The following is a 50,150-nucleotide window of genomic DNA, read 5'->3' on the forward strand; positions in this document are numbered from 1 at the left end:
CCGCCGACGACTTGCGCGAGTACATGACCGCGCCGCGGTGGTACCAGACATTGCCGGGAGCACCGGCGGCCATCGGCTATTTCTCCCCCGAGTACGGCATCGCCGCCGCGCTCCCGCAGTACTCGGGAGGTCTCGGCATCCTGGCCGGCGACCACCTGAAGGCCGCGAGCGACCTGGGCGTGCCCATCCTCGGCGTCGGCCTGCTCTACCGGCACGGCTACTTCAGCCAGTCGCTGTCGGCCGAGGGCTGGCAGCAGGAGCACTACCCGAGCCTCGACCCCGGCGGGCTGCCCCTCAGCCTGCTCAAGGAGGAGGACGGCACGCCGTCCCGCGTCGCCATCCCCCTGCCCGAGGGCCGCGCGCTGCACGCGCAGATCTGGATCGCCCAGGCCGGCCGCGTCCCGCTGCTGCTGCTCGACTCCGACGTGGCCGAGAACGACAACGCCGCGCGCGACGTCACCGACCGCCTCTACGGCGGCGGCACCGACCACCGGCTCATGCAAGAGCTGCTGCTCGGCATCGGCGGCGTGCGGGCGCTGCGCGCGTACTGCCGCGTCACCGGCCACCCCGAGCCGGAGGTCTTCCACACCAACGAGGGCCACGCCGGTTTCCTCGGCCTCGAGCGCATCCGCGAGCTCACCGAGCACCGGCTCTCCTTCGACGAGGCGCTGGAGGCCGTCCGCGCCGGCACCGTCTTCACCACGCACACTCCGGTGCCCGCGGGCATCGACCGCTTCCCCGCCGAGATGATCGCCAAGCAGTTCGGCGGCGACAACGCCTGGCCGACCGTGCCCGTCGAGCGCATCCTCGCCCTCGGCGCCGAGCCCGACGCCCCTGAGGGCGGCGCGCCGATCTTCAACATGGCCGTCATGGGCATGCGGCTGGCCCAGCGGGTCAACGGCGTCTCCGAGCTGCACGGCGCCGTCAGCCGCGAGATGTTCCAGGGCCTGTGGCCGGGCTTCGACCTGGACGACATCCCCATCGGCTCGATCACCAACGGCGTGCACGCCCCCACGTGGGTCGCGCGCGAGGTCATGGAGCTGGCCGGCAAAGAGCTGCCCTCGCTGATCGAGGTAGCCCAGGGCTGGGAGGGCGTCCAGAAGCTCTCCGACGAGGACATCTGGGGCATCCGCGGCAGGCTCCGCCGCATGCTGGTCGAGGCGGCCCGCGAGCGGCTCCGCGCCTCCTGGCGCGCGCGGGGCGCCTCCACCGCCGAGCTGGGCTGGATCGACGAGGCCCTGTCCCCGGACGTGCTGACCTTCGGCTTCGCCCGCCGGGTGCCGTCCTACAAGCGGCTCACCCTCATGCTCAAGGACCCCGACCGGCTCAAGCAGCTGCTCCTCGATCCCGACAGGCCCGTCCAGATCGTGATCGCGGGCAAGGCCCACCCGGCCGACGAGGGCGGCAAGAAGCTCATCCAGCAGATCGTGAAGTTCGCCGACCGCGAGGACGTGCGCCACCGCATCGTCTTCCTGCCCGACTACGACATGGCCCTCGGGCAGCTCATGGTCCAGGGCTGTGACGTGTGGATGAACAACCCGCTGCGCCCCCTGGAGGCGTGCGGCACCTCCGGCATGAAGGCCGCGCTCAACGGCGGGCTGAACCTGTCCATCAGGGACGGCTGGTGGGACGAGTGGTACGACGGCGACAACGGCTGGGCGATCCCCACCGCCGACGGCGTCGAGGACCCCGACCGCCGCGACGACCTCGAGGCCGGCGCGCTGTACGACCTCATCGAGCGGGAGGTCGCCGACCGGTTCTACGACCGCGCCGGCAACGCTCACCCGCGGCGCTGGCTCGACATGGTCAAGCACACCCTCAGCTCCCTCGGCCCGAAGGTCCTGGCCGGGCGCATGCTGCACGACTACGTCGTCGCCCTGTACACCCCGGCGGCCGAGTCGGCCCGCGAGCTGTCGGCGTCCGAGTACACCAAGGCCCGCGAGTTCGCCGCCTGGAAGCTGCGGGTCACCCGCGCCTGGCCGGGCGTGCGCGTCGAGCACATCGAGGCGTCGGGCATCGGGGACACCCCCGAGCTGGGCGTGTCGATGGAGGTGCACGCCACCGTCGCCCTTGGCGAGCTGGCGCCGGACGACGTCAGCGTCGAGGCCGCGTACGGCAAGGTCGGCGTGCACGACCAGCTGGTCGAGCCGTCCTACATCACCCTCACCGCCGAGTCGGTCGGCGACGACGGCAAGGCCGCCTACACCGGCGTGGTCCCCCTCGACCGCACCGGCGCTTTCGGCTACACCGTCCGGGTCGTCCCCGCCCACCCCCTCATGTCCTCTCCCGCCGAACTCGGCCTCATCGCCGTCCCCGAGGAGCCTGCCGGCATGACCAGCGGCACCCTCCGCTGACGCGAACCCGCCTCCAGTACCGGCGCGGCATGCCCGACGGCATGCCGCGCCGATCTGTTGGTGAGGCGCTTTCTGCCGCCTTCGGACCGTTCCGAACGGTCGCCGGGCCCGTGATCACGAAGCTGTACGGCTCGGGCGTGCCCATGCCGCGGTCCCGGCGGAGGCTGCGGGCAGGAATGCCCGGCACCTCTGCTAAGTTCTCCTTAGTTGCTCAAGTTTACTTAGCGGCTGAGGCGAGCCGGGTCCTGGGACGGGACGCGGTCCACGGCCGGCGAACAAGGAGATCGACAATGGCCAAACTGAAGATCATCGTGGCGAGCACGCGGCCGAACCGCGTCGGCCTGCCCGTGGCGCACTGGATCGAGGCCGCGGCCAAGGCGCACGGAGGGTTCGAGGAGATCGAGTTGGTGGATCTCGCCGTCCTGGACCTGCCCTTCATGGACGAGCCGCATCACCCGCGGCTGCGCGACTACGTCAACCAGCACACCCGCGACTGGAGCGCCAAGGTGGACGAGGCGGACGCCTTCGTCTTCGTCATGCCCGAGTACAACTATGGCTACAGCGCCCCGCTGAAGAACGCCCTGGACTACCTGCACAACGAGTGGCAGTACAAGCCGGTGGGGCTCGTCAGTTACGGCGGCGTCTCCGGGGGCATCAGGGCCGCGCAGATGATCAAGCAGGTCCTCACCACGCTCAAGATGATCCCGCTGGTCGAGGCGGTCGTCCTGCCCTTCGTCAACCAGTTCGTCGGCGAGGACGGTACCTTTTCTCCGAACGACGGCACGGTCTCCGCGGCTGAGGCCATGTTCGACGAACTCCAGAGCGTGAGCGCGGCCCTGCGCCCGCTGCGCGAGAAGCGACAGCCCGCGTGAGGAGCCATCCGCGATCGCCATGAACGAGATACACCGGGTCTGCGCACGGTTCCATGCCGCCCTCGAACTGATCGGCGCACGCTGGACCGGCGCCATCCTGCGCGCCGTCTTCACGGGAAGTCACCGGTACGCCCAGATCAAGCTGGCCGTGCCGGGGCTGAGCGACACCATGCTCGCCTCCCGGCTGCGCACCCTGGAGTCCGAGGGCCTCGTCGAGCGCACCGTCCTAGCCTCCTCTCCGGTCCAGGTCGAGTACCACCTCACCGAGAAGGGCCTGGACCTGGCTCCCGTCCTCGACGCCATGATCGCCTGGTCCCACAAATGGATCCCCCTCCCAGAAGGCGTCCCTGCCAACGCCGACCACCTCGCCGCGAATCGTGACATCCAGCGGTGAAAAAGATGTCCGTGATGTAGAAATCGGCGTTTCCTCGTTCGACGTCCAGGTGAGACGGTCGCTCGGCACAATGGCCGAGCGATGATCACCCACGAAGGAGACGTCATGAAGGTCATGGTCATGATCAAGGTCAGCGGCGCGAACGAGGACAAGATCGTTCCGACGCCGGAGATGATGGCGGAGATGGGGGCCTACAACGAGAAGCTGATGAAGGCGGGCATCATGCTCGACGGCGGAGGTCTCCGGCCGAGCTCCGAGGGGGCGCAGATCGTCTTCGAGGCGGGCACGACCTCGGTCGTCGACGGCCCGTTCACCGAGTCCAAGGAGATCATCGCCGGGTACTGGGTCTGGCAGGTCAGCTCCATGGAAGAGGCCGTCGAGTGGGCCCGGCAGTGCCCCAGCGACCCCGACAGCGGCATGCGCGAGGTCCTGGAAGTGCGCCCGTACTACGAGGAGGTTGACTTCGAGGCCGCGGGAACGCAGGGCTGAGGACGCCGGCCGGGTTCGGGGGGAGGTCCGATGGACGCGAGGCGCACGGTCGAGGCGGTGTGGCGCATGGAGTCCGCGCGCCTGGTGGCCTTCCTGGCCAGGGTGATCCAGGATGTCGGGCTGGCCGAGGAGATCGCCCAGGAGGCATTCGCGTGCGCCCTCGAACAGTGGCCGCGGCAGGGCGTCCCCGACAACCCCGGCGCGTGGCTGACCACCATGGCCAAGCGCCGGGCGATCGACCTGATCCGGCGTGAGCGCGTGCGGGACCAGAAGTACGCCCAGCTCGCCGCCGACCTGCTGGCGCCGGGGCCGCAGGCCGGCGCCACGGCGGACGCGGAGCTGTTGTCGCTGATCTTCGTCGCCTGCCACCCGATCCTGTCCCGCGAGTCACGCGCGGCGCTGGCGCTGCGCCTGGTCGGCGGGCTCGGCACCGAGGAGGTCGCCCGCGCGTTCCTGACGCCCTCCGCCACCATGGGGCAGCGGATCACCCGTGCGAAGCGCACGCTGGCCGAGGCGGGGGTGCCGTTCGAGGTGCCAGGCGACGAGGAACTGCCCGCCCGGCTGTCGGCCGTGCTGGAGGTCGTGTATCTCATCTTCAACGAGGGGTACGCGGGCACGTCGGGCGAGGACTGGATCCGCCGTGACCTCGCCGAGGAGGCCATGCGCCTCGGCCGCACCCTGGCCGGGCTGATGCCCCGCGAGCCTGAGGTGCACGGTCTCGTGGCGCTGATGGAGCTGCAGGCGTCCCGCTTCCGCGCCCGCACCGGCCCGGACGGCGAGCCGGTCCTGCTGCAGCACCAGGACCGTTCGCGCTGGGACCGCACGCTGATAGCCCACGGAATGGCCTCCCTCACCCGCGCCAAGAGAGCGGGCAGGCCACTGGGGCCGTACACCGTGCAGGCGGCCATCGCCGCGTGCCACTCCCGCGCCCGGTCGTTCGAGGACACCGACTGGGAGGCCGTCATCGCCCTGTACGACGCTCTCACCCAGATCGCGCCCTCACCCGTGGTGGAGCTCAACCGCGCGGTGGCGCTGCTTCACGCCGACGGGCCCAAGGCGGCGCTGGAGGCACTCGACACCGTCCGCGAGGACCCCCGGATGGCCCGCTACCACCTGCTCGGCGCAGTGCGTGGTGACGTCCTGCTGCACCTTGGCCGGAACGCGGAGGCGGCCGAGGAACTGGAACGAGCGGCGGGCCTGGCCCCGACGACCCGCGAGCGCACACTGCTCATGGAGCGCGCGGCCGCCGCGACCTCGGCGCCCCCGGCCGGATAGCCCCGCCACCCGCGGGCGGGCCTTCGCTCCGCTGAGTGATGACGGTGGGGATCCGGACGTGAGGCGGCTTCTGGTCGTGTCGGACGCCTGGGCTGGGAGTCAGCCTGCGGTGTCAGGAAGTGTGATGGAACGGTCATCTGAGTGATTCGGGTAGATCGGGGTTTGCCGTTAAGGTGACCGGTCATGGCTCGGTTCGTTATGCGTGGTTTGGTCCCCCTGCGGGTCCGGCGCGCCGTGCTCGGCCGGTTCGATGCCCGTTATGTCACGCGGGCCGACCACCGGCAGGACGTCCGGGACGCCCTGTGGGAGGTCCAGGCGCTCAAGAGGGAGATCGAAGGGCTGCGGCGCGAGGTCGAGCAGCTCCGGCGGGAGGTCAAGCGCGCGGGCTCGCCGGCGCCGAGCGCGGCCTTGACCACGAAGGTCGAGGACGCCCACCGGCTGGCCACCGAGACCGCCTCGGCCGTCGACCACCTCCTTCAGGCGGAGGTCCGGCTCTGGCAGGCCGTGGACGGCCTCCGGGACAGCGGTGGGGCCGCCTCGTGAGGGTGGCGTGGACGTTCCAGGAGGACGTCTGGGCGCTGCGCCTGCGGCTGGACGCCGACGAGGGGCTCGCCGGGACCGTCACGGACGGCCATCCGGTGGAGCTGGCGACCGACACCTGCCATGTGCGCCTGCCGGGCCGAGGAGGCGTCACCGCGTCCTCCGCCGCGGCTTTCGGCGGCTCACGCGCGCCGGCCGGACCGGACTCCGTGCATCCCGATCTGCTGGCGCTGGCGGCCTGGACGGTGGCCGCGCCGTGGACGCGGCGCAGGGTGGTGTTCGACCGGCCGATCTCGCCGGAGCTGGCGGCGGCGTTCGAGAGCGGCTGGGGGATCGAGGCGGGGCCGGTGGGCGGGTCGCCGCCGCGTGCGGCCGGCGACCGGCTGGCGATCTCCTACAGCGGGGGCGCCGACTCTGCGGCCGTCGCCGCGATGCTGCCCGGCGCGTCGCTGGTCCACTTCCGCAGGGTCGGCCATCCGCGCGTCCCCAACCGCTGGACGCACTACCGGTCGGACGTGCTGGCCGCGCTCGCGGAGAAGACCGGCAGGGACGTGACCATCGTCGAGTCGGATCTGGAGTTCCTGCTGCGCTCTCCCCGGCCGGGGTACCCCGAGCACCACGCCGTGATGGCGGGCGCCGTCCTGCTCGCCGACGCCATGGACCTCGGCGGCGTGGCCCTGGGGTACGAGATCGGCTCCCGGTGGCTGGGCGGCGGCAGGTACGTGCACCGGTACACCCCTGACAACCCCATGTGGTCCGGGCACGGGCCGTGGGGCCGCCTGTTCGCCGCCGCGGGCCTGCCGCTCGTCCTGCCGGTCGCCGGCATCAGCGAGGCGATGACGATGCGCGTCGCGCTGGGCTCGGAGCTGCGCGACCAGGTGCGCTGGTGCCTGCGCGGCGACGGCGCCGGCCCGTGCGGCCTGTGCGGCAAGTGCCTGTACAAGGAGCTGATCCAGGCCGCGGTCGAGCGGCGCCCGATGCGCACGGCGATCACCGCCGACCGGCCGGTCGCCCGCAAGTGGCAGCAGCCCCCGCCCTACGGCGGCCAGGAGATGATCGAGTACGGCTGCGCGCACGTCCCGGACATCGAGGACACTCCCTTCGCCCGCGCCGCCGGGTACCTGAAGGCCACGCCCGAGTCAACCGCGTGGCTGGAGCGGTGCTACCCTCCGGCCGTCGAGGAGATCCCGGCGCGGTGGCGCGGAGCGATCGCGGACATCATGGAACGTGACTTCGGCTTCATGGAAGCGGACGACATCGAGCGGGTAGAGAGCTGGGGAGGGCGATGAAGGTCTACGTCTCGGTCGACATGGAAGGCGTGACCGGGCTCACCGACCCCGAGGAGATGCACGCGGGAGGCCGCGGCTACGAACGAGGCTGCGAGCTGATGACGGCCGACGCCAACGCCGTGATCGCCGGCGCCTTCGAGGCCGGCGCCACGGGCGTGACCGTGAACGACGCCCACGGGTCCACCAAGAACCTGCGCATCGACCTGCTCGACGCCAGGGCCACGCTGATGCGCGGTCCCGGCAAGCCGATGCGCATGGCCCAGGGGCTGACCGCCGGCTTCCAGGCCGCCTGCTTCGCCGGCTACCACGCCCGCGCCGGCGTCCAGCACGGCGTGCTCAACCACACCTGGATGGGCAAGGAGATCCAGAACGTCTACCTGAACGGCGAGGTGTGCGGCGAGACGCGGCTGGTGGCCGGGTTCGCCGGGTTCCTCGGTGTGCCGGTGGCGCTGGTCACCGGCGACGAGGCGGTCTGCGAGGAGGCGCGCGAGCTGCTCGGCGACGTCGAGACGGTCGCGGTCAAGAAGGGCATCGACAGGTTCGCCGCCGAGCTGCTGCCGCCCAGCGTCGCCCAGGCGCTGATCCGCGAGGCCACGGCCCGGGCGCTCAACCGGCTGAGCGAGTTCCGGCCGCATGTGGTGAGGCCGCCGTTCACGCTGGGGGTCGAGTGGAACTCCACGGCCATCGCCGCGGGCTGCTCGCTCATCCCGGGCGTCCACGCCGCGGGTCCCCGGCACACCGAGTTCACCACGGAGGACTTCCGGGACATCATGGCGCTGCTCGGCATCTTCGCCATGATCGCGGGCCAGGTGGCCTGCGGCAGCGGCGTGTACGGCTGAGTCTGTGGCCGACGAAGGGTCGCCGCCGCCTGGCGGCGACGGCTCCCCCCACCGCCCCACGCGCGGGGAGGACGCCTCATCCCGGCTGAACGGCCTGACGCGGCGGTCGCTGCTGGTCGGCATCGGCGCGGCCGGCGGCGCGGGCGCCATGTACGCCGCCATGGGGGTGCTCGGGCTGGCCCCCTCCAGGGACACGGCCCCGTTGCCGGTCGTGGGCGGGTCGGCCGCCCCGCCGCCGTATGCGCCGCCGCAGCGCTCCGACTTCGCGTTACGCGGCGGCCGCCCGGCGTCCGTGCTCGTGCTGGGAGCGGGCGTCGCCGGGCTGGCCTGCGCGTACGAGCTGGGCAAGGCCGGGTACGAGTGCACGGTGCTGGAGGCGAGCGACCGGGTGGGCGGGCGCAGCCTCACCTTGCGCGGCGGCGACACCGTGACCGAGCTGCCGCTCGGCGACGGGGCGGGGGAGGCGGCCGGGGGCGTCCAGCGGGTGACGTTCGGGGAGGGCACGTACTTCAACGCCGGACCGGCGCGCATCGCGCAGTGGATGGTCACGCTCGACTACTGCAGGGAGCTCGGCGTACCGCTCGAGGTGTTCGTCAACGGCAACTCCGCCGCCTACGTGCTCACCGACGGCATGAAGGGGCCGGTCCGGGTCCGCACGGCGCGCGCCGACGCCTATGGGTACATCTCCGAGCTGCTGGCCAAGGCCGCCGACGGTGGCGCGCTGGACGCCCGCCTGACCGCCGCCGACAAGGAACGCCTGCTGGACTTCCTTTCCCATTTCGGGGAGATCGGCCCGTCCCACGCCTACACCGGGGGCGAGCGCCGAGGTTTCCGGGTGAACCCGGGCGTCGGGCCCGGGGCCGAGCTCGGCGCCGTCCCGTCCCTGACGGAGGTCCTCAGCCAGGGCCTCGGCCGGGTGCTCACGATGGACGCGGGCTACGAGCAGGCGATGCCGATGTTCCAGCCGGTGGGCGGCATGGACGCGATCGTCCGCGCGCTGGCCCGGCAGGTCGGCGACGCCCGCATCAGGACCGGCAGCCGGGTCACCGAGATCACCACCACGCCCGGCGGGGTCGAGGTCGCCGTCGAGGGCGGCCCGCCGCTGCGGGCGCAGTACTGCGTCGCGGCCTTGCCGCCGCACCTGCTCGCCCGCATTCCCGGCAACCTCGGCGCCGACGTCAAGGCCGCCCTGGCCGCCGCCTCGCCGCTGGCGGCGGGCAAGCTCGGGCTGGAGTACGGCCGGCGCTGGTGGGAGACCGAGGACCGCGTGTACGGCGGGGCGACCGAGACCGATCTCGACGTGGGCCACATCTGGTACCCCTCCTACGGCTTCCACGGCCGGCGCGGGCTGGTGGTGGGCTACTACAACACCGGCGCCGACGCCGAGGCCTACGGCGCGCTGACCCACCCTCGGCGCCTGCGCCGCGCGTTGGCCCAGGGCCGTAAGATCCACGGCCGGAAGTACGGCGAGGACCTGCTGGCCAGCGCCTCGGTCTCCTGGCAGCGGCAGCCGCACATCGAGGGGGCGTGGGTGCGCTGGACGTCGCCGGCCGGGGTGAGGCTGCTCCAGCGCCCGGCCGGGCGGGTGTACTTCGCGGGTGATTGGCTCACCCATCTCATCGCATGGCAGGCGGGGGCCTTGGAGTCCGCACGTAAGGTGGTGACCGAACTTCACCACCGCGTACTGAAGGAGGCATGACCCATGAAGCTGGGCACGCTCGAGTGGGTGCCCGCCGGTGACCGGCCCGATCTGCTCGCCGACCCGGTCGCCCGTGCCGTGCAGACCGTGACCGGCGAGGTGGCGGTGGCGCCGATCGACCCGGAGCTGGCCGACACGGCCGCGTTCTGCGAGCGGTACGGCGTGGCGCTGGAGGAGTCGGCCAACTGCGTGATCGTGGCGGCCAAGCGGGGCGGTGAGACGCGGTACGCCGCCGTCATGGTGCTCGCGACGATGCGCGCCGACGTGAACGGTGTGATCCGCCGCCATCTGGACGCGCGCAAGACCTCCTTCGCCCCGCAGCAGGACGCCGTGGCCATGACGGGCATGGAGTACGGCGGCATCACGCCTCTCGGCCTGCCCGACGACTGGCCCGTGCTGGTGGACGCCGAGGTGGCGCGGCAGCCCTTGGTGGTCATCGGCAGCGGCATCAGGGGCTCCAAGCTGGCGCTGTCGGGTGAGGCGCTCGGGCGTCTCAAGGGCGCCGAAGTGGTCGCGCTGGCTCAGTGACGGGCACGCGTCGCAAGACTTTCCCGTTTTTGGAAACCCTTGGGGCCGGTTCAGCCGTTGTACTACCGGGAATGTGGCCTCTTGGTTCCTCTCATGGGCGGGGTTTAAGCCGGTATGGTGCTACGTGCCGTCAACGGCCGCGAGCGCGCGCAGCGCTCTGGTCTCCGCGCCGGGCTCAAGGACGAGACCGGCGGCCGCCTCCGCGAGATCGCCGGTCGGGGGGCCGGCAGTGGGGGTTGCCGTCCACGACGGCGCGAGGTTTCGCGCCGAGCGGATCCGTCGGTGTGCCATGCCATGATTCGCCGACCGGGCTTTTCCGGTATGGGCATTGCACAAAGTGAGCGAACCATGACAATTGGAGCAAGGCGCTTTCCTCCGGTCATCGATGCCGGGGCACCGCCGGAGATCAGATGAATCATGACGACCGATTGGGCCCCTACCGGCTGCTCCGGCGGCTCGGTGAAGGCGGCATGGGAGTGGTGCATCTCGCGCTCGACTCCCAGGGCAGGCAGGTCGCCGTCAAGGTGCTGCGCGCCGAGGTGACCGGGGACGACGTCGCGCGCCGCAGGCTGGCGCGCGAGGTCGAGACCATGCGCAGGGTGCGCAGCAGCCACATCGCCGAGGTGCTCGACGCCGACGTGACGGGCAGCCGTCCGTACATCGTGACGCGTTACGTCCCCGGCAGGCCCCTGGACGACACGGTGAAGCAGGACGGCCCGCTGGACGTCGGCGCGCTGCTGCGGCTGGCCAGTGGAGTGGCCGAGGCGCTCGCGGCCGTGCACGCCGCCGGCGTCATCCACCGCGACCTCAAGCCCGGGAACGTGCTCATGCTCGACGGCGAGCCCGTGCTGATCGACTTCGGCATCGCCCAGGCCGTCGACGCCACCAGGCTCACCCAGACCGGCATGTTCATCGGCACGCCCGGCTACCTCGCGCCCGAGATCATCGAAGGCCACGAGGCCGGGCCGGAGGTCGACGTCCACGCGTGGGCAGGCACGATGCTCTACGCCGCCACGGGCGCCCCGCCCTTCGGCAAGGGCACGCTCGAAATGGTCTTCTACAACATCACCGCGGGCCGGGCCAACGTCGAGGCGGCCCCGGCCGTCATCCGCCCTCTTCTGCGCGCCGCCTTCAACCGCGACCCGGCCAAGCGGCCGGGAGCCGCCGAGCTGGCCACGCAGCTGTCCCGTCTGGTGCCGCCGCGCACGCCGCAAGGGCGTCCGGGCGTGCCCGACGACATCCGCACCGTTCCTGACATGTCGGGCGCGCCGGTCACGGGGACGTCGCTGTCCCACCCAGGGCCGCTCCGCGCCGAGCCGCCGGGGGCGGGGCTCTCCCCGTCCGCCGACCCGCGTCCCGACCCTCGTCTCGGCACGGTCCCGCCCGGCTCCCACCCCGGCGCGTCGTCCGGCTCGCGTGCCGGCACCGCCGCCCCCGAGGCGCCTCCCGGAGCCGCCGCGGCGTCCGGCGCCCGTCCCGGCGCCGTCCCGCCCGAGCCTGCCCTCGGCACGCCCACCCCGTACGCCGGCTTCCCCGGCGTCGTCCCGGCGGAGTCGCGTCCGGGCGCCGCCGCACCAGGCCCGCGTCACGGCACGGGGGAGGCCCGTCCCGGAGACGAGTTCGTCTCGCTGCTCGGCGACGCGCCGCAGAGCCCCGCCGCCGGTGACCCGTGGCCGACGGTGCGGGTGACCGGCGAGGAGCTCCGCAAGGCCGGCATCGCCTTCGAGCGCGCCCCGGGCACGTCCGGGGCCGCCGGCCAGGCTGAGGGTGAGGTCCCCACCCGGTACGCCCCGCCGGCCGGGTCCCGCCCGTGGGAGGGCGGCCGTCCGGCGCCGCTCGACCAGGGCGAGGTGCCCACCAGGCGGGTGCGGCCCGACGAACTGGGCGAGATCGACGCCAAGGCCAAGATCTACCGTGCCGACCCCGGCGCTCAGCCCGGTGCCGCCGGCCTGCCCGGCGCCGCCCCGCTGCCCGGCTCCCACGGTTCCCGTCATCCCTCGGACGCCCACGGCGTGTCCGGCGCCCATGGAGGGCCGGGCGCCCAGGGCTCGCACGGTGCCGCGAGCCCGGTGGCGCCCGGCTCGCGCGGTTCGTCCGGTCTTCCCGGGCCGGTCGCGCCGGGCGGGCCCGCCTCGTCCGGCTTCCCCGCGCAGGGCGGGCATGGCGGGCGGCCGTACCACCACGCGCTGTTCGACCAGTCTTCCGAGATCTTCGAGCAGACCCCGCACATCCGCCACTCGGCGCAGCCGGCGCCGCCGTACGTGCCGACGGTGCACCTGCCGCCCGAGGCCACGCCCGACTTCGGCCGGCGGGGCGTCGAGGCGGACGGCACGCCGCGCTCCGCGGTGTACGCCGTGGCGGGCGTGCTGGCGCTGATCATCGCCGTGGGCGCGGCGGTCGCGCTGCCGGTCGTGGTCGCGGTGCTCGTGATCCCCGCCACCGTGCTGCTCAGGGCGGCCGACATCGCCCAGCCGGCGCTCGCCACCCGGCGCCGCGCCGAGGCCGCCGCCGGCGACGTGCTGCGCGTGCTCGGGTATCCCGGGGCGCTGCTGAAGTCCGTCGGGGTCACGCTGGCGCTCGTGCCCTACGCCCTCATCCTGGGCGTGCCCGTGACGCTCGTGCTGACCTTCCTGGTCGACAGCATCCCGCCGGGCACCGCCCTGAGCTGGGGGGTCGCCGTCTCTCTTTGGATCATCTGCGCGGGGCCGGGAGTGGAGGGCCCGGGCCGCCAGATGGGCAGGACGCTCGCCGCCGCGTTCCCCGCCAGAGGCGCCGTCACGGCGCTGACCTGGATACTCGGCGTCGTCGCCGTGCTCGCGGCACTTTACGCGGCCGGCACGCTCGTCATGCCCTTGGGCGATGCAGTCTGGAGTCCTGTGGACGTGGACACCTGGCTGCGCCGCTTGGAAGAGCTTCGGAACAACACAGGATGACGGGGGAAACGGTGCCGGAGACGCTGGACAGACTGGGGCCTTACCGGCTCCTCCGCCGGCTCGGCGAAGGCGGCATGGGCGTGGTCCACCTCGGTCTCGACGAGGAGGGCAGGCAGGTCGCCGTCAAGGTGCTGCACCCGCACGTCGCGGCCGACCTCAAGGCGCGCGACCGGCTCACGCGCGAGGTCGAGACGATGCGCCGGGTGCGCAGCCCGCGCGTCGCCGAGGTCCTCGACGCCGAGCTCACCGGCGCGACGCCGTACATCGTCACGCGCTTCGCCCCGGGGCGGACGCTGGAGGAGACCGTCCTGACCGACGGCCCGCTGCCGGAGCGCGAGGTGGTGCGGCTGGCGCGCGGCCTGTCGGAGGCGCTGATCGCCATCCACGCCGGCGATGTCATCCACCGCGACTTCAAGCCGGCCAACGTCATGCTGGTCGGCGGCGATCCGCTGGTCATCGACTTCGGCATCGCCCACCTGGTCAACGCCACCAGGCTGACCCAGACCGGCATGTTCGTCGGCACCCCCGGATACCTCGCGCCCGAGATCATCAGGGATGACGAGATCACCCAGGCGGCCGACGTGCACGCCCTGGCCGCCACCGTCTTCTTCGGCGCGACCGGCAAGCCGCCGTTCGGCACGGGCACCTTCGAGTCGGTCTGCTACAACATCATGGAGGGCCGGGCCAACATCGACCTGGCGCCGCCGTGGCTGCGCGGCTGGCTGCGCGCCGCCTTCGCGGTGAACGCCGCCGAGCGGCCGAACGCCCAGCGCCTGCTGGCGATGGCGAGGTCGCTCGACCCGAACATGACGGCCCTGCAGGAGTCCGCCGCGCCCCCGGGCCACACCAGGCGGCTGGACGGTGCGCAGGTCAACGGCCGGATGCCCGACGGCACCCGCGTCCTCGGCGGCGAGCCCGCCGGAGGGGCCGCCCCGGACGCCACCCACGTGCTGAACGGCGGCGACGGCACCTCGATTCTCGGCGCCGCGGGCCGCGAGGACGGCCTCGCGCCGACCAAGCGCACCAAGCCGGCCTCCGAGGACAGCTACTCCGACCTGCTGCCCCCCGTCCGGTACGCCGCCGCGCCCGAGCGTGAACGCAGGCGCGGCCGCGCGGACGCGCCGCCGCCCGCCGCGCCGGGCGCGTACGCGCCGCCTCCGCCGGGATACACTCCCCCGCCCCCGCCGGGATACGCTCCCGCGCCCTACGCCCCGCCCGGCGAGTACGCGCCGGTGCCCTATCCCGACCAGCGGGTGGCCGGACCGCCCCCGCCCGCCTATCCGGCGCCCACCCGCGGCGGCGTGCCGCCCGCGGCCCAGCCGCCGCGGGCGTACCCGCCGGCCCAGGGTCCGGACCCCTACGCCCCCGCGGCCGGGGCCCGCGGCCCCGAGCGGCGTCCCGAGCCCGACCGTCCGCGCTACCGCGCCGGTCATCCCGTGCTCGCCGCACTGCTCCTGGCCGTCGGCGTGGCGAGCGCGCGCCTGCTGCCCGTCCTGATGTGCGTCCTCATGGTCGTCGTGGTGCTGTGCCTGCGCGTCGGCGAGCACCTCTGGAGCGACCTGGCCCAGCGGCGGTCCATCCGGGGCAACAGCGCCAGCGACCCGCTGCTCGCCGTGCTCGGCACCCCCTGGGCGCTGATCCGCGCCACCCTGACGACGGTGCTGGTCACGCCGTTGGCGGCGATGTTCGCCCTGTGCGTCTGGGGCGGCCTGCACTTCGCCGGCGGCATGGGCACCGACCTCGCCGCCTCGTACGGGGCCTCGGCGTTCGTCGTCGGCCTGTTCCTGCTGCCCGGCGGCGGCGCGCCCCGCAAGGCCGTGGCCCGCACGCTGACCGCGGTCATCCGCAGCCCGGGCGCGGGCATGATCGCGACGATCATCGTGGGCACGCTGGCGTTCTTCACCGTGGTGACCGCGATGTCGGCCGTCCCGTCGTGGGTCCCCTGGCAGCCCCCCTCGCACGCGATCGACGCGCTCAGCGCGCAGGCCAGGAGCAGCGCGACCGGCCTCATCGGCGGCCTGGTCGAAGACCTGCTGAAGAACCTCGGCCTGGGTTTCCTGGCCTTCTGGGGCAGGTGACCGCACCGAGGCAGGCGACGGGGGGCCGGAAGGAGTGACATGAGCACCGCCGATCGGCTCGGGCCGTACCACCTGCTGTCGCGGCTCGGCGCGGGCGGTTTCGGCGAGGTCCACCTGGCGCTGGACCCCGAGGGCCGCACGGTGGCGGTCAAGGTGCTCCATCCGCACGTGGCGGCCGACGGGGCGGCGCTCGCCCGGCTGGCCCGCGAGGTCGAGACCATGCGCCGGGTGCGCGGGCCTCACCTGGCCGAGGTTCTCGACGCCGAGCTCACCGGTCCGCGCCCCTTCCTGGTCACCCGGTACGTCCAGGGGCGGTCGCTCGGCGCGGTGCTGGCCGAGGGCGGGCCGCTGCGCGGCGAGGAGCTCACGCGGCTGGCGGGCGGGCTGGCCGAGGCTCTGGCGGCCATTCACGCGGCCGGCGTCGTGCACCGCGATCTGAAACCGGCGAACGTCATCCTGGCCGACGGCGAGCCGCACGTGATCGACTTCGGCATCGCCTGCGCGCTGGACTCGCCGTCGGTCACGGCCCCGGGCGCGGTGCTCGGCACCCCCGGCTACCTCGCGCCGGAGGTCCTTTCCGGCGGAGAGGCGAGCCCCGCGGCGGACGTGTTCGCCTGGGGCGCCACCGTCGCCTACGCCGCCTCCGGGCGCCAGCCGTACGGGACGGGGCCGCCGCCCGCGGTGGCCTACCGCGTCGTGCACCACGACCCCGACCTCGACGAGGCGCCGGCCTGGCTGGCGCCGCTGCTGCGGGAGTCCTTGGCGCGCGATCCCGCGGCCCGTCCGACGGCCGCCGAGCTGTGCGTCAGGCTGGGGGTCGCGGCCCCGCCGCCGGTGCCCGCCGAACGGCGCCGCCGCCCGGCGGCCCCTGAGCCTCCCACCCAGGAGTGGCGGCCGCAGAGCCGCGAGACGGCAGGCCAGGAGGTGGACGCGCGTGCGCGCCACCGGGACAAGGTGCGCCGCCGCTGGGTCGTGGGGTCGGGCGTGGTCTCGGGCCTGGTCGCCGCGGCGGCCCACCAGTACGTTCCCGAGATGTCGCTGCTGGTCCTTTCGGCCTACGGCGTCGGCGTGCTGGTGGACGCGGGCGCCGGCGTGATGGCCGGAGCGCGGAGGCGCGTGGTCTTCGACCTGGTCAGCGGGGCGGGCGCCGTCGGTCTGTACGCGGTGCTGATCGCGCTGTTCAGCCCCTTCACGCTGCTGCTGGCCCTGGTCACCGCGCTGCTCGTGCTGGTGACGGTGGCCTTCGCGGGGTGATCCCCAAGGGGATGCCCTTGCCCGCGCCCCGGACGCCTCGGCGCGGCTCCGGAGGCCCCGGCCCGGCCGTGGGACGCAGGGCGGGTCGGACAAGGCACTGGAATATAGTTCGGTATGGTGGGAAGGCCACGTTGTACGGGCCCCGAAGGTCCTACGCTGCGAGTACGCCGCTAAGCTACTGACGAGTAACTAATTCTAGGTACATTAAGGGAGGTAAGGGATGAGCTGCCGGTACGGAGATCGTCTCTGCCCACCCGGCGTCATCGCGTCCCCGGGCGCATGACAGTCTGAATGCGGCTCCGGTGCCCGTCACCGGAGCGGCGCGTACGACGTGTGCGTACCCCGCGCGCACGTGCCGATCAATCGGCGCCGGCCCAGCGATGCGGCGGCGCCTGTGACACGGGAGGTCGGCCACCGGCCATGAACATCGTCGTCTGCGTGAAGCAGGTCCCCGACACGGCGACCGAGCGCAAGCTGAGTAGCAAGGACAACACGCTCGACCGTGACGCCGCCGACGGGGTCATCAACGAGCTGTGCGAGTACGCCGTCGAAGAGGCACTCAAGATCAAGGAGGCCCACGGCGGCGAGGTGACCGTGCTCACCATGGGGCCGGCCAAGGCCACCGACACGATACGCAAGGCCCTGGCCATGGGCGCCGACAAGGCCGTCCACCTGGTCGACGACGCCCTGCACGGCTCGGACGCGCTGTCCACGTCCTACGCCCTGGCCCAGACGCTGAAGAAGATCGGTTTCGACCTGGTCATCCTCGGCTCCGAGTCCACCGACGCGCGCATGGGCGTGCTCGCCGCCATGCTGGCCGAGCGGCTCGGCACGCCCCAGCTCACCTTCGCCCGCAAGGTCGACGTCGACGGGTCCGCCATCACGATCGAGCGCGTCACCGACTACGGCTACGACAAGGTCCAGGCCTCGCTGCCCGCCGTCGTCTCGGTGGTCGAGAAGATCAACGAGCCGCGTTACCCGTCCTTCAAGGGCATCATGGCCGCGAAGAAGAAGCCGGTGCAGACCTTCGGCGTCGCCGACGCCGAGGTCGACGCCGCCCAGGTGGGCCTCCCCGCCGCCTGGAGCGAGGTGGCGGAGTTCGCCGTCGCCCCGCCGCGCGCGGCCGGCACCATCGTCAAGGACGAGGGCGACGGCGGCTCGAAGGCCGCCGACTTCCTCGCGTCGAAGAAGTTCATCTGAAGGGCGACCGATGGCTGAGATTCTGGTTCTCGTCGAGCACGTCGAGGGTGAGGTCAAGAAGGTCACCCTCGAACTGCTGACGCTCGCGCGCACGCTCGGCTCGCCCTCCGCGGTGTGGGCAGGTCCCGGCTACTCCGCCGAGGCCAAGGCGAGGCTCGCCGAGTACGGCGCCGAGAAGGTCTACCTCGCCGACGCCGCCGAGATCGCCGACCACGTCGTGGCGCCGAAGGCGCAGCTGCTCGCGCAGCTCGTCTCCTCCGCCGCTCCGGCGGGGGTCCTGGTGGCGGCGACCGCCGAGGGCAAAGAGGTCGCCGGGCGCCTGGCGATCAAGACGGACTCCGGCGTCATCACCGACGCGGTCGGCCTGGCCGAGGGCTTCGTCGCCGAGCAGTCGATCTTCGGCGGTGGCGTCAACGTCCACTCCCGGGTCACCAAGGGCACTCCGATCATCGCGGTGCGCCCGAACGCCACCGCCCCCGAGCCGTCCGCGGGAGCGGCCGCCGAGGAGCAGGTGACGGTCACGCTGTCGGACGCCGACAAGGCCGCCAAGGTCGTCGACCGCGTCAAGCAGGAGAAGGGCGCCCGCCCCGAGCTCACCGAGGCCGCCATCGTGGTCTCCGGTGGCCGCGGCGTCGGCTCGGCCGAGAACTTCGCGATCATCGAGAAGCTGGCCGACGTCCTCGGCGCCGCCGTCGGCGCCTCGCGCGCCGCCACGGACGCCGGGTGGTACCCGCACCAGTTCCAGGTGGGGCAGACCGGCAAGACGGTCGCGCCGCAGCTGTACATCGCGGCGGGCATCTCCGGGGCCATCCAGCACCGGGCCGGCATGCAGACCGCCAAGACGATCATCGCGATCAACAAGGACCCCGAGGCTCCGATCTTCGAGCTGGCCGACTTCGGCGTGGTGGGCGACCTGCACCAGATCGTCCCGCAGCTCACCGAAGAGGTGGACAAGCGGAAGTAGCCCGCACGGGCTCACGACGGAACGGCGCCGCACCCCGCTCGGCAGCGGGTGCGGCGCCGTTCCACGTCCGGGACCGCTGGACGTCAGGCGACCAGCTCCAGCGGCTCGGCGACCGCGGGCGCGGGAACGCCCGAGGCGGCCGGGAGGCCCGCCGAGGCCGGGAGGCCCGCCGTCGCCGAGGGCCGCGCGGCGGCCCGCGGGGCCTGTGCGGCGCCCGGCGGATCGGACGCCCGCCGGGCCGCCCGAGCGTCCAGGCGGGACTCCTCGCGCGGCAGGAAACGGGCCGCCACCGCGATGAGCACGCCGAGGACCACGGCCACGCCGAGCGCGAGCCGCAGCGTCGTGGCGTGGGACACGAACCCGATCACGACGGGGCCGAGCAGCAGGCCGGCGTACCCCATGGCCCCGGTCTGGGCGATCGCCGGCCCCGGGATGGGCGTGGACGTGCCCGCGAGCGAGAGCGCCATCGGGGACACGGTGGCGACCGTGAGGCCGATGAGCGCCATCCCGGCCACGGCGACCACGGGCGACGACGTGGTGATCACCAGGGTGAACGTGACGGCCGTGCCGAGCCCGGAGGCCGCGATCAGGCGGCGGGTGCCGGCGAACGAGCGCAGCCGGTCACCGGTGACCCGGGCGATCAGCATGCCCGCCTCGAAGATCGGATATCCCAGCGCGGCGACCGCCTCAGGGGCGCCGATGACGTTCCGCAGGAACAGGCCGTTCCAGTCGGCGACCGCGCCCTCGACCATGAACGCGCCGAACGCGATCGCGCCGAGCAGGTACACCACGGCGGGCAGCCGCCGCGACCGGCGCGAGTCCTGGCCCGCGTGCCCCGACCCCTGCTCCGCCGCCGGGGCCCGGTCCTGCAGGAAGCCGCGGCTCAGGACGTACGCCACCGGCGCCGAGACCAGCGCGACCAGCGTGAGGTTCGCCGTGAACGACACCCCGAGCGCGATGGCGAGCGTGCCGAGCAGGCCGGCCCCCATGGCGCCGACGCACCATCCGGCGTGCATGCCGTTCATCAGCGGCCGTCCGTAGGCCCGCTCGACGGCGGAGCCCTGGGCGTTCATCGCGACGTCGACGGCGCCGAACGCCATGCCGAACAGCACCGCGGCGACGATCAGCCAGGGCAGCGTGGCCGCGAAGGCGAGCCCGACCAGGGAGGCCGCGCAGAGAGGGGCTCCGACCCGCAGCACGGCGCGGCTGCCCGTCCGTGCCATCACGCCCCGCATGGACTGCATGGTCACCAGTGCCCCGAGCCCCCAGGCCAGCAGGACGACGCCGACCGACGCCTCGGATATGCCGAGTTTGTCGGTCAGTGCGGGGATTCGCACGGTGAACGTGCCGCACATGAGGCCGGCGAGGACGAAGGTGAGGATCGCCCTGGAGCGGGCCATCCTCAATTCGCGGGTCATCACAGGTTCCTTTCAAGATCTTCTTGCGCGGGTGGAGACGGTCGCGGATGGCGGCCCGGGGGGATGGCCGCACGCGACCCGGCCCGTGCGCGACGGGCGGTGTCAGGACGGAGGGACGGACGAGCAGAGGACGGACGAGCAGAGGACGGACGAGCAGAGGACGGACGAGCAGGGGACGGACGAGCAGGGGACGGACGAGCAGGGGACGGACGAGCAGGGGACGGACGAGCAGGGGGAAGGGCGGAGTGGGCGAAGGGCGGAGTGGGCGAAGGGCGGAGTGGGCGAAGGGCGGAGTGGGCGAAGGCGGGCGCGCGGCGGCCGGCGCTGGGGCACGCTCGGGGGAGCCCCGCGTCGCACCTGGGGGGAGAGCTCCGCGTCACGCCTGGTGGCGGACGTCCCGCGCAGGCTCGGCGCGACGTCCACGGCGGCCCGGACGCCGTCCGGCGGGAGCCGCAAGGCCGCGTCCGAGGCGAACCGCCCGGGGCCCCACGGCATTCCCGGCCAGAAGCGGCAGGGCACACCGAAAGGGATGCGGGAGGATCACCGGATCACCGTGGACGAGGCGACGACCGCCGCCGCCCGATCACTAGAGCGCACCGTGGACACGCGAATGACCGATCACCGCAGCACCCCATCGAGACGCGAACGACCGGTCACCAGAGCGCACCATGGAGACGCGAACGACCGATCGCCAGGCATACCGACGGGCACGGGAACGCACTGGCCGCGCGATCCTCAGAGCACGTCGTCGGCAGACGCGCGATCACCAGGGCGCACCGTCGGCGGGGGAGCGACTCCCGGGCACGATGGACGCCCGGGGCGTGCGGGGCCGCGCTGAGAGCCCTCTCCGGGGTTCAGCCGGAAAGGGCGCTCATAATGTGACGGGCGCCGGGACGGGGTGACGAGGGCGTTGAGCGGTCATGGGTTCGGCAGGAGGGCCAGGAGGCGCCGGTGCAGCTCCTCGAACTGCGCCTCGCCGTAGATGCCCGGGTCGTGGGTCGCCACGTCCCACAGGCCCTCGCAGGCGAGCCGGATGATCTGCGCAGCCATCGGGTCGGGCTCGGACTCCATGCCCTCGCGATGCCAGCGGGCCATCGCCTCGCGCAGCGGCGCGAGAAGCAGAGGGTCCCCGGCCGCGCCGGTGACCACGGCCCAGCGTCTCAGCCGTCCGCTGCGGACGGCCGCCATGGTGGCCGCGAGATAGGCGCGGGTGTAGGAGCCCTCGCCCTGGGCCTCGACCAGCTCGTCGAAGTCGGCGATCAGGCGTTCGATGAGGCCCTTGATCAGTGCCTCTTTGGTGGCGAAGTGGTAGAGAAGACCGCCTTTGCTCACGCCGGCCCGCTCTGCGACGGCCGACAGCGTGAGGCATGCGGCCCCCTGGTCGGCCAGCAGCTCTTCCGCCGCGTTCAAAAGCTCGTCTTTCCTCACGACCGCAACTATACCGGCTGGACGGTACAGCTCTCAAACTAGGTACTCTGGAGTACGCCATGGCTTACCTAGACCACGCGGCGACCACGCCGATGCTCCCCGAGGCCATCGAGGCGATGACGGCGCAGCTCACGCACGTCGGCAACGCCTCGTCCCTCCACGCGGCGGGCCGCCGCACCCGCAGGGTCGTCGAAGAGTCGCGCGAGGCCGTCGCCGGCGCGCTCGGGGCGCGGCCGAGCGAGGTCGTCTTCACCTCCGGAGGCACGGAGGCCGACAACCTCGCCATCAAGGGGCTCTATTGGGCGCGCCAGGCGTCATCCGGAGCCGACCGCGTCCTGATCAGCGCGGTCGAGCACCACGCCGCCCTCGACCCCGCCCACTGGCTGGCCGAGCGGCAGGGCGCCCGCGTCGAGCTCCTGGCCGTCGACGAACACGGCCGCGTCCACCCCGAGACGCTGCGCGCCGCCATCGGGGAGGACCCCGATCGCATCGCGCTCGTCAGCGTGATGTGGGCCAACAACGAGGTCGGCACCGTCCAGCCGATCACGGAGCTGGCGGCGATCGCCCGCGAGCACGGCATCCCGTTCCACACCGATGCCGTCCAGGCGGTGGGGCAGTTGCCGGTGTCGTTCTCCGCGTCCGCCGTGGACGCGATGACCATCTCCGGGCACAAGGTCGGTGGCCCGGTCGGCTCCGGGGCGCTGCTGCTCGCCCGGGGAGTGGACCCGATGCCCGTGCTCCACGGCGGCGGTCAAGAGCGCGACGTCCGCTCCGGCACCCTGGACGCCGCGTCGATCGCCGGTTTCGCGACCGCCGTGCGCGTCGCGGTGGCGCGCCAGGAGACCGAGGCCGCCCGGCTGCGCGCCCTGCGCGACGAGCTGATCACCGGGGTCCGCCAGGCCGTCCCGGACGTCGTGCTCAACGGTCATCCGGACGAGCGCCTGCCGGGCAACGCCCACTTCTCCTTCCCCGGCTGCGAGGGCGACGCCCTGCTGATGCTGCTGGACGCCAAGGGAGTCGAGTGCTCGACCGGCTCTGCCTGCTCCGCCGGCGTCGCCCAGCCCTCCCACGTGCTGCTCGCCATGGGCGCCGATGCCCTGAGCGCACGAGGGTCACTGCGTTTCTCCCTCGGCCACACCTCCACACCGGCCGATGTGGAGGAACTGGTCAAGGTCATCGCCCCCGTAGTAGAACGCGCCCGCCGCGCCGGCCTCACCTGACCGCACCCGCCACGCGTGGGTGGCGCCTTCAATCACTCTGTGTCGTGTCGATCTCACGGTAAGTTCCGGCGGCTCTGGTGATCTTGTTCTTGACCATGTCGCAAACGGTAAAGTGTCCAGTCGCTGGAGACTCGAACGGAACTGACGTTCTGGGACGTGAACGGAGCCGAGGCATGGCGCCACGCGACGGGTACACGATCGGGCAGCTCGCCCGGTTGTCCGGTCTGCCGGTGAAGACCATCCGCTTCTACTCCGACGTGGGCGTCCTGCCCGAGCGCGACCGCACGGCCGCCGGCTACCGCCTGTACGGGGAGGAGGACCTTGCCCGGCTGGAGCTCATCCGCACCCTCCGCGAGGTCGGTGTGGACCTCGCGACGATCCGTGACCTGGGCGAGCGTGACCTGCGTCAGGTGCTCTCCCTCCAGCTCCGCACGGTGGAGACCCAGCTCACGGCGCTCCAGCGCACCCGCGCCGTGCTGCGCGCGACCCTGGAGCGCGGCGAGCCAAGCGAGACCGACCTGCGCAGGCTGAACAGCCTCGGCCGCCTGGGCGCCGCCGAACGCGAGGCGCTGATGGACGCCTTCGTCTCCGAGGTGGGCGGCGGCAACCGGGCCCGCGAGCGGTGGCTCACCGGTCTGCGCGAGGCCATGGTGCCCGACCTGCCGCCCGAGCCCACCATCGAGCAGCTCGACGCGTGGCTGGAGCTGGCCGAACTGCTCTCCGACGAGGACTACCGGGCCGTCCTGCGGCGGGACGACTCCGGCTTCTGGGACAGGCGCGACCGCAGCGAGGACACCGACTTCGACGGCTGGCGGAAGGTCAACGAGGAGATCGCCGGCACCGCGCTCGCCGCCGTCGACCAGGGCGTCGAGCCGGGGTCCGCCGCGGCCGAGCCGATCCTCGACCGGGTCGTCGCCCTGCTGGCGGAGATGCACGGCGTGGCGGCGGACGGTCCGGGGTTCCGGCGCACGCTCACGCGCGCGTACGAGGAGCACGACCCGCGCGCCGTCCGCCACTGGGAGCTGGTCGCCAAGATCCGAAACACTCCTTGGCCGCCGCCGCAGACCATCGCCCACACCTGGATAGCCCAGGCCCTCTCAGCTCATCCCACCCCGCGATCCACAGGCTGAGACCCGGGATCCAGGTCGAGAGCCGCGCCGGAGGCGTCGTGCGGGCTCAGCTCAGGAAGGGGGAGATGGCGATCCAGCCGGGGTCCTCGTCGACGTCGACGCTCGGCCGGCCTTCGCTCCAGGTGGAGACCAGTTTGTCCAGCTGGGCCGGCGCGCCGGCGGCAGGGTCGGCGTAGATGTGCAGCACCCGGGTGCCCTCGGCGCTCACGTGCACGGTGAGGACGGCCGCACCGCCGAGCCCGTCGAGCAGGGCCGACAGCCGCTCTTCGAACTCGCGGAGCGCCGACGCCGACCCGCCGTCCGGCAGGCCGTCCTCGTCGGACTCGGTGTAGGGCAGGGTGATGGCGATGTGCTCGTCGAGCAAGGGGTGGTCGACAGGGCGCAGGGGGTGGCGGGCGGCGGCGATGAGGCGCGTCCCCGCGGCCGTGCGGCCCTCGAGCAGGGCCCACTGCTCGTGCTCGAACTCGGAGGCCAGGTCGGACACGACGGCGGGCAGGTGGACGGCGGCCACGGCGTCGATGGGCTGGAAGGTGGCGGCGGTGATGTCGCCCACCCAGCGGGCGACCTCGTCCTCGCCGAGCAGCCGGTCGAGGGCCAGGAGGGTGGCCTCCATGCGGGTCTCGTCATCCAGGTCAGGAAATATCGGGTGATAGGCGGCGACGTCGATGCGCGGTGCGCCGTTGGGGACCCGCAGGCCGAGCACCATCTTGTCCATTCCGAGCTCTCGCCCTGCGACCTCGAGCGTGAGGTCGGCGGCGTCGGAGCGGGCGGGCCGGGACGGGAGGAACTCCCACAGGGCGTCCGCCGGAGGCGCCGCATTCGCCCAGCGATGGGCCAGCGGCCGCAGCTCGGGGTCACCGCCCGAGGAGACGATCAGCGCGCGCAGCGCCGCCCGCCCGGGAGTGATCTCCCAGGTCAGCTCGGGGCTCACGGCGGCGACCGCCGGGGCGAGCTCAGAGGCGAGCCCTTCGGAGTCGCCGGCCTCCAGCAGTGCCTCGACCTTCGGCCGGGAACTCGCCCACCACGCCCAGAAGCCGGCGATCGCATCGGCGGGCCGACCCGGCTCGCTCTTCCGTCCGAACAGTCCCATGGCCCTGGATCCTCCCAGGTGTCCGCCGCGAACGCGAACATGAGCCCGAGTCCGAGGAGCCGGGCGGCGTCGGCGGGCGGGTAATCTCAGGAGTGTTATGAGTCTTCGTGTGCTTGCCGCCATGTCCGGCGGCGTCGACTCCGCGGTGGCGGCCGCCCGCATCGCCGAGGCCGGCCATGACGTGACGGGCGTCCACCTTGCCCTTTCCAGCAACCCGCAGTCCTACCGCACCGGCGCGCGCGGCTGCTGCACGCTGGAGGACTCCCGGGACGCCCGGCGCGCCGCCGACGTGATCGGCATCCCCTTCTACGTCTGGGACATGGCCGAGCGGTTCCATCGTGACGTCGTCGAGGACTTCGTCAGCGAGTACGCCGCCGGCCGCACCCCCAACCCGTGCCTGCGCTGCAACGAGAAGATCAAGTTCGAGGCCGTTCTCGACCGGGCGCTCGCGCTCGGGTTCGACGCGGTGGCGACCGGCCACCACGCCCGGCTGGAGGACGGCCTGCTGCGCCGCAGCGTCGACTCCGGCAAGGACCAGTCGTACGTCCTGGGCGTCCTCACCCGCGAGCAGCTCTCGCACGCGATCTTCCCGCTCGGCGGCTCCACGAAGGCCGAGGTCCGCGAGGAGGCCGCCGTCCGTGGCCTCACGGTGGCCGACAAGCCCGACAGCCACGACATCTGCTTCATCGCCGACGGCGACACCCGCGGGTTCCTGGCCGAGCGGCTCGGCGCCGAGAGCGGCCCGATCGTCGACGAGTCCGGCGCCGTCCTCGGCACCCACGCCGGCGCGTACGGCTTCACCGTCGGCCAGCGCAAGGGCCTGCACATCGACCGCCCGACGCCCGACGGCCGCCCGCGGTACGTGCTGTCGATCGAGCCCGTGTCGAACACGGTGACGGTCGGCCCCCGCTCGTCGCTCGCGGTCGGCTCGATCGTGGCCGAGCGCCCGGTCTGGAACGGCCCGGTCGCCGGGCCGGTCGAGCCGCTGGCCTGTCAGGTGCAGCTTCGCGCCCACGGCGAGGTGTACGGCTGCCGTGCCCAGCTCTCCGGTGAGGTGCTCCACATAGAGCTGGACAGCCCGGCCACAGGCGTGGCGGCGGGCCAGGCCGCCGTGCTCTACAGCGGAGACGTCGTCCTCGGGTCCGCCACCATCGCCTCATCCTCCTGACGCCCGGCCGTCACCGCTGCCCGTCGGCCTGACCTGTCAGCCCGGTCCGTCAGCCCGGTCCGTCAGCCCGGTCCGTCAGCCCGGTCCGTCAGCCGGTCAGCTCGACGCTCTCTCCGACCGCCAGGCGCCGGAAGTCGGCGTCCTGAGCCTCGCCGCGGCGGGTGAGGATGTTGTCGACGAGCATGAGCCCGATGTCGTTGTACAGCCCGTCGTGGATGGAGTAGGCGCGCCGGGGCGCCACCTCGCGCAGGTAGTCGACCATCTCGACGGCTTTCAGCCACGGGCCGCTGGACGGCGTGAGCAGGGTGCCCACGGGACGGCCGGGCAGGGTGAACGCGTCCCCGGGGTGGAAGACCTCGTCGTCGACAAGGAAGCCGATGTTCTGCACGACGGGCACGTCGAAGGCGATGCGCGCGTGCTCGCGGCCGAGGACCCCCACCTCGAAGCCCGCCGCCGTGAACGAGTCGCCCTCCCCGACGATGTTCACCTTCGCGCTCAGCCCGTCGAGCTGCTGGGCGGCCGCGGCGCACGTCCAGATCTGGACGTCCGGGCGCAGGGCGGCGAGGCGCTTGGCATCAAGGTGGTCGAAATGCTCGTGCGTGATGAGCACGGCGTCGGCTCCGTCCAGCGCCGACTCCTCGGTGAGGCCGCCGGGGTCGATGACCAGGGTGGAGCCGTCCTTCTCCAGGCGGACGCACGCGTGGCCGTGTTTGGTGAGCTTCATCCTTCCATCATGACCCTCCCGGAACAGGCTGGGCGGGACCGGGACCTTGCGGCGGTCCTAAGCTTGCGCGGTGTGAGCGACTTTCCGTGGGAAGCGGCCAGCGCGACGGGCGTCGGGTCCCACTCCGGCGAAGACCAGTTCGAGACGCTGCGCATGGTGTTCGGCGAGCTTCCCGACCTTCCGTACCTGCCCGAGCTGCCAGACCGGGGCGTGGGTGCGGACATGGTCGGGCGCACGGCGTCGCTGCTGATCGACATGCCGGTGGAGGTGCAGCCGTCCGGGTGGCGCTTCGCCGACCGTCCGGGCCGTGACGTCCGCCGCGCCCGAGATCACCTCAGCCGCGACCTCGACGCGCTGGAGGAGGTCGCCCAGGGCTTCGAGGGACGGCTGAAGATCCAGGTGTGCGGGCCCTGGACGCTGGCCGCCGCGGTGGAGCTGCGCTACGGGGACAAGACGCTCGCCGACCCCGGGGCCGTGCGCGACCTTTCGGAGTCGCTGGCGGAGGGCCTGGCGGCCCACCTCGCGGCCGTGCGGAGCCGGGTGCCGGGCGCGCAGGTGCTGGTGCAGGTCGACGAGCCAGGGCTGCCGGGTGTGCTGGCGGGCACCGTGCCGACCGCCTCCGGGTTCGGCCGGCTGGCCGCCGTCGAGGCGCCGATCGCCGCCGATCGGCTGAGTGTCGTGCTGCCCGCCGAGGCCTTCACGATCGTGCATTGCTGCGCGCCCGAGGTGCCGTTCGAGGTGCTGCGCACGGCCGGGGCCCGCGGCATCTCCGTGGACGCGGGCCTGCTGCGGCGCCGGGACGAGGACCGCATCGGCGAGGCGATCGAGGCCGGCACCGCGCTGTTCCTCGGGGTCGTCCCGGGCACGGACGCCCGGCTTCCGGACATCGGCGTCGTCGCCAAGCCGGCCCGCGAGCTGTGGGGGCGGCTCGGGTTCGCCCCCACGGAGCTCGCCGAGCAGGTCGTCCTCACCCCGGCCTGCGGCCTGGCCGGGGCCTCGCCCGCGTACGCGCGGGCCGCGCTGGCCCGCTGCCGCGAGGCGGCGCGCGTCCTGCGCGAGGACCCCGAACAAGAGCGCCGCTGAAGCCCGGCGAGGACGGCCGGCCGCCGCGCCGGAGGGCGGGGCGGCCACTTCGGTCCGGGCGTCCGGCCGGCGGTCGTCCGGTCCAGGGGGCGGGGCGGCCACTTCAGCCCGGGCGTCCGGGCGGCAGGCGACCGGTTCCGGAGGGCGGGGCCGTGCGGCACCCCTAGACACCTGGGAAGAGCCGAGGAAGAACTGTCCTTTTCGTGGGGAAATGTCGGTGCTGGATGGCATGGTGGTAGTAACGATTCCCCAGGTAGGACGTGTATCCGGGGGCACGAGCACTCCTCGTAGCCCGTAGCGTTCTCCCCGGGGCTGAACGACGAGGGGAGACGGGCATGGCTGCCGAGGTGGAGGGCGTGCCGGTGGGCGCACTGGAGCGCCACGCCGAGCTGGCCGAGCTGGCCGACGAGGCCAACTGGCGCTACTACGTGCTGGACGCGCCCACCGTGAGCGACGGCGAGTACGACGGGTGGATGCGCGAGCTGCGCGAGCTGGAGGAGGCGCATCCCTCCCTGCGCACGCCCGACTCCCCGACGCAGAAGGTCGGCGCGCCCATCTCCACCGACTTCACCCCGGTCCAGCACCTACGGCGGCTGGAGAGCCTCGACAACGCGTTCAACGACGCCGACCTTGCGGGCTGGCAGGCCAGGGCCGAGCGGCTGCTCGAGACCGACCCCGGCCCCTACCTCTGCGAGTTGAAGATCGACGGACTGGCGATCGCCCTGGTGTACGAGAAGGGCCGGCTGGTCCGGGGCGCGACCCGCGGCGACGGCCGCGTGGGCGACGACGTCACCGCCAACGTCCGGACGATCAAGAACATCCCGCACCGTCTCACCGGCGACGGCATCCCCGACCGCCTGGAGGTTCGGGGCGAGGTGTACCTCTCGGTCGAGGGTTTCCACAAGCTGAACGAGCAGCTCGTCGCGGCGGGCAAGCCGCCGTTCGCCAACCCGCGCAACTCCGGCGCCGGGTCGCTGCGGCAGAAGGACCCGCGCGTCACCGCCCAGCGCGACCTGTCCATGATCTGTCACGGCGTCGGCGTCTGGGAGGGCGGCTCCCCGCGACCGGCCGCCCAGTCGGCCATCTATGAGCGGCTCAGGGAATTCGGGCTGCCGGTCAGCGACACCTTCAAGGTCGTCGAGAGCCTCACCGAGATCAACGACTTCATCGAGTACTACCGGGAGCACCGCCACGACCCGGTGTACGAGATCGACGGCGTGGTCGTGAAGGTCGACCGCATCGAGGCCCAGCGCCAGCTCGGCTCGACTTCCCGCGCCCCCCGGTGGGCCATCGCGTTCAAGTACCCGCCCGAAGAGGTCAACACCAAGCTCCTGGACATCCAGGTGGGTGTGGGGCGCACGGGAAGGGTCACACCGTACGGGGTGATGAAGCCGGTGGTCGTCGCCGGTTCCACCGTCGAGCGGGCGACGTTGCACAACGCCTCCGAGGTGCGGCGCAAGGGCGTGCTCATCGGGGACACCGTGGTGTTGCGCAAGGCCGGCGACGTCATCCCCGAGATCGTCGGCCCGGTGACGGCCCTGCGCGACGGCGGCGAGCGCGAGTTCGTCATGCCGACCCACTGCCCCGAGTGCGGCACCGAACTGCGGCACATGAGGGAGGCGGACGTCGACATCCGCTGCCCGAACGCCAGGTCCTGCCCCGCGCAGTTGCGTGAGCGCATCTTCTTCGCCGCCGGGCGTGGAGCGTTCGACATCGAGGGGCTGGGGTACGTCGCCGCGACCGCGCTGACCGCTCCGCTGCCGCCGCAGGAGCCGCCGGTGCGCACCGAGGCGGACCTGTTCGACCTCACGATGGACCGGCTGCTGCCGATCAGGTCGGTGGTCCGCGACCAGGACACCGGCCTGCCCAAGACCGACCCCGAGACCGGCGAGCAGAAGGTCGTCACCTTCTTCGCGAACATGAACGGCGAGCCGAGCAAGAACGCCGAGCACATGCTGACACAGCTCCGGCTCGCCAAGGACCGCCCGCTCTGGCGGGTCCTTGTCGCGCTGTCCATCCGGCATGTCGGGCCGACGGCGGCGCAGGCCCTGGCCACGGCCTTCCTGTCCCTCGACCGCGTCTTCGGCGCCTCAGAGGAGGAGCTGGCCGCCGTCGAGGGAGTCGGCCCGACGATCGCCGCCTCCATCCGCGAGTGGTACGCCGAAGACTGGCACCGTGAGATCGTCGAGCGCTGGCGCACGGCGGGCGTCCGCATGGAGGACGAGCCTCCTGCCGTGGAGGGCCCGCAGACCCTCGCCGGGCTCACCCTGGTGGTCACCGGCACACTGGCCGGCCACACCCGGGACGAGGCGGGCGAGGCCATCCAGGCGCGCGGCGGCAAGGTGACGAGCTCGGTGTCCAAGAAGACCACCTTCGTGGTGGCCGGAGAGAACGCGGGCTCCAAGTACGACAAGGCGCTCAAACTGGGCGTCCCCATCCTGGACGAGGAGGCCTTCCGCACCCTTCTCGCCCACGGCCCCGACGCGGTCCTCCCGCCCCCGGCCGACGATGCCGGCTCCACCTCCGCCGAGGCCCCCGCCTCCGCCTGACGGGACGGGATGGCCGCTCGATGGTGGGCGGTCACCCGGTTTGCGGGGAAGGCGGGGCGTTCTGCTCGGAGGGCTGGAGCCATCCGCGGTCGCGGGCGAGGAGGGCGATCTGGAAGCGCGTCCGCGCGCCCAGCGTCTTGGCGGCGTCGCTGATGTGCTTCTGCACGGTCCGGCGGCTCAACCCCAGTGCCCTCGCGACCGCCTCGTCCTTCATGCCGGCCGACAGCAAGATCAGGATTTCGCGGGTCCGTTCGTCGGGGCCGTCGTCCGGGCCGCGCCCAGGGACGGCGGCCGGCCCGGGCTCCGCGCCCAGGGACACCGGCACGGCCCGCCGCCACACGCTCTCGAAGAGCGCCGTCAGCACCTCCAGCAGGGGCGGTGAGTGGACCACGAGGGAGCCGGCGGCGGGGTCGTCCTTGCCCAGCGGCATGATCGCCGTGGTCCTGTCGAACACGGCGAGCTTCATGGGCACGTCGGTGCACAGGCGCAGTTCGCCTCCCATGGCGCTGCCGCGCAGGGCCGTCTCCAGGGACACGGCGTCGGTGAACCCGTCGCTGTCGTAGACCGACCGCAGTTCGACGCCCTCGTTCCAGACCAGGCCGGCCGCGCCGCCGGGGCCGGCGTCCGCGCGGGTGGCCGTCCCCGCGGAGGTCACGTACGGGGGCTTGGCCAGGTGCAGGATCTCGTGGCGCGAGGACGCGAGCAGGTGCGCGTAGCGGGTCGCGACCTCGGCAGGGGTCTCCAGCACCTCGAACAGGTCGGAGTCGACGTAGCGGTGCGCCGAGGCGCGGTAGATCTCGTGGAGCCGTTCCATGTGCAGCTCGGCGCGGGCCAGTTCCTGGCGCCTGCGGGCCAGCAGCGACCCCATCGAGGAGTGCGGCGGGTTCGCGCGCCAGCGCACCGTCCGCCCCGCGACGCGCACCGTAGGGACGTCGGCCCTCACGCGCCCCGCGAGGACGTCGGCCTTGGCGTGCCCCGCGAGGACGTCGGCCTTGGCGTGCGTCGTGGCGACGTCGGCCTTGGCGTGCGGCGCGGGGACGTCGGCCTCTATGCGCACCGCGAGGAGATGGGTCTCCAGGGATGTCAGGGCGCGGCCGGTGTCCTCGGCCGTCGCGCCGACCGCGGCCGCGACGGCCGTCTCGTCGGACTCCGGGTGGCCGACCAGGTATTCCAGCACCTGCCCGGCGAGGGGCGTCAGGCCTGTGCCGGCCCAGGACGCGCCGGGGGACGGGTCCATCGGTCACTCCTAGCTGCGTGCGCGTCGCGTTGATCGTACGGCCCGCCGCCATCCCGCCGGCCGGTGCCCCCGCGCCCAGGCCGGTGGGGGACCGTGCCCCGGAAGCGGGTCGGCCGGGTGCGCGGGCCTGTTCCAGGGGGCGGAGCGGGGTGCTTCTCATGTGGGCAGTTGCGCGTGCCGGCAGCCGGAATCCCTTGTCCCGCAGGCGTCGCCGCAGCCATGGTGATCACAGCCGATCGGCGCAAAACCGACATTTTACCCAGCTGTAACACCCCCCGAAGGGACGAGAATGTCCGCAGGTTTCAGACGCGCTTCGGCCGCCACCGCGGCCGCCGCGCTGCTGGCCGCCACGTTGCTGGCGTCCGGTACGCCCGCCGCGCTGGCCGACGAGGGGCCCGGGGCGGACGCCGCCTCGGGGCTCCACTCCGTCACACTGGCCGACGGGTCGATCGTCCGGTGGGCCGACGACGGCACCGGCTCCCTGACCGACAAGGCCGGCAGGACCCGGATCTTCCCGGTGCCGCAGAACCCCGGCCGCACCGGTCTCGGCGCGCCGCTCACCCCGACCGCCGCCGACCTACAGCGCCGCGTCGACGCCGCCCGCCTGACGCCGTTCACCCTCGGCGCGCCGTCCGGCCTCGCGACCTCCGCGGTGCGGCCGCGCACCATGAACTACGGCGCGGTGCCGATCCCCGGCGCCGCGCTGTCGGCGGTGGGCCGTTCCGCGGCCGGCGCCCGGTCCCAGAGCGCCACGCCGCAGCCTGCCCCGCCGAGCGCCGTGCCCGCCAACGAGGGCCTGACGACCTCGTTCCAGTCGTACCTGAACGCCGGCGGCGTCAACGCGATCGGCGCCTTCCAGCACTTCGCGACGTACCTGCGCGCACTCCCCGGCGCCGGCCAGATCATCACGAACGTGTCCCTGGGCGACCTCACCGACCAGTCGATGGCCGACGCGGGCGACGACTACGTGCGCCTCAACGGGCCGACGACCATCGTCAAGGACGGGCAGCGCTACCTGGACTACCCGTCGATGCCGCTGATCCCGACCTACACCGCCGACAAGAACGGCCGCCTCGACCCGACGGGCGCGATCGAGGGCCAGGATCCGAACCTCGGCGAGGTCCTGATGGACTTCACCATGATGGCGCCCCTGCCCCACGACCGGCAGCGCCCGGAGGCCATGGGCAGCGGGCCCACCGACCTGCTCGGCATCGCCCCCGGCGCCGGCTACCGCCTGGTCATTCCGCAGGAGCCCTCCATCGAGGGCATCGACGCGGCCCTGCGCGCGGCCGCCGCCCAGCGTCCCCGCCCGACCGTGATCACCGCGAGCCTGGGCTTCGGCACCGACGGGTCGATCGGCTTCCCCTCCCGCTGGCTGGAGGAGTCCCCCGAGATCCGCAGGACCCTGCGCGACATCGTGGACTCCGGCATCGTCGTGGTCGTCTCGTCCAACGACGGCACGCGGCTGGGCCTGCCCGTCTCGATCGGCCCCGACGGCGGCAGCACCCCGACCGACCTCACCCGCAGCGCCGCCGCGGAGACGACCATCGACGACGTGGCCGCGACCGGCACGCCGACGCTGGTGCGCGACACCGGGGTGATCTCCGCGGGCGGAAGCACGCTGGACGACACCCTCACCTCGGCCGACGTCCGCACCGCCACCTACCCGACGACCCGGTACAACGGCGCGGCGAGCTACTCCTCCGGCTTCGGAACCCGCGTCGACCTGGCGGCGCCCGGCGACAACCTGCCGACGCTGATGCACACCTCGGACGGCACGCAGGTCGTGCTCAACGGCGGCACCTCCGCGTCCGCGCCGATCATCGCCGCCGCGGCGGCGAACGTCCTGTCCGCGGCCAAGGCCACCGGCCAGAAGCTGACCCCCCGTCAGGTCCGCGACCTGCTGATCGACACCGGCCGTCCGCTGGCCCAGCCGCCGCAGGCCGACCAGGAACTGCGCATGGGGCCGCAGCTGGACGTGACCGCGGCCGTCGAGAGGGTGCTCGGCAAGAAGTACCGGATCCCCACCGCCGCGCTCCGGCTCTCGGTCGCCCACCGGCAGCTGATCGCCACGGACGTCACCTCCTCGTTCGTCGAGGCCACCGACCCCGCCAACGTGGACCTGACCGGTCCGGCCAGCTTCTGGGGCGATCTCTCAGGCCAGAACGTGACGTCCCCGATCACCTTCGGGCTCGACATGACCGGCGACGACGCCGGGCTGACCTACCGGCTGCGCGTCGGCGACCGCGGGCGGATCCCCGCCGCCGGCCCGAGCCTTCGGGTGCTGCCGGCGGAGATCTTCGCCGCGGCCGGCCTGCCGCTCGAGGCCGCCGGGCAGCGGACCGTCCCGGTCGTGTTCGAGGCGCTGCGCCACGGCAAGCCCGTCGCCGCCGTCTCCCAGAGCCTCACCTTCTCCGCCGCGGACGGCACCCATACGGGCGCGCCCGCGCCGGTGACGCCGGGGTCCATCCCCCTGGGCAAGCCGCTCACGGTGCAGTACGACCTGTCGCGCACCCGCGACCTGGCCGACGCCACGCTCGTGCTGTCCTCCGTCGGCCACTGGACGCCGCTGTCCACGACGGACAAGTTCCGCGTCCACTGGAGCACCCCGCTCACCGGCCGCAAGGGGTCGGTGACCATCCCGGCCTCGGCCTTCGGCGCGGGCGGCGCCGGGATCTACGGCGTGGGCGTCCGCCTGAACGGCGGCGCCGTCTGGGGCGACTTCCGCGCGGTGCGCGTGGGCGAGGGCGCGGACCGGCGTCCCGAGGCTCCGCTGGTGGCCGGCCGCGACGGCGAGAAGGGGCACTCGGCCCTGGTCACCCTGGCCGCGCCCAAGCTCAAGCTCTCGTGGGACGTCAGCGACGTGCGCGGCGCCGACGGCGCGGCCGTGGAGTTCCTCACCCCCGGACCGACGCTCTACGGATCGCTGAACACCACCACCAACCAGAACGGAAGCGGCCCGGACGACAACGGCGTCGACCACGCCTCCACCCTGGTGCGGGCGCTGCCCGGGGCCAAGGGCACCACGACCCTGGACCTCGCGGCGCTGAGGCTGACCACCAGCACGCAGTACCCGGTGCGCGTGCTGCCGACCCGTGGCGGGCGGCCGATCGGCCAGGCGTCCCCGACGTCGTTCGTCGAGTACCGCGACGGTGAGTCGGTGACGGGCGCGCTGGAGAACTTCGAGGTCAACGGGAAGGCCGCGCTCATCGCCACCGACGAGTTCGCCGAGGGCGACGACGGCTGGCCGCATGTGAAGAACTCGGCCACGACGCCGTACTCGCTCACCGCCGGCAGGGTCGGCACCCCGCTGCTGAGCGAGTCGGGCGGCTCGCGGACGCAGTCGATCGTGGGCTCCGACCCGGCCACCGGCCGCACGCTGATCGCCCGCAGGCCGTTCGACGCGGCGGCCGCGCCCCAGTTGGACCTGCGCGACACCGCGACCGGCAAGCGGATCGCGGAGGTCTCACTGCAGGACGACACCCACGGCGACCAGACCCTCCTTGAGGGCGGCGTGGTGGACACGGTCCGCCACCGGGCGGCCCTCACCACCTTCGACGCCCGTTCGGGGCTGGCCGAGCTGTGGACGCTGGACATGGCGACCGGGAAGCTCGGCGCGCCCATCCCGCTGAACCCGAAGCCGGAGAATTTCGGGCGCACCTTCCGCAACGTGTCCTTCGACGCCGCCACCGGCGCCGTCTTCGCCGCCACCGGCGGCACGCAGGGGCCCTGTCTCAACACCCGGGTGCCGTTCTGGGCGGTGCGGGTGGACCTGGACGCGCGCACGGTCTCGCCGGTCACCGACGCGCCCCGCTGCACCGCCGGGTTCTACCCGGACGGCAAGGGCGCCAAGGTGTACATGCTCGCCGGAGCGGTGACGCCCGACCGCGGGGCGTTCCCGACGAGCACCTGGACGGTCGCCGACCAGGCCACCCTCACCGGCCCGGCGCCCGCCGACCTGGGCACCCGGGGCCCGGCGTGGGCCGCGCTCGACGAGGTCAACCACCTCGCCGTCATCGCGCATCTGTACGAGGCGGGCACGACCGACGACAACAACGCCCTGAGCGAGATCACCGTCATCGAGCCCGGCACCGGGAAGGTCGTCGCCCGCCACCCGGTCGTGAACCTCGTGAACTCGGTCATCGACGTCTCGAACGTCAGCTCCTCCAGCCGACAAGGGCTCTACCTGGACCCGTCCACAAGGACGGGGTACGTGGTGAACCCCTGGGCCGACGGGTTGCAGCGCTTCCGCTACTGATCGGCGTCCCCGGCCGCTCGTCCACGAAGGCCCGCCACCGCACGCCGGTGGCGGGTCTTCGCCATGTCCGGGGACGGACGCCGGTGTCCGACTGCCGGAACACCGCTGCATAACCGCATCAATCCTGGAAAAATACCTCTAGAAGATTATTTCGTTAAATTTCAGTCATCCGGCATCCGGGGTCGAGACGAAGGAGAACCGCTGGATGCCGGAAATAACCGGTGACGGAACGTGCCCAACCGGTTTCGCGAAGTGGCCCAGAGGTCGTACCCTCCCATAGTGACCTCTTGGGGGTTTACTTGCTTATGACGGATCCATCCGACACACGGGACACACCGCCGCGTCCCTTCTCCCCGCTGTGGACCTTCCTGACGGGGGGCGTCGCCACGGGGCTGGCCGCGCTGGTCGCCTCCGAGATCAGGCTCGGCCTCGCCGACCTCGCCGACCTGGCGCGGACCTCGCTGTTCTGGGTGCTCGTCGTGCTCGTCGTGCTCGGAGAGCTCCGGCCGATCGTGGTCTCGAGCTCGCGCCTGGCCGGAGGCACCGCCACCTCCACGCTGTTCACCTTCGCCATCCTGCTCTACTACGGGCTGCCGGTGGCGGTGCTGATCCACGCCCTCGCACTGGTCGTCAGCGGCCTGGTCCACCGCAGGGCCTGGCACCGGGTGCTGTTCAACGTCTCCCAGGTGACGCTGGCCACGACGGCGGCGGCGGTCGTGCTCGCCGCGTTCGGCCACCATCCCCACCCGGCCGCGCCGTGGGTGCCCGAGGGCACCGACATCGTGGCGGTCGCCCTCGCGGCGGTGGCGTACTTCATGGTGCGCGGCCTGCTGGTGTGCGGGGCGGTGGCCCTGCACGAACGCCGGCCGCTGCTGCGCGTGATCCGCACGAGCATCGGGCACCAGAGCCTGGTCTACGCCGCGCTCCTCGGCCTGGCCCCGCTCGTGGTCGTCGTGATGAACCGCTCGCCGGCGCTGGTCCCGCTGTTCGTCGCCCCGCTCGCGACCATGTACTTCACCGCGTCGCTGTCGGTGCGCCGCGACCACCAGGCCATGCACGACGGGCTGACGTCGCTGCCCAACCGCAAGCTGCTCGTCCTGCGCACCGAGGAGGCGCTGACCGAGGCCCGCGACGACGTCCGGGTGGGCCTGCTGCTGCTCGACCTCGACCGGTTCAAGGAGGTCAACGACACCCTCGGGCACCCGGTCGGCGACCGGCTGCTGCAGATCGTCGCGCACCGCCTCACCCACAGCGTGCGGCCGGGCGACGTCGTGGCGCGGCTCGGCGGGGACGAGTTCGCCGTGCTCCTGCCGACGGTCCGCGACTCGGCGGCCGCGCGGGAGGTCGCCGCGCGGCTGCGGGTCGCGCTCACCGAGCCGGTCCGGCTGGAGGGCATGACCTTCGACCTGGACGCCTCGGTCGGCATCGCGCTCTACCCCGACCACGCGCCCGACTTCGAGCTGCTCCTCCAGCGTTCCGACGTCGCGATGTACTTCGCCAAGGAGGGCCGCACCGGCGTGGAGGTCTACCTCGCCGAGAAGGACCGCAACTCGCCCGAGCGGCTGAACCTCCTCGGCGACCTGCGCCGCGCCATCGGCGGCAGCCAGCTCGAACTGCACTACCAGCCCAAGGTCAGCCTCTCCTCGGGCATGGTGGAGGGCGTCGAGGCGCTGCTGCGGTGGTGGCATCCCGAGCGCGGCCCGATCCCGCCTGACGACTTCATCCCGCTGGCCGAGCAGTCCTACCTGATGCGCCAGATCACCCAGCATGTGATCGACACCGCGCTGGAGCAGGCGGCCAACTGGTGGCACGCCGGCATCCAGGTGCCCGTGTCGGTCAACGTGTCGGCCCGCGACCTGCTCGACCCGACGCTGCCCGACCTGATCGAAGCGGGGCTCGGCCGCCTCGGCCTGCCTCCGCGCGCGATCCAGCTGGAGGTCACCGAACGCATCCTGATGACCGACCAGGCCTACACCGCCGACTCGGTCCACGCCCTGGTGGAGCTCGGCATCCCGCTGGCGCTCGACGACTTCGGCACCGGCTACTCCTCGCTGGTCCGCCTCCAGCGGCTGCCCGTGTGCGAGGTCAAGATCGACGGATCGTTCGTGCAGCGGCTGGGCAAGACGGTCGACGACGAGCGCATCGTCCGCTCGATCGTCGACCTGGTGCGCTCCCTCGGGCTGCGGTCGGTGGCCGAGGGCGTGGAGACCGACGAGGTGGCCCAGCGCCTGCGCGACATGGGCTGCGACGCCGGTCAGGGGTGGCGGTTCGCCGAGCCGATGCCCGCCCGCGAGACCACCGCCTGGCTGGTCGAGCGGATGGGCGCGCCGTCCTACGGCCGTCGCTGCGGGTCACACGAGGTCACGGCCCTGTGAGGGGCCCGTGGCCGCCGGTGACGAGATCGCCGGCGGTCATGGGGGCGAGAACCACGGCTAATGGTTCGGCCACGTTCGGTCACGCGCCCTAGGATGACACTGTCCGATTGCCATCCATGAAACGGGTTAACGACTCATGTCCGCCATAACCCGCGACGAGGTCGCGCACCTCGCCCGGCTGTCCCGGCTGGCGCTGTCCGATGACGAGCTCGATCACTACGCCACCCAGCTCGATGACATCATCGGCGCGGTCGCGCGCGTCGCCGAGGTCGCCACCGAGGACATCCCGCCGTCGTCGCACGCGTTGCCGCTCACGAACGTCTACCGTCCCGACGAGGTGCGCCTGTGCCTGACCCCCGAGGAGGCCCTCGCGGCAGCCCCGGCGGTCGAGGACGACCGCTTCCGCGTCCCGCGCATCCTCGGGGAGGAGGCATGAGCCTGATCCACAAGACCGCCGCCGAGCTCGGCGCCCTGATCGCCTCCGGCGAGGTCTCGGCCGTCGAGGTCGCGCAGGCCCACCTCGACCGCATCGCCGAGGTCGATCCACGGATCAACGCCTTCCTGCACGTGGCGGCCGAGCCGGCGCTGGCGCAGGCCCGTTCGGTGGACGAACGCCGCGCCGCGGGCGAGCACCTCGGCCCGCTCGCGGGCGTGCCGATCGCGCACAAGGACGTCTTCACCACCAAGGACATGCCCACCACGGCCGGGTCCAAGATCCTCGAGGGCTACCGCCCGCCGTACGACGCGACGGTCACCGCGCGGCTGCGCGAGGCCGGCCTGGTCATCCTCGGCAAGACCAACCTCGACGAGTTCGCGATGGGCTCCTCCACCGAGAACTCCGCGTACGGCCCGACGCGCAACCCGTGGAATCTCGACCGCATCCCCGGCGGCTCCTCGGGCGGCTCCAGCGCGGCCGTCGCCTCCTACCAGGCGCCGCTGTCCACCGGCACCGACACCGGCGGCTCGATCCGCCAGCCCGCGGCCGTCACCGGCATCGTCGGCATGAAGCCCACCTACGGCGGCTCCTCGCGGTACGGCCTCATCGCCTTCGCCTCCTCGCTGGACACGCCGGGCCCGTTCGCGCGCAACGTGCTCGACGCGGCGCTGCTGCACGAGGCGTTCTCCGGCCACGACAGCATGGACTCCACCTCCATCCACGAAGAGGTGCCGCCGGTCGTCGAGGCCGCCCGCCGCGGCGACGTCGCCGGCCTGCGCGTCGGCGTGGTCAAGGAGTTCGGCGGCGAGGGCTACCAGCCGGGCGTGCTCGCCCGCTTCCGCGAGGCCGTCGACCTGCTCGAGTCGCTGGGCGCCAAGGTCGTCGAGGTCTCCTGCCCGAGCTTCGCCTACGCCCTCCCCGCGTACTACCTGATCGCCCCCTCCGAGTGCTCGTCCAACCTGGCCAGGTTCGACGGCATGCGCTACGGCCTGCGCGTCGGCGACGACGGCACCCGCAGCGCCGAGGAGGTCATGGCGCTCACCCGCGCCGCCGGGTTCGGCCCCGAGGTCAAGCGGCGCATCATGCTCGGCACCTACGCGCTGTCCAGCGGGTACTACGACGCCTACTACGGCTCGGCGCAGAAGGTCCGCACGCTCATCGCGCGCGACTTCGAGGCGGCCTTCCACCAGGTGGACGTCCTGGTCTCGCCGACCACGCCCACCACGGCGTTCCCGATCGGCGAGCGCGCCGACGACCCGATGGCGATGTACCTCGCCGACCTGTGCACGATCCCGGCCAACCTGTCGGGCAACGCCGCGATCTCGGTGCCGTGCGGCCTGGCCGACGAGGACGGCCTGCCGGTCGGCCTGCAGATCATGGCCCCCGTGCTCGGCGACGACCGCTGCTACCGGGTGGGCGCCGCCCTCGAGAAGGCCTTTGAGGACCGCTGGGGCGGCCCGCTGCTGAAGGAGGCTCCGTCCCTGTGACGACCACCCACCACGTCATGCCGTACGACGAGGCGCTCGAGCGCTTCGAGCCGGTGCTGGGCCTTGAGACCCACGTCGAGCTGGGCACGGCGTCGAAGATGTTCTGCGGCTGCTCCACCACGTTCGGCGCCCCGCCGAACACCCATGTCTGCCCGGTCTGCCTGGCGCTGCCCGGCGCGCTGCCCGTGGCCAACGACAAGGCGATCGAGTCGACGATCCGCATCGGCCTCGCGCTGAACTGCACGATCGCCGAGTGGTGCCGCTTCGCCCGGAAGAACTACTTCTATCCGGACATGCCGAAGAACTACCAGATCAGCCAGTACGACGAGCCGCTGTGCGGCAACGGCTACCTCGACGTCGAGGTGGGCGGCGAGACCGTCCGCGTCGAGATCGAGCGCGTCCACCTGGAGGAGGACACCGGCAAGTCCACGCACGTGGGCGGCGCGACCGGCCGCATCCACGGCGCCGACTACTCGATCGTCGACTACAACCGCGCGGGCATCCCGCTGGTCGAGATCGTGACCAAGCCCATTCCGGGCACCGACCGGCTCGCGCCCGAGGTCGCCCGCGCGTACGTCACCGAGCTGCGCGAGCTGATGCGCACGCTGGGGGTGTCCGACGTCCGCATGGAGGAGGGCTCCCTGCGGTGCGACGTCAACGTCTCGCTGATGCCGCGCGGGTCGAGCGAGTGGGGCACCCGCACCGAGACCAAGAACGTCAACTCGCTGCGCAGCGTCGAGCGGGCGGTGCGCGGCGAGATCGAGCGGCAGGCGGCGATCCTCGCCGACGGCGGCAAGATCATTCAGGAGACCCGCCACTTCCACGAGGACACCGGCGCCACCACCTCGGGCCGGTCCAAGGAAGAGGCGCAGGACTACCGCTACTTCCCCGAGCCCGACCTGCTGCCCATGGCGCCGAGCCTCGAGTGGATCGCCGAGCTGCGCTCGGAGCTGCCCGAGCTGCCGACCGCCCGGCGCAGGCGGCTCCAGGCCGAGTGGGGCGTCTCCGACCTGGACATGGCGGCGATGCACAACGCCGACGCCATCGACCTGGTCGAGGCGACCGTCAAGGCCGGGGTGCCGGCGGCCGACGCGCGCAAGTGGTGGATGGGCGAGCTGGCGCGGCGCGCCAACGAGGCCGGCACCTCCCTCGCCGAGCTGCCGATCACGCCCGGGCAGATCGTGCGGGTGGTCGAGCTGGTGGCCTCCGGCGCGCTGAACGACAAGCTGGCCCGCCAGGTGCTCGAGGGTGTCCTCGCGGGCGAGGGCTCCCCCGACGAGGTGGTGGAGGCCCGGGGCCTGCGCATCGTCAGTGACGAGGGCGAACTGTCCTCGATCATCGACCAGGTGCTGTCGGCGAACGCCGACGCGGCCGACAAGGTGCGCTCCGGCAAGATCGCCGCGGTGGGTGCGCTGGTCGGCGGCGTGATGAAGGCCAGCCGCGGCAAGGCGGACGCCGCCCGTGCCCGCGAGCTGATCCTGGAGAAGCTGGGCGTCTCCGAATAGCGGCCAGGTCATCGATGGCCGGATCACCGATGGCCGGATCGTCCGGTGCCAGGTTGTCGAGGGCCAGGTTGTCGTGTGCCGCGCCCCGGAGGCCCGTGCTCGCGCGGACGACATGCGCACGGGCCTCGCGGGAGCTCCCGCGAGGCCCCGTCCGTGTACGTGGGGTGAGTTTTCCTTCCGTACTTAGTACGCCTTTCACGTTTTACTTCTCCATACCTAGGACTGGATTTATCCACCCATGTTGAAGAATTTGTGACAGGTGTTGGTTTAGGGTGATGCGGGGGAATCGGTACGGAGCGGGAGGAGGGCGAAGGCGTGCGCAACGCCGGAGCTTCCATCGATCCGCCTCCCGACCCGTTCGCGGCGGTGCGCCCGGACTCGCCGGTCGCGCTTCCCGTCGACCGGCAGTATTCCAAGGAAAAGGCCGACCAGAACGACCAGGACCCCGGGCGGGCGTCCGGAGCCCGTAAGAAGCTCCCGCGCGGCGTGTCGCCGCTGCCGCCCGGTGTGTCACCCGAGATCTTCGTCGCCACCCCGCCTCCGTCGGGCGTCCCGCCGAGCCCGCCGGTCAGCCTGCCGCCCCCCTCCGGCCCGCCCGAACCATGGCCGATGACGGCGAGCGTCCGGGTGCGCCGGCCCGAGGACGAGCCCAATTCCGAACCGCCGGACCTCGGCGAACCCGAACCGGCCCCCCGGCACGGCCGGCTGCGCGGCGTCCTGCTCATCACGGGCGTGCTCGGCATCCTCTTCGTGCTCGCCTATGGCGTCCCCGCCACGTTCATGTGGGGGAAGGTGCCGCCGGGAACGCAGGTCAAGGACGTGCGCATCGGCGGCCTCAACGCCACCCAGGCGATCGACCGCCTGCACAAGCGATTCGACGGCAGCGACCAGGAGGCCGTCGGCCTGGTACTGGACGGGCGGCGCGTGGCGGTGCTGGATCCGCGCGACGCGGGCCTGACCATCGACATCGAGGCCACCGTCGCCGACGCCGAGACCGGTTTCCCGAGCCCGATCGCCGTCTGGCAGTCCTTCACCGGCAGCCGCGACCTACCGCTGTGCATCTCCATCAACCAGAACAAGTTCGCCGAACGCATCCGCAGGGTCGCCAAGGAGGTCGACCGCCCCGCCCGTGAGGGCGCGATCGTCTACAGAGGCACGACGCCGGAACTCCTCCCCCCCAAGGAAGGAGTCGTCCTCGACCGGCCGGCGACCGCCAAGGCGATCATCAGGGGGTTCATCGACGCCCGGGCCTCGGTCAAGCTGCCGGTGACCCCCATACGGCCCAAACTCGACGTCCCGGCATTCGGCGGAGTGCTGGCGACCGCCCGGCGCGCGGTCGCCGAGCCGATCACCCTGGTCAACGGCGCCAGGCGGGTCCAGCTCAGCCCCGAACTGATCGCCGCCAACCTGACCTTCATCCCGGACCGGCGCGGAGGCGTCAGCCCCGTCTTCGACGCGCACAAGGCCGTCGCCGGGCTGGAGACCAAGCTGGTCGGTAAGGCCTCGGTCGCGCGCGAGGCCGGGTTCGTCATCGAGAACCAGGTGCCGAGACTGGTGCACGCCCGCATGGGCAAGGGGATCGACACCGCAAAGCTCACCGAGGCGGTCGCAAAGGTGATCACCTCCGGCGGTGCCCGCACGATCCCGGTGTCCCTCGCCATCACCAAGCCCAGTCTCGGCGACGAAGAGGCCGCGAAACTCGGCGTGAAGGAGAAGATCAGCGAGTCCACCACCGCCTACCCGTGCTGCGCCGCCAGGGTGACCAACATCCAGAGGGCCGCCGACCTGGTGGACGGCATGATCGTGCGGCCGGGCCGGACCTTCTCGCTGAACGAGGCCATCGGCGACCCCGCCACCCGGGGGTTCGTCCGCGCCCAGGCGATCGACGGCGACCGCCTGGTCATCGCGATGGGCGGGGGCATGTCGCAGTTCGCCACCACCATGTACGACGCGGCCTTCCTCGCCGGGATGGAGGAGGTCGACCGCACTCCGTACCCGTTCTACGTCACGCGCTATCCGCAGGGACGCGACGCGTCGGTCACCTACCCCGACGACGACCTGCGGTGGCGCAACGACACCGCGTACGGCGTGCTGATCAAGACGTCGTACACCGGCGCGTCGCTGACGGTGTCCCTGTGGAGCACCAAGACGTACGACCGCGTCGACGTCGAGACCTCGTCGCGCACCGACCCCACCCAGCCGGACACCAGGACCGACGCCGCCCCTGACTGCATCCCCATGGAGGGCTTCCCCGGGTTCACCGTCTCGGTCACCCGCGTCTTCTACAAGAACGGCAAGGTCGTCAAGAAGGACCGGCCGCAGACGACGGTGTACGAGCCCGCGCCGAAGGTGATCTGCCGGGCGGGGCGCTCGCCCGGGCCGGTGAAGCGGGACGGCGCGGGGGACTCCACGGTGCAGTCGGAGCCTTCCGGCCAGGGGCCCGACGGCTCGGCCAAACAGCGCCGCAAGGACGACAAGAAGCAGTCCGACCCCAGCACGCCCGTGACCCCCAACCCGAACGGCAACGGCAACTCGAACGGCAACGGAAAGCCGAACGGCAACGGCAACGGCAACGGCAACGGCAACAGGGACTCGAACGGGAACGGTAACTCGAACGGCGACAGGAAGCCGAAGAGCAACGGGAACGGGAACGGCAACGGCGGCGGGAACGGCAACGGCGGCGGGAACGGCAACGGCGGCGGGAACAAGACCGGCGCCGGCGCGAACGGCACCGAGGCCGCGTCGGCTTAGCGTGGCGTCGGCTCGGCCCCCCGCCGGTCGCTCATCACGCGGCGGTGTGGTTTCGCCGCACCGCGCACCGCCGGCCCGGGGCCGCTCCACGAGTGCCCCGTTCAGGTGGACCGGCGGCGGACGGGGCCGCGGGTGGTCGTGGCGGGATCAGCTAAGGGGAATCACGAGGATGCGGTCGTCGGTGTTCGCGGGGGAGCCGCGGCCGTCCTTGTTGCTGGTGCCGACGTAGAGCGCCGAGCCGTCCGGGGCGGTGGCCACGGCGCGCAGGCGGCCGTACTCGCCCTTGTAGCGGGCGATGGGCTTGCCCGCGCGGCCGTCGTCGGTGAGCGGCACCTGCCACAGCCGCGTCCCCCGCAGCGCCGCCACCCACAGGGAGCCCTTCGCGTAGGCCACGCCTGATGGCGAGGCCTCGGAGGTGGACCAGGTGAGCAGCGGGTCGACGTAGGCGTCGCCGCCGCCGGAGCCCTCGACATCGGGCCAGCCGTAGTTCTTCCCCTTCTTGATCAGGTTGATCTCGTCGTAGGTGCTCTGGCCGAACTCCGAGGCGTACATCCGCCCCGCGGGGTCCCACGCGATGCCCTGCACGTTGCGGTGCCCGAAGCTCCAGATCACGTTCTCGAACGGGTTGCCCGGCGCCATCTTGCCGTCCACGGTCATGCGCAGGATCTTGCCGCCCAGCGTGCCGAGGGCCTGCGCGAGAGGACGCTCGCCGGTCTCGCCGGTCGTGGCGTACAGGTAGCCGTCGGGTCCGAACGCGAGCCGCCCGCCGTTGTGGATGCCGCCCCTGGGGATGCCGCTGAGGATCGTCACAGGATCGGTCAGGCCGTCCTCGTAGCGGTAGCGCACGATGCGGTTCTCCGTCGCGGCCGAGTAGTACACGAAGACATAGTGGTCCTGGTCGAACCGGGGGGAGACGGCGACGCCGAGCAGGCCGCCCTCCCCGCTCGCGGACACGTTCTCGATGACGCCCACCTGGCTCGCCTCGCCCGACGGGGTGACCCGCAGCAGCCGCGCGGAGTCGCGCTCGGTGACCAGGGCGTCGCCGCCGGGCAGGAAGGCGATGGCCCACGGCACGCTGAGCCCTCCCACGAGCGTGCGGGGAGTGCCGGGCGTCGCCGCCTCCACAGGAGGCGCGGCGTCGCCGGACGGGCTCGTGGTCGCGGCGCCGGCGGGCGGGGCCGAGGATCCGCCGCCGTCGGCGCGTTCCGCCGTCCCCGGTGCGCATCCGGCCAGCAGCACGGCGGCGGCCACCGCGGCGACGGCGCGGCGTGCGGCGTGCGCGCGACCCGCGATGACCGGGCGGCCCGCGGCGAGCCCGCCGAAACCCGCGTCGTGCACGGGACCCGCCTCGTGCACGGCACCTGCGTCCTGTACGGGACCCGCGTCGTGCGCGGGGCCGGCGGAGTGCCTTCGTCCCGGGGGGTGCGGAAGATCTGCGGCGGGCGTCCGTGCCTCGGCCGGGGCGGGCCGTCGGTGGGCGTGGGCGGTGCCGGCGTGCGGTGATCCGTCGGACATCGTGAACCTCCTCCGTCACTCATACTGCCGTCCCGGCCGCGTGGTTCCGGGCCGCGCGGAGGGTCGTTAGGGTTGAGGGTCATGAAGATTTGGGCTCCCTCGCAGGCCATCGTCGATGTCTTGACCGATCTGCCGGATGTGGAATGTGTCCTGTACGACGGCGGCGGGCAGCCGCCCGAGGGGGCCGAGGACGTCGAGGTGTGGATCCCGCCGCTGATCCCGCCGCGCCTGACCGCCGAACTGCTCGACCGGATGCCCAAGCTGCGCCTGCTGCAGACCGTGACGGCCGGCGTCGAGGCATACCGTCCCTACCTTCCCGACGGCGTGATCCTGTGCAACGCGCGTGGCGTCCATGACGCGGGCACCGCCGAGTGGGCCGTGGGCGCGATGATCACCGTCCTGCGCGACTTCCCGGCCTTCGCCGCCGCCCAGGAGCGCGGCGAGTGGACCTACCACCACACCGGCGTGCTGGCGGACGCCACCGTGATGATCATCGGGTACGGCTCGATCGGCCAGGCGCTGGAGCGCCGCCTTTCCGGGTTCGAGGTGGAGGTCGTCCGCGTGGCGCGCACCGCGCGCGAGGGCGTGCACGGCGAGGACGAGCTGCCGCGGCTGCTGCCCGAGGCCGACGTGGTGGTGCTGCTGGTACCCCAGACCCCGGGCACGGCGCGCATGGTGGACGCCGCCTTCCTCGCCCGAATGAAGGACGGGGCGGTGCTGGTGAACGCCGCGCGCGGCTCTGTCGTCGACACCGGCGCCCTCGTCGCCGAGCTGAGCACCGGGCGGCTCAGGGCCGCCCTCGACGTGACCGATCCCGAGCCCCTGCCGAAGGACCACCCGCTGTGGGCGGCTCCGGGGGTTTTCATCACCCCGCATGTGGCAGGCAGCACCCCGGCGTCGCTGCGCCGGACATCGAAGCTCATGCGATCTCAAATGCTGAGATATCTGTCCGGGGAACCGCTGAACAACGTGATCACGGGGTCGTACTGATCGGCTTGACTCTCGTTTCTGACTCGTAACGATAGGAAAGCAAACCCAAGCCGTGGCTGCCTCGTGACCTCCGATGCGTACGGTGAATCTCACCGCGCCACCGTTCGGGACAGCGAGCAAGGCGGTTATCAGATCGGTGACGACTGAGCGGTTGTCGTCTCCTACGCCACCCGACGGGCGCGACACTGGCGACGTGACAGGGATGAGCCGCATGGGCGACGACATTGAACGGCCTTCGTGACCCAAGGGTCCCGTTGACCGCCGCCGCCGGCCTCGGCGCGGCGGGTCTCGCGGCTGCCCTTCTTGCCGACGCCTCCACCACGGCGGTCACCGCGGTGGCCGGGGTGGTGGCGGGCCTCATCGCCGCCGTCTCGCTGCTGGCCGGGGCCGTGCGCATCGCGCCAGGCTGGCGCCACCAGTCGGCGGCCTGGCGCTGGCTCGCCTCGGGAACGGCCGCCTGGGCGGCCGGGGTCGGCGTGCGCCCGCTGGCCGAGGGCACGCCGTTCATGCTCACCTTCGCCGACGTCCTTCTCGTCGTGGGCGCCGTGCTGCTCGCCGTCGGCAGCGGCCGCACCGCCAGGCGCCGGGCGTACGGAAGATCGTTGCTGCACTACGCCACCAGCGCCTACATCAGCGCCGCGTCGCTGTTCGCCATCGCCTGGGTCGTGCTCCTGGCGCCGCTGTACGCCAGATCCGACGAGCCGAGCACGCTGGTCTCGCCCGTCGTGTGCCTGCTCGCGGCGTGCGCCGTGGCTCCGGCCGCGCTCGCCTCGCGCTCCGCCGGACGCCGGGTGGGCATCGCCGGACTGGCAGCCCTCACGGCGATCACGCTGCAAGAAATCGCCACCGCGATGGCGCGGGTGACCACCGGCGGCGCCCTCTCGCTCGCCGCCGGACTGGTGGCGCCCCTTGCGTTCCTGCTGCTGGCGGCGGCCCCATGGGCGAGCCGTGCCCGCACCCGGCCGGTGCGGGCGCCGTCCTCGGTGATAGTGGAGGGCGCGCCGCTCGTGCTGGCCGCCGTCGCGGCCGTCGTCCTGGTCGTCCATGTGATCGCCAAGGGGTCCGAGCGGCCCGTCGCGGTGCTGCCCTTCGTGGTGGCCTCTGTCGTCGTGGTCCTGCTCGCCAAGGTGTTCGTGCTGGCCGTGGAGACCGCGAGCATGCGCGGAGGCCTGGACTCCAGCGAGCGCCGGCTCATCCACCTGGCCGAGAGCGCGGGCGACCTGGTGCTGGTATGCGACCACGACGGCGTCATGCGCGAGATGGGCGCCGGAGTCGAGGCGCTGTACGGCTACCCGCCGCGCGAGCTGGTCGGCCGCTCGATCTTCGACTACGTCCACGCCGAGGACGCGCCCGGCATCCAGGCGGCGCTGAAGACCCTGACGGCCGACGACGATCTCGCTCTGGAGCGCCAGAGCGCCTGCCGGGTCGCCTGCCGGGTCCGCGCCGCGGACGGCACCTGGCGGCCGGCCGAGTCCGTCGCCACCCGCCATCCCAGCGAGGGGGAGGACCTCGTCCTCATCTCCACGCGGGACGTCAGCGACCAGGTGGCGCTGCGCAACCAGGTCGCCCACCTCACCTTCCACGACGGCGTGACCGGGCTGCCCAACCGCGCCTACTTCGAAGAGCGCACCCGCGAGGTGCTGGCGCGCAGGGGAGGCGGCACCACGGCGGTGGTGTTCATCGACCTCGACGGGTTCACCGGCGTCAACGACTCGGTCGGGCACGCCGGTGGCGACTATCTGCTCAGCCAGGCCGCACGGAGGCTGCGCGCGGCCGTGCACTCCGACGACACGCTGGCCCGCTGGGGCGGCGACGAGTTCGCGGTGCTGCTGGAGTCCGGCGGCTCGGGCCCGTCCGCCGGGTCGGGCACCGCCGACGCGCAGTCGGCCATCGACCTGGCCGAGCGCCTGGTGCGCGCGGTGTCCTCCGAGCCGTTCAGGGTGGCCGACCGCGACATCGCGCTGACCGCGAGCGTCGGCGTGGCCTTCGCCGAGGACGGCGTCCCGGCCGGCGACCTGATCCGCAACGCCGACGTGGCGACCACACGGGCCAAAGAGCTCGGCGGGCGCCGTGTCGAGGTCTTCGCCGCCCACATGCACGCCGACGTCGTACGCCGCCTCGAACTGGCCGCCGACCTCCAGCGAGCGCTGCTGGCCGGCCAGTTCGCCGTGGAGTACCAGCCCGTGGTGGACCTGTCGACCTCCCGGGTGACCGCGGTCGAGGCGCTGGTGCGCTGGTCGCGGGGCAACACGCTCGTACCGCCGCAGCAGTTCCTCGGCGCGGCCGAGGACACCGGGCTGATCGTCCCGCTCAGCGAATGGATCCTGGGAGAGGCGTGCCGCGAAGTCGCGGCCTGGCGGGCGTCGTCCTGGGACATCGGGCTGTCGCTCAACCTGTCCAGCCGGCAGATCACCGCGCCGCGGTTCGTCGAGACCGTCGAGGCCGCCCTCGCCGAGAGCGGGCTGCCCGCGAGCGCCCTGACCCTCGAGGTGATCGAGGAGATGCTCGTCGAGGACGCCGACGAGATCGTCTCCCGCCTGTCGGAGCTGCGCGCCCTGGGAGTACGGCTCGCCATCGACGACTTCGGCACCGGGTACGCCTCCCTGGCGTTCCTGCGCCAGCTCCCGGTCGACATGATCAAGATCGACCCGTCGTTCGTGTCGGGCCTGGGGCGCGACGAGACCCTCACGTTGCTCACCCGCACGATCGTGCGGCTCGGCCACGACCTGGGCCTCATCGTGGTGGCCGAGGGCATCGAGCGCCCCGAGCAGCTCGAACTGCTGCGCGAGATGGGCTGCACCCGCGGCCAGGGCTACCTGGTGGCACGGCCGATGGCGGCCCGGGGCGTCGACTCGCTCATGCGCACCAGCCTCTCCCCCCTCCAGGAAACCGCCTGAGTTGTGCTTGCTTTGCCTCGCTTCGCTCGGCGGGCTCGGGGCGCCTTTGAGGCGGTGCCGTTCGTCGTCGTACGGGCTCGTTCCTCACCCTCCCTCCTCCTCACGACACCGCCGCGCCCCGAGCAGCGCCGGCTTGGCCTCGCTTCGCTCGGCGGCTCGGGGCGCCTTTGAGGCGGCGCCC

34 protein-coding genes (1 of these 34 running past the window's edge) are annotated in these 50,150 nt (G+C 72.6%); 28 read left to right on the forward strand and 6 right to left on the reverse strand.

All coding sequences use genetic code 11. The features are described from left to right. The 15 genes from glgP to ACFO60_RS32655 all read left to right on the forward strand — a co-directional run. Nucleotides 1–2,354, forward strand: the 3' portion of a protein-coding gene (gene glgP / locus ACFO60_RS32585) for an alpha-glucan family phosphorylase (protein ID WP_380848267.1). The gene continues 244 nt to the left of window position 1, outside the view; the window shows 2,354 of its 2,598 coding nt (coding positions 245–2,598); its start codon lies off the left edge, out of view; the stop codon is at nt 2,352–2,354. Between the two features lie 290 nt (nt 2,355–2,644). Further along, the gene (locus tag ACFO60_RS32590) at nt 2,645–3,226 is read left to right on the forward strand and encodes an NADPH-dependent FMN reductase (RefSeq protein ID WP_380848269.1); all 582 of its coding nucleotides are present in this window, start codon (nt 2,645–2,647) and stop codon (nt 3,224–3,226) included. Between the two features lie 19 nt (nt 3,227–3,245). Next, a complete protein-coding gene (locus ACFO60_RS32595; protein ID WP_380848271.1) occupies nt 3,246–3,620 on the forward strand; it encodes a winged helix-turn-helix transcriptional regulator in 375 nt (124 codons plus the stop codon). 105 nt (nt 3,621–3,725) lie between these two features. After that, entirely contained in the window at nt 3,726–4,109 is a 384-nt protein-coding gene (locus ACFO60_RS32600; RefSeq protein ID WP_380848273.1) for a YciI family protein, read from the forward strand. A 30-nt stretch (nt 4,110–4,139) separates the two neighbouring features. Then, nucleotides 4,140–5,384 (forward strand): RNA polymerase sigma factor, encoded by a 1,245-nt coding sequence (locus ACFO60_RS32605; RefSeq protein WP_380848275.1) that lies wholly within the window; start codon nt 4,140–4,142, stop codon nt 5,382–5,384. A 183-nt stretch (nt 5,385–5,567) separates the two neighbouring features. After that, the gene (locus tag ACFO60_RS32610; RefSeq protein WP_380848277.1) at nt 5,568–5,927 is read left to right on the forward strand and encodes a hypothetical protein; all 360 of its coding nucleotides are present in this window, start codon (nt 5,568–5,570) and stop codon (nt 5,925–5,927) included. Next, the gene (locus tag ACFO60_RS32615; RefSeq protein WP_380848279.1) at nt 5,924–7,213 is read left to right on the forward strand and encodes a DUF6395 domain-containing protein; all 1,290 of its coding nucleotides are present in this window, start codon (nt 5,924–5,926) and stop codon (nt 7,211–7,213) included. Before ACFO60_RS32610 ends, ACFO60_RS32615 begins: the two co-directional genes overlap by 4 nt. Continuing rightward, nucleotides 7,210–8,052: a M55 family metallopeptidase gene (locus tag ACFO60_RS32620; protein ID WP_380848281.1), complete on the forward strand. Its 843-nt coding sequence runs from the start codon at nt 7,210–7,212 to the stop codon at nt 8,050–8,052. The genes ACFO60_RS32615 and ACFO60_RS32620 overlap by 4 nt, the downstream gene beginning before the upstream one ends. 4 nt (nt 8,053–8,056) lie before the next feature. Beyond that, nucleotides 8,057–9,751 (forward strand): flavin monoamine oxidase family protein, encoded by a 1,695-nt coding sequence (locus tag ACFO60_RS32625; RefSeq protein WP_380848284.1) that lies wholly within the window; start codon nt 8,057–8,059, stop codon nt 9,749–9,751. A gap of 3 nt (nt 9,752–9,754) precedes the next feature. Continuing rightward, entirely contained in the window at nt 9,755–10,279 is a 525-nt protein-coding gene (locus ACFO60_RS32630) for a YbaK/EbsC family protein (RefSeq protein WP_380848287.1), read from the forward strand. 410 nt (nt 10,280–10,689) lie between these two features. Continuing rightward, nucleotides 10,690–13,212: a serine/threonine-protein kinase gene (locus ACFO60_RS32635; RefSeq protein ID WP_380848290.1), complete on the forward strand. Its 2,523-nt coding sequence runs from the start codon at nt 10,690–10,692 to the stop codon at nt 13,210–13,212. Beyond that, nucleotides 13,209–15,290 (forward strand): serine/threonine-protein kinase, encoded by a 2,082-nt coding sequence (locus ACFO60_RS32640; RefSeq protein WP_380848293.1) that lies wholly within the window; start codon nt 13,209–13,211, stop codon nt 15,288–15,290. Before ACFO60_RS32635 ends, ACFO60_RS32640 begins: the two co-directional genes overlap by 4 nt. 39 nt (nt 15,291–15,329) lie before the next feature. Next, on the forward strand, nt 15,330–16,544 hold the full coding sequence (locus ACFO60_RS32645) for a serine/threonine-protein kinase (protein WP_380848296.1): 1,215 nt from the start codon (nt 15,330–15,332) through the stop codon (nt 16,542–16,544). A 420-nt stretch (nt 16,545–16,964) separates the two neighbouring features. After that, nucleotides 16,965–17,744 (forward strand): electron transfer flavoprotein subunit beta/FixA family protein, encoded by a 780-nt coding sequence (locus tag ACFO60_RS32650; protein WP_380848299.1) that lies wholly within the window; start codon nt 16,965–16,967, stop codon nt 17,742–17,744. Between the two features lie 10 nt (nt 17,745–17,754). Beyond that, on the forward strand, nt 17,755–18,708 hold the full coding sequence (locus ACFO60_RS32655; RefSeq protein WP_380848302.1) for an electron transfer flavoprotein subunit alpha/FixB family protein: 954 nt from the start codon (nt 17,755–17,757) through the stop codon (nt 18,706–18,708). Between the two features lie 83 nt (nt 18,709–18,791). On the opposite strand, the gene ACFO60_RS32660 is transcribed toward ACFO60_RS32655, so the two are convergent. Next, nucleotides 18,792–20,126 (reverse strand): MFS transporter, encoded by a 1,335-nt coding sequence (locus ACFO60_RS32660; RefSeq protein ID WP_380848305.1) that lies wholly within the window; start codon nt 20,124–20,126, stop codon nt 18,792–18,794. A gap of 918 nt (nt 20,127–21,044) precedes the next feature. After that, nucleotides 21,045–21,554 (reverse strand): TetR/AcrR family transcriptional regulator, encoded by a 510-nt coding sequence (locus ACFO60_RS32665; protein WP_380848308.1) that lies wholly within the window; start codon nt 21,552–21,554, stop codon nt 21,045–21,047. Nucleotides 21,555–21,613: 59 nt separating this feature from the next. Between ACFO60_RS32665 and ACFO60_RS32670 the strand changes: the two genes are divergently transcribed. Together ACFO60_RS32670 and ACFO60_RS32675 are read left to right on the forward strand one after the other, a co-directional pair. After that, nucleotides 21,614–22,774, forward strand: a complete 1,161-nt coding sequence (locus ACFO60_RS32670) for a cysteine desulfurase family protein (RefSeq protein ID WP_380848311.1) — start codon at nt 21,614–21,616, stop codon at nt 22,772–22,774. Between the two features lie 173 nt (nt 22,775–22,947). Continuing rightward, nucleotides 22,948–23,904, forward strand: coding sequence for a MerR family transcriptional regulator (locus tag ACFO60_RS32675; RefSeq protein ID WP_380848314.1), 957 nt, complete (start codon nt 22,948–22,950; stop codon nt 23,902–23,904). Nucleotides 23,905–23,950: 46 nt separating this feature from the next. Here the strand turns inward: ACFO60_RS32675 and ACFO60_RS32680 are convergent, their stop codons facing one another. After that, nucleotides 23,951–24,994, reverse strand: a complete 1,044-nt coding sequence (locus ACFO60_RS32680; protein WP_380848317.1) for a DUF695 domain-containing protein — start codon at nt 24,992–24,994, stop codon at nt 23,951–23,953. 97 nt (nt 24,995–25,091) lie between these two features. Between ACFO60_RS32680 and mnmA the strand changes: the two genes are divergently transcribed. Further along, nucleotides 25,092–26,162 carry a tRNA 2-thiouridine(34) synthase MnmA gene (gene mnmA, locus ACFO60_RS32685; RefSeq protein WP_380848320.1) on the forward strand — a complete coding sequence of 357 codons (1,071 nt, stop codon included), beginning with the start codon at nt 25,092–25,094 and terminating at the stop codon, nt 26,160–26,162. Between the two features lie 88 nt (nt 26,163–26,250). Here mnmA and ACFO60_RS32690 read toward each other — a convergent pair whose 3' ends face one another. Then, nucleotides 26,251–26,886 carry an MBL fold metallo-hydrolase gene (locus ACFO60_RS32690; RefSeq protein WP_380848323.1) on the reverse strand — a complete coding sequence of 212 codons (636 nt, stop codon included), beginning with the start codon at nt 26,884–26,886 and terminating at the stop codon, nt 26,251–26,253. 72 nt (nt 26,887–26,958) lie between these two features. Between ACFO60_RS32690 and ACFO60_RS32695 the strand changes: the two genes are divergently transcribed. Together ACFO60_RS32695 and ligA are read left to right on the forward strand one after the other, a co-directional pair. Beyond that, on the forward strand, nt 26,959–27,969 hold the full coding sequence (locus ACFO60_RS32695; RefSeq protein ID WP_380848326.1) for a methionine synthase: 1,011 nt from the start codon (nt 26,959–26,961) through the stop codon (nt 27,967–27,969). A gap of 335 nt (nt 27,970–28,304) precedes the next feature. Then, nucleotides 28,305–30,518 carry an NAD-dependent DNA ligase LigA gene (gene ligA / locus ACFO60_RS32700; RefSeq protein ID WP_380848329.1) on the forward strand — a complete coding sequence of 738 codons (2,214 nt, stop codon included), beginning with the start codon at nt 28,305–28,307 and terminating at the stop codon, nt 30,516–30,518. A gap of 31 nt (nt 30,519–30,549) precedes the next feature. Here the strand turns inward: ligA and ACFO60_RS32705 are convergent, their stop codons facing one another. Beyond that, the gene (locus ACFO60_RS32705) at nt 30,550–31,755 is read right to left on the reverse strand and encodes a helix-turn-helix transcriptional regulator (protein ID WP_380848332.1); all 1,206 of its coding nucleotides are present in this window, start codon (nt 31,753–31,755) and stop codon (nt 30,550–30,552) included. A 289-nt stretch (nt 31,756–32,044) separates the two neighbouring features. On the opposite strand from ACFO60_RS32705, the gene ACFO60_RS32710 reads away from it, so the two are divergent. The 6 genes from ACFO60_RS32710 to ACFO60_RS32735 all read left to right on the forward strand — a co-directional run bounded on the left by ACFO60_RS32710 (nt 32,045) and on the right by ACFO60_RS32735 (nt 44,567). Next, a complete protein-coding gene (locus ACFO60_RS32710) occupies nt 32,045–36,013 on the forward strand; it encodes a S8 family serine peptidase (protein WP_380848335.1) in 3,969 nt (1,322 codons plus the stop codon). A 305-nt stretch (nt 36,014–36,318) separates the two neighbouring features. Beyond that, nucleotides 36,319–38,388 carry a putative bifunctional diguanylate cyclase/phosphodiesterase gene (locus ACFO60_RS32715; RefSeq protein WP_380848338.1) on the forward strand — a complete coding sequence of 690 codons (2,070 nt, stop codon included), beginning with the start codon at nt 36,319–36,321 and terminating at the stop codon, nt 38,386–38,388. 136 nt (nt 38,389–38,524) lie between these two features. Beyond that, complete coding sequence (gene gatC, locus ACFO60_RS32720) at nt 38,525–38,824, forward strand: Asp-tRNA(Asn)/Glu-tRNA(Gln) amidotransferase subunit GatC (RefSeq protein WP_380848341.1); 300 nt, start codon at nt 38,525–38,527, stop codon at nt 38,822–38,824. Then, on the forward strand, nt 38,821–40,311 hold the full coding sequence (gatA, locus tag ACFO60_RS32725) for an Asp-tRNA(Asn)/Glu-tRNA(Gln) amidotransferase subunit GatA (RefSeq protein ID WP_380848344.1): 1,491 nt from the start codon (nt 38,821–38,823) through the stop codon (nt 40,309–40,311). The genes gatC and gatA overlap by 4 nt, the downstream gene beginning before the upstream one ends. Further along, nucleotides 40,272–41,816 (forward strand): Asp-tRNA(Asn)/Glu-tRNA(Gln) amidotransferase subunit GatB, encoded by a 1,545-nt coding sequence (gene gatB / locus ACFO60_RS32730; protein ID WP_380848365.1) that lies wholly within the window; start codon nt 40,272–40,274, stop codon nt 41,814–41,816. Before gatA ends, gatB begins: the two co-directional genes overlap by 40 nt. A 315-nt stretch (nt 41,817–42,131) precedes the next feature. Beyond that, nucleotides 42,132–44,567, forward strand: a complete 2,436-nt coding sequence (locus tag ACFO60_RS32735; RefSeq protein ID WP_380848347.1) for a VanW family protein — start codon at nt 42,132–42,134, stop codon at nt 44,565–44,567. Between the two features lie 147 nt (nt 44,568–44,714). Here the strand turns inward: ACFO60_RS32735 and ACFO60_RS32740 are convergent, their stop codons facing one another. Continuing rightward, complete coding sequence (locus ACFO60_RS32740; protein ID WP_380848350.1) at nt 44,715–45,905, reverse strand: PQQ-dependent sugar dehydrogenase; 1,191 nt, start codon at nt 45,903–45,905, stop codon at nt 44,715–44,717. A gap of 258 nt (nt 45,906–46,163) precedes the next feature. Here ACFO60_RS32740 and ACFO60_RS32745 point away from each other — a divergent pair, with 258 nt between their 5' ends. Both ACFO60_RS32745 and ACFO60_RS32750 read left to right on the forward strand, forming a co-directional pair. Continuing rightward, on the forward strand, nt 46,164–47,072 hold the full coding sequence (locus tag ACFO60_RS32745) for a 2-hydroxyacid dehydrogenase (protein ID WP_380848353.1): 909 nt from the start codon (nt 46,164–46,166) through the stop codon (nt 47,070–47,072). A gap of 254 nt (nt 47,073–47,326) precedes the next feature. Beyond that, the gene (locus tag ACFO60_RS32750) at nt 47,327–49,969 is read left to right on the forward strand and encodes a putative bifunctional diguanylate cyclase/phosphodiesterase (RefSeq protein ID WP_380848356.1); all 2,643 of its coding nucleotides are present in this window, start codon (nt 47,327–47,329) and stop codon (nt 49,967–49,969) included. Nucleotides 49,970–50,150: the final 181 nt, after the last annotated feature.

Origin of the sequence: Sphaerisporangium dianthi, from assembly GCF_042654065.1 — a bacterium.
Lineage (GTDB): Bacteria > Actinomycetota > Actinomycetes > Streptosporangiales > Streptosporangiaceae > Sphaerisporangium > Sphaerisporangium dianthi.

Bases quoted from the DNA above. Each gene is read 5' to 3' on its own strand.
- ACFO60_RS32690 (WP_380848323.1), bottom strand. From the start codon at position 26,886: ATGAAGCTCACCAAACACGGCCACGCGTGCGTCCGCCTGGAGAAGGAC.
- ACFO60_RS32745 (WP_380848353.1), top strand. From the start codon at position 46,164: ATGAAGATTTGGGCTCCCTCGCAGGCCATCGTCGATGTCTTGACCGAT.
- ACFO60_RS32600 (WP_380848273.1), top strand. From the start codon at position 3,726: ATGAAGGTCATGGTCATGATCAAGGTCAGCGGCGCGAACGAGGACAAG.
- mnmA (WP_380848320.1), top strand. From the start codon at position 25,092: ATGAGTCTTCGTGTGCTTGCCGCCATGTCCGGCGGCGTCGACTCCGCG.
- ACFO60_RS32670 (WP_380848311.1), top strand. From the start codon at position 21,614: ATGGCTTACCTAGACCACGCGGCGACCACGCCGATGCTCCCCGAGGCC.
- ACFO60_RS32635 (WP_380848290.1), top strand. From the start codon at position 10,690: ATGAATCATGACGACCGATTGGGCCCCTACCGGCTGCTCCGGCGGCTC.
- gatA (WP_380848344.1), top strand. From the start codon at position 38,821: ATGAGCCTGATCCACAAGACCGCCGCCGAGCTCGGCGCCCTGATCGCC.
- ACFO60_RS32645 (WP_380848296.1), top strand. From the start codon at position 15,330: ATGAGCACCGCCGATCGGCTCGGGCCGTACCACCTGCTGTCGCGGCTC.
- ACFO60_RS32660 (WP_380848305.1), bottom strand. From the start codon at position 20,126: ATGACCCGCGAATTGAGGATGGCCCGCTCCAGGGCGATCCTCACCTTC.
- ACFO60_RS32595 (WP_380848271.1), top strand. From the start codon at position 3,246: ATGAACGAGATACACCGGGTCTGCGCACGGTTCCATGCCGCCCTCGAA.
- ACFO60_RS32675 (WP_380848314.1), top strand. From the start codon at position 22,948: ATGGCGCCACGCGACGGGTACACGATCGGGCAGCTCGCCCGGTTGTCC.
- ACFO60_RS32630 (WP_380848287.1), top strand. From the start codon at position 9,755: ATGAAGCTGGGCACGCTCGAGTGGGTGCCCGCCGGTGACCGGCCCGAT.
- ACFO60_RS32655 (WP_380848302.1), top strand. From the start codon at position 17,755: ATGGCTGAGATTCTGGTTCTCGTCGAGCACGTCGAGGGTGAGGTCAAG.
- ACFO60_RS32705 (WP_380848332.1), bottom strand. From the start codon at position 31,755: ATGGACCCGTCCCCCGGCGCGTCCTGGGCCGGCACAGGCCTGACGCCC.
- ACFO60_RS32680 (WP_380848317.1), bottom strand. From the start codon at position 24,994: ATGGGACTGTTCGGACGGAAGAGCGAGCCGGGTCGGCCCGCCGATGCG.
- ACFO60_RS32610 (WP_380848277.1), top strand. From the start codon at position 5,568: ATGGCTCGGTTCGTTATGCGTGGTTTGGTCCCCCTGCGGGTCCGGCGC.
- gatC (WP_380848341.1), top strand. From the start codon at position 38,525: ATGTCCGCCATAACCCGCGACGAGGTCGCGCACCTCGCCCGGCTGTCC.
- ligA (WP_380848329.1), top strand. From the start codon at position 28,305: ATGGCTGCCGAGGTGGAGGGCGTGCCGGTGGGCGCACTGGAGCGCCAC.
- ACFO60_RS32640 (WP_380848293.1), top strand. From the start codon at position 13,209: ATGACGGGGGAAACGGTGCCGGAGACGCTGGACAGACTGGGGCCTTAC.
- ACFO60_RS32715 (WP_380848338.1), top strand. From the start codon at position 36,319: ATGACGGATCCATCCGACACACGGGACACACCGCCGCGTCCCTTCTCC.
- ACFO60_RS32590 (WP_380848269.1), top strand. From the start codon at position 2,645: ATGGCCAAACTGAAGATCATCGTGGCGAGCACGCGGCCGAACCGCGTC.
- ACFO60_RS32650 (WP_380848299.1), top strand. From the start codon at position 16,965: ATGAACATCGTCGTCTGCGTGAAGCAGGTCCCCGACACGGCGACCGAG.
- ACFO60_RS32710 (WP_380848335.1), top strand. From the start codon at position 32,045: ATGTCCGCAGGTTTCAGACGCGCTTCGGCCGCCACCGCGGCCGCCGCG.
- ACFO60_RS32605 (WP_380848275.1), top strand. From the start codon at position 4,140: ATGGACGCGAGGCGCACGGTCGAGGCGGTGTGGCGCATGGAGTCCGCG.
- ACFO60_RS32620 (WP_380848281.1), top strand. From the start codon at position 7,210: ATGAAGGTCTACGTCTCGGTCGACATGGAAGGCGTGACCGGGCTCACC.